This window comes from Streptomyces sp. NPDC093252, assembly GCF_040683675.1.
Lineage (GTDB): Bacteria > Actinomycetota > Actinomycetes > Streptomycetales > Streptomycetaceae > Streptomyces.
This window is the reverse complement of record NZ_JBFBEM010000016.1, coordinates 113,439-171,109: the sequence shown is the minus strand read 5'-3', so window position 1 is coordinate 171,109 and position 57,671 is coordinate 113,439. Positions and strand designations below refer to the sequence as shown.

At 68.7% G+C, this 57,671-nt stretch carries 38 protein-coding genes, 1 tRNA gene and 6 pseudogenes (2 of these 45 cut by a window edge); 24 read left to right on the top strand and 21 right to left on the bottom strand.

Features of this window, described 5'->3' with window-relative positions:
- From AB0O01_RS30115 to AB0O01_RS30100, 4 genes are all read left to right on the top strand, one after another.
- Window positions 1–150: the 3' portion of a family 2 encapsulin nanocompartment cargo protein terpene cyclase gene (locus tag AB0O01_RS30115; protein ID WP_365318385.1), read on the top strand. 861 nt of this gene lie to the left of the window's left edge; only the last 150 of its 1,011 coding nucleotides appear in the window; the start codon falls outside the window, past its left edge; the stop codon is at window positions 148–150.
- Between the two features lie 105 nt (window positions 151–255).
- Window positions 256–1,134, top strand: a complete 879-nt coding sequence (locus tag AB0O01_RS30110) for a geranyl diphosphate 2-C-methyltransferase (protein WP_365318241.1) — start codon at window positions 256–258, stop codon at window positions 1,132–1,134.
- Window positions 1,135–1,280: 146 nt separating this feature from the next.
- A complete protein-coding gene (locus AB0O01_RS30105; RefSeq protein ID WP_365318239.1) occupies window positions 1,281–2,252 on the top strand; it encodes a DUF3883 domain-containing protein in 972 nt (323 codons plus the stop codon).
- Between the two features lie 81 nt (window positions 2,253–2,333).
- The gene (locus AB0O01_RS30100; RefSeq protein WP_365318238.1) at window positions 2,334–4,202 is read left to right on the top strand and encodes a DUF2075 domain-containing protein; all 1,869 of its coding nucleotides are present in this window, start codon (window positions 2,334–2,336) and stop codon (window positions 4,200–4,202) included.
- Window positions 4,203–4,356: 154 nt separating this feature from the next.
- On the opposite strand, the gene AB0O01_RS30095 is transcribed toward AB0O01_RS30100, so the two are convergent.
- The 6 genes from AB0O01_RS30095 to AB0O01_RS30070 all read right to left on the bottom strand — a co-directional run bounded on the left by AB0O01_RS30095 (window position 4,357) and on the right by AB0O01_RS30070 (window position 18,751).
- Window positions 4,357–6,327, bottom strand: a complete 1,971-nt coding sequence (locus AB0O01_RS30095) for a hypothetical protein (RefSeq protein WP_365318234.1) — start codon at window positions 6,325–6,327, stop codon at window positions 4,357–4,359.
- Window positions 6,324–10,109 (bottom strand): DUF5682 family protein, encoded by a 3,786-nt coding sequence (locus tag AB0O01_RS30090; protein ID WP_365318383.1) that lies wholly within the window; start codon window positions 10,107–10,109, stop codon window positions 6,324–6,326. Before AB0O01_RS30090 ends, AB0O01_RS30095 begins: the two co-directional genes overlap by 4 nt.
- Window positions 10,110–10,333: 224 nt before the next feature.
- Window positions 10,334–11,494, bottom strand: a complete 1,161-nt coding sequence (locus AB0O01_RS30085) for an AAA family ATPase (RefSeq protein ID WP_365318232.1) — start codon at window positions 11,492–11,494, stop codon at window positions 10,334–10,336.
- 367 nt (window positions 11,495–11,861) lie between these two features.
- Window positions 11,862–16,874 carry a DNA-binding protein gene (locus tag AB0O01_RS30080; protein WP_365318230.1) on the bottom strand — a complete coding sequence of 1,671 codons (5,013 nt, stop codon included), beginning with the start codon at window positions 16,872–16,874 and terminating at the stop codon, window positions 11,862–11,864.
- Complete coding sequence (locus tag AB0O01_RS30075; protein ID WP_365318229.1) at window positions 16,871–17,737, bottom strand: DUF4132 domain-containing protein; 867 nt, start codon at window positions 17,735–17,737, stop codon at window positions 16,871–16,873. Before AB0O01_RS30075 ends, AB0O01_RS30080 begins: the two co-directional genes overlap by 4 nt.
- A gap of 336 nt (window positions 17,738–18,073) precedes the next feature.
- Entirely contained in the window at window positions 18,074–18,751 is a 678-nt protein-coding gene (locus AB0O01_RS30070; RefSeq protein WP_365318227.1) for a hypothetical protein, read from the bottom strand.
- A gap of 685 nt (window positions 18,752–19,436) precedes the next feature.
- Between AB0O01_RS30070 and AB0O01_RS30065 the strand changes: the two are divergent.
- Window positions 19,437–19,953 (top strand): annotated as a pseudogene (locus tag AB0O01_RS30065) (transposase); the annotation flags it as partial.
- A gap of 27 nt (window positions 19,954–19,980) precedes the next feature.
- On the opposite strand, the gene AB0O01_RS30060 reads toward AB0O01_RS30065, so the two are convergent.
- Complete coding sequence (locus AB0O01_RS30060; protein ID WP_365318225.1) at window positions 19,981–21,132, bottom strand: hypothetical protein; 1,152 nt, start codon at window positions 21,130–21,132, stop codon at window positions 19,981–19,983.
- A 298-nt stretch (window positions 21,133–21,430) separates the two neighbouring features.
- Between AB0O01_RS30060 and AB0O01_RS30055 the strand changes: the two genes are divergently transcribed.
- From AB0O01_RS30055 to AB0O01_RS30045, 3 genes and pseudogenes are all read left to right on the top strand, one after another.
- Entirely contained in the window at window positions 21,431–21,814 is a 384-nt protein-coding gene (locus tag AB0O01_RS30055; RefSeq protein WP_365318223.1) for a hypothetical protein, read from the top strand.
- 423 nt (window positions 21,815–22,237) lie between these two features.
- On the top strand, window positions 22,238–22,720 hold the full coding sequence (locus AB0O01_RS30050; RefSeq protein WP_365318222.1) for an integrase core domain-containing protein: 483 nt from the start codon (window positions 22,238–22,240) through the stop codon (window positions 22,718–22,720).
- 220 nt (window positions 22,721–22,940) lie between these two features.
- Window positions 22,941–23,462: pseudogene (locus tag AB0O01_RS30045) on the top strand (site-specific integrase); the annotation flags it as partial.
- Between the two features lie 44 nt (window positions 23,463–23,506).
- On the opposite strand, the gene AB0O01_RS30040 reads toward AB0O01_RS30045, so the two are convergent.
- Both AB0O01_RS30040 and AB0O01_RS30035 read right to left on the bottom strand, forming a co-directional pair.
- Window positions 23,507–23,977, bottom strand: a complete 471-nt coding sequence (locus AB0O01_RS30040; protein ID WP_365318401.1) for a hypothetical protein — start codon at window positions 23,975–23,977, stop codon at window positions 23,507–23,509.
- 292 nt (window positions 23,978–24,269) lie between these two features.
- The gene (locus AB0O01_RS30035) at window positions 24,270–24,701 is read right to left on the bottom strand and encodes a hypothetical protein (protein WP_365318220.1); all 432 of its coding nucleotides are present in this window, start codon (window positions 24,699–24,701) and stop codon (window positions 24,270–24,272) included.
- 918 nt (window positions 24,702–25,619) lie between these two features.
- Here AB0O01_RS30035 and AB0O01_RS30030 point away from each other — a divergent pair.
- From AB0O01_RS30030 to AB0O01_RS30020, 3 genes and pseudogenes are all read left to right on the top strand, one after another.
- The gene (locus tag AB0O01_RS30030) at window positions 25,620–26,201 is read left to right on the top strand and encodes a recombinase family protein (protein WP_365318218.1); all 582 of its coding nucleotides are present in this window, start codon (window positions 25,620–25,622) and stop codon (window positions 26,199–26,201) included.
- 440 nt (window positions 26,202–26,641) lie between these two features.
- Window positions 26,642–27,331 (top strand): annotated as a pseudogene (locus tag AB0O01_RS30025) (DUF5655 domain-containing protein); the annotation flags it as partial.
- 493 nt (window positions 27,332–27,824) lie between these two features.
- Window positions 27,825–28,676, top strand: a complete 852-nt coding sequence (locus tag AB0O01_RS30020) for a hypothetical protein (protein ID WP_365318217.1) — start codon at window positions 27,825–27,827, stop codon at window positions 28,674–28,676.
- A 106-nt stretch (window positions 28,677–28,782) separates the two neighbouring features.
- Here AB0O01_RS30020 and AB0O01_RS30015 read toward each other — a convergent pair whose 3' ends face one another.
- The 5 genes from AB0O01_RS30015 to AB0O01_RS29995 all read right to left on the bottom strand — a co-directional run bounded on the left by AB0O01_RS30015 (window position 28,783) and on the right by AB0O01_RS29995 (window position 35,006).
- On the bottom strand, window positions 28,783–29,583 hold the full coding sequence (locus tag AB0O01_RS30015; RefSeq protein ID WP_365318382.1) for a phosphoadenosine phosphosulfate reductase: 801 nt from the start codon (window positions 29,581–29,583) through the stop codon (window positions 28,783–28,785).
- Window positions 29,584–29,789: 206 nt separating this feature from the next.
- The gene (locus AB0O01_RS30010) at window positions 29,790–30,434 is read right to left on the bottom strand and encodes a hypothetical protein (protein ID WP_365318216.1); all 645 of its coding nucleotides are present in this window, start codon (window positions 30,432–30,434) and stop codon (window positions 29,790–29,792) included.
- 194 nt (window positions 30,435–30,628) lie between these two features.
- The gene (locus AB0O01_RS30005; RefSeq protein WP_365318214.1) at window positions 30,629–31,531 is read right to left on the bottom strand and encodes a phospholipase D family protein; all 903 of its coding nucleotides are present in this window, start codon (window positions 31,529–31,531) and stop codon (window positions 30,629–30,631) included.
- Window positions 31,532–31,533: 2 nt separating this feature from the next.
- Window positions 31,534–33,402, bottom strand: coding sequence for an ATP-binding protein (locus AB0O01_RS30000; protein ID WP_365318212.1), 1,869 nt, complete (start codon window positions 33,400–33,402; stop codon window positions 31,534–31,536).
- Entirely contained in the window at window positions 33,399–35,006 is a 1,608-nt protein-coding gene (locus tag AB0O01_RS29995) for a DEAD/DEAH box helicase family protein (RefSeq protein WP_365318210.1), read from the bottom strand. Before AB0O01_RS29995 ends, AB0O01_RS30000 begins: the two co-directional genes overlap by 4 nt.
- Before the next feature lie 460 nt (window positions 35,007–35,466).
- On the opposite strand from AB0O01_RS29995, the gene AB0O01_RS29990 reads away from it, so the two are divergent.
- The 6 genes from AB0O01_RS29990 (at window position 35,467) to AB0O01_RS29965 (ending at window position 45,294) form a co-directional block, all read left to right on the top strand.
- Window positions 35,467–36,642: a cysteine desulfurase family protein gene (locus tag AB0O01_RS29990; RefSeq protein WP_365318208.1), complete on the top strand. Its 1,176-nt coding sequence runs from the start codon at window positions 35,467–35,469 to the stop codon at window positions 36,640–36,642.
- Between the two features lie 59 nt (window positions 36,643–36,701).
- Window positions 36,702–37,814 (top strand): DUF4007 family protein, encoded by a 1,113-nt coding sequence (locus AB0O01_RS29985; protein WP_365318206.1) that lies wholly within the window; start codon window positions 36,702–36,704, stop codon window positions 37,812–37,814.
- The gene (locus AB0O01_RS29980) at window positions 37,811–41,389 is read left to right on the top strand and encodes an ATP-binding protein (RefSeq protein WP_365318204.1); all 3,579 of its coding nucleotides are present in this window, start codon (window positions 37,811–37,813) and stop codon (window positions 41,387–41,389) included. The genes AB0O01_RS29985 and AB0O01_RS29980 overlap by 4 nt, the downstream gene beginning before the upstream one ends.
- Complete coding sequence (locus AB0O01_RS29975) at window positions 41,386–42,219, top strand: phosphoadenosine phosphosulfate reductase family protein (protein ID WP_365318202.1); 834 nt, start codon at window positions 41,386–41,388, stop codon at window positions 42,217–42,219. Before AB0O01_RS29980 ends, AB0O01_RS29975 begins: the two co-directional genes overlap by 4 nt.
- Before the next feature lie 399 nt (window positions 42,220–42,618).
- On the top strand, window positions 42,619–42,804 hold the full coding sequence (locus tag AB0O01_RS29970) for a hypothetical protein (protein WP_365318200.1): 186 nt from the start codon (window positions 42,619–42,621) through the stop codon (window positions 42,802–42,804).
- Window positions 42,805–45,294 carry a DUF262 domain-containing HNH endonuclease family protein gene (locus AB0O01_RS29965; RefSeq protein WP_365318198.1) on the top strand — a complete coding sequence of 830 codons (2,490 nt, stop codon included), beginning with the start codon at window positions 42,805–42,807 and terminating at the stop codon, window positions 45,292–45,294.
- A 389-nt stretch (window positions 45,295–45,683) separates the two neighbouring features.
- Here AB0O01_RS29965 and AB0O01_RS29960 read toward each other — a convergent pair whose 3' ends face one another.
- The 3 genes and pseudogenes from AB0O01_RS29960 to AB0O01_RS29950 form a co-directional block, all read right to left on the bottom strand.
- Window positions 45,684–45,992 (bottom strand): hypothetical protein, encoded by a 309-nt coding sequence (locus AB0O01_RS29960; RefSeq protein ID WP_365318196.1) that lies wholly within the window; start codon window positions 45,990–45,992, stop codon window positions 45,684–45,686.
- Between the two features lie 121 nt (window positions 45,993–46,113).
- A complete protein-coding gene (locus AB0O01_RS29955) occupies window positions 46,114–46,683 on the bottom strand; it encodes a hypothetical protein (protein WP_365318399.1) in 570 nt (189 codons plus the stop codon).
- Window positions 46,684–46,979: 296 nt separating this feature from the next.
- A pseudogene (locus AB0O01_RS29950) lies at window positions 46,980–47,159 on the bottom strand (transposase family protein); the annotation flags it as partial.
- A gap of 296 nt (window positions 47,160–47,455) precedes the next feature.
- Here AB0O01_RS29950 and AB0O01_RS29945 point away from each other — a divergent pair.
- Window positions 47,456–48,168 (top strand): annotated as a pseudogene (locus AB0O01_RS29945) (transposase family protein).
- 673 nt (window positions 48,169–48,841) lie between these two features.
- Here AB0O01_RS29945 and AB0O01_RS29940 read toward each other — a convergent pair.
- From AB0O01_RS29940 to AB0O01_RS29930, 3 genes and pseudogenes are all read right to left on the bottom strand, one after another.
- Window positions 48,842–49,393, bottom strand: a pseudogene (locus tag AB0O01_RS29940) (SNF2-related protein); the annotation flags it as partial.
- Between the two features lie 553 nt (window positions 49,394–49,946).
- Window positions 49,947–50,360, bottom strand: coding sequence for a DNA-binding protein (locus AB0O01_RS29935; protein ID WP_365318194.1), 414 nt, complete (start codon window positions 50,358–50,360; stop codon window positions 49,947–49,949).
- A complete protein-coding gene (locus AB0O01_RS29930) occupies window positions 50,357–50,623 on the bottom strand; it encodes a CopG family transcriptional regulator (protein WP_365318192.1) in 267 nt (88 codons plus the stop codon). The genes AB0O01_RS29935 and AB0O01_RS29930 overlap by 4 nt, the downstream gene beginning before the upstream one ends.
- Before the next feature lie 95 nt (window positions 50,624–50,718).
- Between AB0O01_RS29930 and AB0O01_RS29925 the strand changes: the two genes are divergently transcribed.
- Window positions 50,719–52,080, top strand: coding sequence for a site-specific integrase (locus AB0O01_RS29925; RefSeq protein WP_365318191.1), 1,362 nt, complete (start codon window positions 50,719–50,721; stop codon window positions 52,078–52,080).
- A 140-nt stretch (window positions 52,081–52,220) separates the two neighbouring features.
- Window positions 52,221–53,441, top strand: a complete 1,221-nt coding sequence (locus AB0O01_RS29920; RefSeq protein ID WP_365318189.1) for a hypothetical protein — start codon at window positions 52,221–52,223, stop codon at window positions 53,439–53,441.
- Between the two features lie 343 nt (window positions 53,442–53,784).
- Here AB0O01_RS29920 and AB0O01_RS29915 read toward each other — a convergent pair.
- Window positions 53,785–53,856, bottom strand: a tRNA-Arg gene (locus tag AB0O01_RS29915).
- A gap of 66 nt (window positions 53,857–53,922) precedes the next feature.
- On the opposite strand from AB0O01_RS29915, the gene AB0O01_RS29910 reads away from it, so the two are divergent.
- The 4 genes from AB0O01_RS29910 to AB0O01_RS29895 all read left to right on the top strand — a co-directional run.
- Entirely contained in the window at window positions 53,923–54,507 is a 585-nt protein-coding gene (locus tag AB0O01_RS29910; RefSeq protein WP_365318187.1) for a response regulator, read from the top strand.
- A 178-nt stretch (window positions 54,508–54,685) separates the two neighbouring features.
- On the top strand, window positions 54,686–55,768 hold the full coding sequence (gene nrtL / locus AB0O01_RS29905) for an ArgS-related anticodon-binding protein NrtL (protein ID WP_365318185.1): 1,083 nt from the start codon (window positions 54,686–54,688) through the stop codon (window positions 55,766–55,768).
- 28 nt (window positions 55,769–55,796) lie between these two features.
- Window positions 55,797–57,188: a diaminopimelate decarboxylase gene (gene lysA, locus AB0O01_RS29900; RefSeq protein ID WP_365318183.1), complete on the top strand. Its 1,392-nt coding sequence runs from the start codon at window positions 55,797–55,799 to the stop codon at window positions 57,186–57,188.
- A gap of 195 nt (window positions 57,189–57,383) precedes the next feature.
- A protein-coding gene (locus AB0O01_RS29895) for a homoserine dehydrogenase (protein ID WP_365318181.1) crosses the window boundary here: on the top strand, window positions 57,384–57,671 show its beginning. 1,005 nt of this gene lie beyond the right edge of the window; the window shows 288 of its 1,293 coding nt (coding positions 1–288); the start codon lies at window positions 57,384–57,386; the stop codon falls past the right edge of the window.

Here is a 57,671-nt window from a genome sequence, read left to right as displayed (position 1 = left end):
ATGGACGCCTTCGAGGAGGAGTCGGCGGTGCTGGCCGCCACGTCCCCCGTCGTCGCGCGCTATGCCGAGGGCCTGGCGGCCTGGGTGGCCGGCAACCACGAGTGGCACGCCACCAACACCGCCCGCTACCACCTGCCCGACTACTGGTAGCCACACCCCGGCGACCCGACCAGAACCACACCGAAACACCATCACCCGTGGCCCCCCTGCGCCCGAGCGCGCCAGGGGTGCCCGGAATGTCCAGAGGAGTCATCGTTGACCACTGCCCGTGAAGCGACCGCCGCCTCGATCCAGATCCCGACCCAGACCGTCTACCAGACGCGGGTCGCGGACTACTGGAACGCCGAGGAGAACCCGGTCAATCTCGACCTCGGCAAGATCGATGACCTGTACCACCATCACTACGGCATCGGCGCCGCGGACCGCTCGGTGCTGGACGAGCCCGACCCGGCCCTGCGGAAGGAACGAATCACCACCGAGCTGCACCGCCTGGAGCACGCCCAGGCCGAACTGCTCGCCTCCCACCTCGGCCCGCTGACCCCCGCCGACCGCGTCTTCGACGCCGGCTGCGGTCGCGGCGGCGGCTCGATCGTCGCCAACCTCCGCTACGGCTGCCACACCGACGGCGTCACCATCTCCACCAAGCAGTACGAGTTCGCCAACGAGATGGCCCGCAAGCGGGGCGTCGACGGCAAGGTCCGCTACCACCACCGCAACATGCTGGACACCGGCTTCGAGACCGGCGCGTACGCGGCGTCCTGGAACAACGAGTCCACGATGTACGTCGAACTCGAACTCCTCTTCGCCGAACACGCCCGTCTGCTCCGCCGCGGCGGCCGGTACGTCACGATCACCGGCTGCTACAACGACACCTACGGACGCGCCTCCCGCGAGGTGTCCCAGATCAACGCGCACTACATCTGCGACATCCACCCCAGGTCGGAGTACTTCCGCGCGATGTCCCACAACCGCCTGGTCCCGGTCCACGTAGAGGACCTCACCGCGGCGACGATCCCGTACTGGGAGCTGCGCAAGGAGGCGGAGCATCTGGTGACGGGGATCGAGGACGCGTTCCTGGACGCCTATAAGAACGGGAGTTTCCAGTATCTGCTGATCGTGGCGGACCGGGTCTGATGCGAGGTCCGGCCGGCCAACGGCGATGAGGACGGGGTGGGAGTCGCTATTGCCGACTCCCACCCCTGTTTTTCGAGGCTCGTGAGCGCCGAGACGTCGAAATCATTGGCCTATGCTTGCGCAAGTAATCTTGTATGATTTTTTGCGTGACACACGAGTCTTTTGTTCTGGTGCATGTCGGTCAAAGTGACCGCTCTCAACGCAATCTGGAGTTCGGGATCGAAAGCCGGTCCTGGGGGTTTCCGGAGTGGAGGCCCGAGTACGAGTCGGCGCGACCGCGTTTCGCCGTGCTGGCCACGGGAGTTGGTCCCCGGGTCCAACTGGACGAGTGGCTCACCCACCGGATCACGCTGGTCCTCTGCGAGGTTCGCGGGGGCTTCCACGAGGGTCGGGCGCCGCACTGGCCCGACGAGGAGGCGGAGAACGCCGTCAAGTATCCGGTGCGCTTCGGGATCGAGCCGCTGGTCACCGTCCATGACGTACCCCTCGCCGCGAGCGGCCCCTTGGGGCTGGAAGGCAGCGATGGCATCAGGCTTTCTGGCATTGGGCGAGGAAAGGGCGTATTCCGCCGACTGGATCCCCAGCCGCTGCTCGACACGGCGAAAGTCGAGGTGAACTGGGAGCGAGAACGGGAGATTCCTCTCGATCGCCTGCGGATTTTCCCAGTTGAACAGATCGTCGCGCCCAAGGCGCCCAAAGGGCCCACGAGCCGGGGAACCGGTACGGGGTTCCTCTCGGATCCCCGGAAGCGAAAGGCGGTCGAGTTGCACGCCGAGGATCTGGCCGCCGCGCACTACGAACAGCGGGGGTGGACCGTCGAACGGGTGGGCAAGCCGTATGACTTGCGCTGCGTGCGGGCGCGGGAGGAGCTCCGTGTCGAAGTCAAAGGAACGACGGGCGCGGCCACTAGCGTGGAGCTGACGGCCAATGAGGTCACTCATGCGCTCGATTCCCAGCACACGGTGGATCTGTACGTGGTCAGCGACATCAGCGTCGTCAAGCAAGGCTCCGACTATGTCACGAGCGGGGGAAATGTGAGCCACTTCCAGAACTGGTCCCCGGCCGAGAAGGATCTGCGCGTCACCAAGTACGAGTACCGCCTGCCGCTGCCCCGCTGACCGGACCCGCCCCCGCCGCTCCTCCCTTCGGTGGCGCGGCGGCCCGGCCCCGCCATGCCTGCGACCGTACGGAGATCATCTGTGGCCCTCTATCGCTCATCCGCCCGCGCTCTGGCCGGTACCGACCCCTCGCTGCTGGAGGAGCGATTGGCGGAGCTGTACCGAACGGCGATCTCCAGCGGGGCGGGGGGCAGCGAGCGCCGCGCGTGGCGCAACAGCCTTCCCGAACTGGCCCAGGTGCTGTGTGACGCGGGCCTCGAGGAGGTGGAGGTCCTGCTGGAGCACCAGTTGCCGTTCAGCAGCCTGCGTGTGGACGCGGTGCTGGCCGGAACCCATCCGGAGACGGGGAGAGCCTCGTATGTGCTGATCGAGCTCAAACAGTGGAGCGAGGCCAGGCTGGTGGGCGGAACGACAGACCTCTGCTGGCTCCCGGGGTACGGCTACCGGGCCCACCTCCATCCCGTGGCACAGGTACGTCGCTACTGCGACTACCTCCGGGACTTCACCGCCGTGCTGGACGGTGACGACACCCATGTCACCGGCGTCGCCTACCTCCACAACGCCGAGGACCAGGGGGTGGCCGAACTGCTGGGCGAGGGCCACGAGCGGGCGCACCTCTTCACCCGCAGCTCGCGAGGCGAGTTGATCCGGCATCTGCAGAACCAGATCTCGCCGCTCGACGGAGCCCTGGAGGCCGACGCACTCCTGGGCAGCGCGGCCGTCCCGGGCCGGCAGCTCATGCGAGCAGCCGCCGACGAGATCCTCAACGGAGGCAACTTCCGCCTCATGGATGAGCAGCAGGTCGCGTTCTCGCTGGTCAAGCGAGCGGTTGCCCTCTCACGGCAGTCCGATCGCAAGGAAGTCATCGTGGTCTCCGGAGGCCCGGGATCGGGCAAGAGCCTCATCGCCCTGCATCTGATGGGGCATCTCGGCCGCAGCAGTCGAAGCGTCATCCACGCCACCGGATCCAAGTCCTTCACCCGGACACTGCGCCATGTCGTCGAGCGGGAGCGCAAGGGGATGGGCAAGCTCTTCCGCTACTTCCTGGATTTCGGCAGCATGGAGAAGAACGGCCTTGACGTCCTCATCTGCGACGAGGCGCATCGGATCCGACACCGCCAGGGCACCTCCAGCTCCCCGGATGTCCGGCTGAGCAGGCGAAGCCAAGTGGCCCAGCTCATCGACGCGGCCCGGGTCCCGGTTTTTCTGCTCGACGAACACCAGGTCGTACGTCCCGACGAGATGGGCAGCATCAGGGACATCGACGGGGCCGCCGAGGCGCGCGGCTGCGTCGTACGCCATGTCAATCTCGACGAACAGTTCCGCTGTGGCGGGAGCCGTGCCTACGAGAACTGGGTTCTGCGTCTGCTGGGACTGGCACCCGGCGGGCCGGTGCCCTGGGAACCCGAGCCCAACTTCGAGTTGCTGCTCGCCGACACGCCACTGCGGATGGAGGAGTACCTCCACGCACAGCAGGATGCCGGCTTCACCGCCCGCATGACCGCGGGGTTCTGCTGGCCGTGGAGCCGACCACGACCGGACGGCACCCTCAAGGACGACATCGTCATCGGGGACTGGCGTCGGCCCTGGAATGTGCAGGGCGACCAAGAGGTGCCCGGCGGACCGCCGGCGTCCCTCTGGGCCACCGAGGAGGCAGGCATCGGCCAAGTCGGCTGCATCTACACGGCCCAGGGATTCGAGTATGCCTGGAACGGCATCATTCTCGGCCCCGACCTTGTCTGGCGGGACGACGGATGGCTTGTCAGGCAGAGCAAGTGCGAGGACAGCAGTCTGAAGGGCACCGCACCGGAACAGTTCTCCCGCCTGATCCGCAGCCGCTACAAGGTGCTCTTGACGCGTGGACTGGTAGGGACCGTGCTGTTCTCCACCGATCCCGAAACCCAGGCGATGCTGCGCTCGCTCGTCCCCGGGGCGATCGGCCCGAGGTAGCGAAGCCAGCGAAGCCCCGTGCCGGGTTGTCCCCACCTCTCCCTTTCCTGAGGTGGACGAGGCACGGGGCTTCTTCTGGGGGTGAACGAGGGGGCGGGGCGGCTGGTTCGCGGTGAGGCCGCCACGGGGCGGGACCGAGTGCCTCAGACCCTTGTCACACCTCCCTCCGCCCCCGCCACGTAGCCCGCACCAGCGCCCGTTCCGTCCCCCCGAGGTACACCGCCGCCGCCAGCCACGCGCGGGCGTAGGCGGCCGGGTCGGGTTCCTCGGTGCGGCCGAAGACGTCACGGCCGCGGCGGTCCGCCTCCGCGGTCAGTTCCGTCAGCAGGTCCGCCGCCGCGCGGAAGCCGACCCGGCGCAGGGCCGCGGCGCTTCCGGCCCGGTCGCCGTCGCGGGCGGGCTGGGCGACGGCCCGTCGGCCACCCGACACGGCGACCTCCACCAGCCGCCGCAGCCGCCACAGCGGTGCCTCCGCCACCGGGTCCGGCGGGACACGGGCGAACCCGGCCGTCTCCGGCGGCAGCGAGGCGGCGGGTGGCAGATGGGTGCCCTCCAGGCGGTCGTAGCCCAGGTCGGCGTGGCCCTGCCACTCGTCGGGGAGGCGCAGGGTCGTCGTGTCGTGGTCCGGCAGCGGGCCGACGGCCAGCGGGCGGAGCGTGGCCGCGCGGTCGGGGTCCGGACGGCCGACGACCCGCAGCCGCAGGCCGGGACGGGATCCCAGGCGGCGGAGGTTCGCGGTGTGCGCCAGGTCCGGGTGGCCGAGGGCGGGCAGGAGGCGGACCAGCAGGCCGTCCTCCCGGTCCGTCGTCCGGTCGGGCGGCAACTCCCGGGCGAGGACATGGTCGTCGAACGCCCCGACGATGACCAGATCGCAGCCGATCAGCCCGCCGGACGGTTGCCCCGGCTCCTCGGGATCTCCCACCGGAGCCGACCCGCTCCCGTCCCCCACGGCCTCCGACAGCGGCCGGGCGAACAGGGCGGCCATCGGCCCCGAGGTCCACGACCGGCCCGCCACCGGCGTCGCCCGCACCCCCTTGCCCGCCCCGAGACGGCCGTCCGGCGACAGCGTCGCCCCCGAGATCAGCAGCCCGCCCCGCGAGAGCCCGGCGTGATCGAGGCTCCCCGAACCCAGCGCGACCGTGGCCCGCGCGGCGCCGCGCGCACGGGCGGAACCGCCCGGCTTGACGTCCGCGACGCTGAACCAGCGCCCGTCGTCGGTCAGCACATGCGTGACCACCCCGCCGTAGCCGGTGGCCGAGATCACCGGCTCCCGGCACACCCCGTGCACACGCAGCGCGCCCTCCGGGCGGTAGGCGCGGCGGGCGGCACCGATCCACGCCGGGTCGGGCTCCGGACGGACGGTCAACAGGGCCGTGGTCAGGAGGAGGTCGCGCAGGTTGTCCACCAGGTCCGCCAGCCGGTGACCCTCGTGCCGGGCACGCGCGCCCCGCAGACCGCGCACCACCCGCAGTGCCGCGCCTTCCGCGCGGTACAGCCCGGCCAGCCGCGCCGAGTGCGAGGCCCGCAGCAACTCCGCCTGCGCGACCGCCCCCGCAGCGGGCACCCCGGCCGCCAGCACCGCCGCCGCGGCCGTCCACAGGGTGTGGGCGGCGGTCAGTTGCGCGGGGGTGAGGGGTGGGTGGGGGGTGGGGGTGGTGGTGACCGGCTCCGGGGCGGTGGTGGGTGGGGTGACGGACGTGCCGGACGCCTCTGACGTGCCGGACGCCTTTGACGTGTCCGACCTGTCTGTCGTCGTGGCCGGCGGGGGTGCGGGGGCGTCCCCCGGCTGCCCCGTGGGTGACGCGGCGTCGATGTCGGCCACCGGGCACGCGCTCAGCACCGCCGCCCGGTGCAGGCATCTCGGCGCCAGCAGGCAACTGCACACCGCCTGCCCGGCGTCCGTCACCGCCCCCGAAGGGCCGACGGTGAGGACCACCTCCGCGTCCTCGCCGCACCGCACGCGCCGCTCCGCTCCCGCGACGACGACGGGGAGGGCCGCGTACGTCTCGATGGCCGCGTCCAGCTTCTTGCGCAGCCGGGAGGTCAGACCCTCCACGGCGGCAGCGGTCACCTCGGCGGCGACCGGGGGCAGTTCCGGGCTCGCCGGAACGCTCATCACGCTCATCGGGACTCTCCGCGGAGACGATCGCCCACCCAGCGGGCCAGGGCGAGGGGACTGAGGGCGGCGACCGGCATCCCGGCCGCGGCCAACTGCTGGGCCACGGGCACGGAGTAGCGCGGGGTGCCGCCGTCGTCCAGCGCGGCGCAGCCCATCAGGTGCACCCCCGAACCCGCGAGGGCCCGTACCTCGCCGAGCAGCCCGCCGAGCGGGTAGCCCTCCTCGAAGTCGCTCACCGTCACCACGAGGGTCCGGCTCGGCACCGTCACCAGGGAGCGGGCGTGCGCCAGACCGGCCGCGATATGGGTGCCGCCGCCCACCTTGACCTCCAGCAGCAGGGACAACGGGTCGTCCACCCGGTCCGTCAGATCGATCACGTCCGTCGAGAACGCCAGGAAGTGCGTGCTCAGCGTCGGCACCCCGCCGAGCACGGCCGCGGTCAGCGCCGACCAGATCACCGACGCCTCCATGGACCCGGACACATCGACCACCAGGATCAGCCGCCAGTCCGCCTCCTTGCGCGAACGGGTGCTGAACACCGGCCGCTCCGGGATCACCAGGGTGCTGCCGTCGTCCCGCTTGCGGGCGTGGACGAGGTTGGCCCGCAAGGTGCGCGGCAGATCGAGCCGGCCCCCCGGACGGCGGGTCGGGCGAGGGGTGGCGAGGCCGGTCAGTGCCGGACGGGTCCGGGTGGCCAACTCCTTGGCCAGTTCCGCGACCAGTCGGCGCACCAGCGGGCGCAGCCGGGCGAGCTGTGCCTCCGGCATCCCGCCCGCCAGTGACAGCACGGACGTCAGCAGATCCACGGACGGCCGCACCGCCGCCGGGTCGAGTTCGGCCAGAACGTCGCTGCGCCCCTGGTCGGCGGCGCGTGCCAGCACCTCCTCCCGCACCTCCGCGCCGAACAGCGCCTGGAGTTCCTCGGCCCACTCGCGTGCCGTCGGGAAGGACAGCTCCTGTCCGCCGCGACTGCCGCCCTCCCGGCCCAGGTCCGCGGAACCCTCCCCGCGGCCCCTGCCGTACAGCTCGTCCAGCGCGTGCGCGTAGCGACGGGCGTCGGCCGGGAGCCGGTCGTGCTCCCTGCCGAGGAGCAACCGCCATCGGTCCGCCGCCGAGAGGCGGGGGGCGGAGGGGGTGGGGAGCTGGGGTGGTGTCAGGGGTGACTCGGCGGTCCTGCTGGTGTCAGCGGGCTCGCCTGCCTCCGCAGGCTTATTGGCCTCACCGCGGTGGCCGGCCTCCGCAGCCTCACCGGCCTCACCGGCCTCGGCGACCTCAACGGCACCACTGACCCCAGCGGCACCACCGACCCCACCAACTTCCCCGCCCCCGGTCCCCTCAGCCCCGGATCCCTCAGAAGAAGCCACCCCCGTGGCCCACAGCGACTCCGCCGCCGCGCGCCCCGCCCCGTCCGCCGCCGTCCACAGGGCCAGCAGCTCCGGGGAGGCGCCCAGCGCGAGGTCGAGGCGGTCGCCCAGCCGTTCCGTCACCGTGTGCAGCAGCCGGTCGCGGCCCGCCGGGGTGAGGGTGTCGAAGCCGCCGCGCAGCGCGGGCAGGCGGTCCAGGAACCCCCGGTCGTCGAGCGAGTCGATGCGGTCGAGCAGCGGGTCGAGCGCGGTCGGCGCCGACTGGAGCAGCGGCGCCGCCCCGGTCAGCAGGCCGGTGAGCCTGCGCGCCAGCGCGCGCCGGGCATCGGGACCGGTGGCCGTGTCGATCCACCCGGCCGCCCTCGCGCCGAGCGTCTCGGCGTCGTCCAGGTCGAACAGCACCCGGCAGGCGAGGGCGGCGCCCTGGATCAGCGGGGACGCGGTGTCCGCGAGGGCGGCCAGGGACTCGTCCATCCGCAGCCCCAGGCGCAGTTCACCGGCGCGGGCGGCGAGCGCGACCAGTGCCGCCGCCTCCTCCGGGTCGTCGCTGCCCGCCAGCCCCGGCAGGGACCGCACCGCCGACTCCAGCAGATCCGCGGCGAGCGCCCCCGCCGCCCGCGCGCCCTCGGGCGTCGTGCCGGGCAGATGGCCCCGGCGCAGTGCCTCCAGCAGATCCATCCCGGTGAGGATCTCCGGGATCGTCGCGGACGCGGGCAGCACCTCGGCGGCCTCGGCCAGCCGCTGCGCGACCAGCGCGGGCAGATCGCAGCGCGCGGCGTCCCGCAGCCCCGCCAGCACGAGAGCACAGGTCGGCCCCCCGTCGGCCGACTTCCTGCGGAACGCGTCCCGCAGCGTGCCCTCGGCCGCCAGCGCCGCCGTCACACCGCGCACCCCGGCCAGATCCAGCCGGACCGGCACGGACGGCACCCATGACAGCCGCCACCGCGAGGAGAGCGCGGCGGCGTCCCCCGTACCGGCCACCGCCACCGGCTCGCCGTAGCCCACCCCGCACACCTCCAGTCGGCGCAGCAGGATCTCGCGGCGCTGGTCCAGGGCCGAACGCAGCGGGTCCAGCCGCAGTTCGCGCGGCGCGGGGTCGTCGGGGCCCGGCAGCCGCAGGGCGGCGAGTTCGGCCTCCACGGACGGGCCGAGCCCGGAACGCGGTGTGCCCGGCGCGACCCGGCCGCGCTCGGTGCCGACCAGAACCACTTCCAGGGCCCGCGCCAGCGCCCGCCCCCGGCCGAGCGGCTCGCCCTGGCCCATCACCACCGTCAGCGCTTCGAGGACCTCGCTCCGCCCCGGGGCCGGGAGCCCGCGCAGCCGGGCTAGGTCACAGGCGACGCGGAGGGTCTCCCGCGCTTCGCCCGTCCCCGCCGTGTGCCCGGCCGCCCGCAGCTCCCGGCACACCCCGGTGATCGCCCTGGCGGCGGCGTCGTGCAGCCGCACGGGATCGCCCCCGGCGCCGAACACCGCCTGCTGCCAGCGCGGATCCCGGATCCCGGCGGGATACCCGGACCGGGAGTCGAGCAGATCGAACGAGTACGGGACCAGGGAGGTGACGACGGGGGAGGGGTCCCCCGGCAGCGCCACACCGGGTGCCCTGTCGGCGACCGGCGCCCCCTGCCCTGCCCGCGGCTGCTGCTGCTCCCGCCCGGCCAGCGCCGGGGCGTGGAAGGCGCCGATCACCGCGGCGACCCGGCGTCCACCCGCCCCCGCGAGGGCGATGGTGTCCCGCATGTGCGCCTCGCGCGCCAGGTCCACCGCGTCCACCCCGCCCGACGACTCGGCGTCCTGGCGCAGCGCCCAGCCGACCCCCAGCGCGGCCCGGCGCAACGCCTCGGGCCCACAACCCGGGGCCCGCACCTCCACACTCCGGTCCCACAGATCGTCCCCGGCACGGCCGGTCCCGGCAGCGGTGAGCGCCGACGCGAAGGAGGTAGTTGTGGACGAGGACGAGGACGGGGACGAGGACGGGGACGGAGACGGGGCCGGGGCCGGGGCCGGGGGCATTCCCCGACCGGCCACCTCGCCCACGCCCTCGGTCACCGCCTCCCCCGCGTCTCCACCACCACCCCACCCCGCGTCCGCCATCGGCAGATCGCAGCAGATGACCTCCACCCCCCGCTCCCGCGCCCAGCGGACCGCGGCAAGCTCCGGGGAGAAGTCGGCGAACGGATAGAAACCGAGCCGCCCGCCCTGCCCGGCGCCCGCGAGCGCGACCGGCGCGAGGGTGCCCGGCGCACCCAGATGCACCAGCCACGGCTGGAAGTCGGCCGGCAACTCCACACACACCACCTCGGCACCGGCCGCGTCCAGCAGCGCGGGCACGGCCGCGGCGAGCGCGGGGCTGTGGTGCCGCACACCGAGCAGATACGGCACGGCGGAGCCGGCAAGAGCGTCGACCGCCGCCCGCGGATCCTGCACGGAGGCCGCTCCGGGGCCGGCGAGAAGAGGAGCCACCGACTCCTGGGCGGAGGCCGCTCCGGTGTCGGCGAGAAGAGGAGCCCCCGACTCCTGCACGGAGGCCGCCGCTCCCGGGTCGCGGCGAAGGGGAGCCACCGACTCCTGGACGGAGGCCGCTCCCTGTTCGGCGAGCGAGGGCGTCCCCGCCTCCTGGGCGGACGCCCCCCTCGGTTCCTGGGCGAGCGTCACCGAAGGTTCTCCCGCAGATCCCACAGACGGCGCCAGGTCGGCGAACCGTCCTCCGCGCGGCGGCGCACCGGCCCGTCCCAGTACCCCAGCAGCCGAGCGTGATCACTCGGATCGTCCTTGCGTACGACACCCAGCAGATGGCCGGGGACCAGGTCGAGGGAGTCCCCGGCGGGCAGATACGCGGCGGACACCCCGAGGGAGACGGCGACCTGCACCGCCTCCGCGGTGGACATCACCGTACCCGGGCGCTCCACGTCCCAGCCCTCGGCCGAGCGCCCGGCCCGCAGGTCCCGGAAGACGGTCACCAGGACGTCGAGCACGGCGTCGTCGACCTCGAAGGCCGCGCCCGCCCGCTCGACGGCGGCGACGGCCTGCCGCCTGACGAGCGCGGTCTCGGCCTCGATGTCCGAGATCGGGTGCACCGTCTCGAAGTTGAAGCGGCGCTTGAGCGCGGCGGACATCTCCGACACGCCCCGGTCGCGCAGGTTGGCGGTGGCGATGACGGTGAACCCGGGAGCGGCGGACACCTGTGCCTCGTCCGTGCCGGACAGCTCGGGCACACTCATCCGGCGGTCGGAGAGGATCGAGACGAGCGCGTCCTGCACCTCGGGCAGACAGCGGGTGATCTCCTCCACGCGCGCCACCCGCCCGGAGCGCATCGCGCTGAGCACCGGCGAGTCCACCAGGGCCTCGGGCGTGGGTCCCTGGGCCAGCAGCAGGGCGTAGTTCCAGCCGTAGCGCAGGGCGTCCTCGGTGGTGCCCGCGGTGCCCTGCACGGTCAGCGCGCTGGTGCCGCAGACGGCCGCCGACAGCAGTTCGGACAGCATCGACTTGGCCGTACCCGGCTCACCCACCAGCAGCAGGCCGCGCTCCCCGGCGAGCGTGACCACACACCGCTCCACCAGGGCGCGTTCCCCGACGAACTTCGGGGCGATGACCAGTTCGCCGGGCAGCGTGCCGTGCGGCTCGGCCAGCTTGAGGGGCTCGCCTGTGCTGCCGCAGACAAAGGTGATGACGGAGCGGGGTGTCAGCAGCCAGCCGGGCGGACGCGGACCGGCGTCATGGGCGGCGAGGAAGGCGAGTTCGATGGCATGGCGCTCTTCGGCGGGCAGGGTCTGCCGGGGCGGAGGTGCCGTGGCCGTGGTGGTCGGGGGCATGGGTGTCCTTGCTGGGTAGGGCTGATGGGTGGGTGGTTGTTCGTTTACGTGATCGGGTGCGCCTGGTCGGCGTCGAGGACGATCCGGCGATCATTGACACGAAGGGGAACGGAGAGAGGGCGCGGGGCGGGGGCACCGCTGGCGCCAGGCACCCCCGTCAGGGGCACCGCTGATGCCAGGCACCCCTGGCAGGGGCACCGCTGGTTACCAGGTGCCCCCCGGCGGCAGCCACCGCCGACGGCTGCCACCGTCAGCAGCCGCAGCCGCAGCCGCAGCCGCCGCCGCCGACAGCAACCGCCGCCGCCGACAGCCACCCCCGCTAACAGCCAGCGCCAGCGCCAGCGCCAGCCACCCCCGGCGGCCCCCCTCAGCGCCGCCGCCCCCGCCGCACCTTCAGCTCCTCGAACCGGGGCGTGTCACCGTCCAGGACCCGCTGCCAGACCCTGCGGTACAGGTCGGCGACCGGTTCCGTCGGCACGATCAGGCCGAACGGCGGGTGTTCCCCCTGGCGGAGGCCGAACAGCGACAGCTTCCAGTGCTCCAGCGGGACCCGGGGCGCCGACTGCTCGGCCCACCCGCCGGGCAGGAAGAGGGACCGGCCCGCCCTCGTGCGGGTGGCCGAGACCACCAGATCAGTGGCCCCCAGTTCGGCACGGGCCGCCTTGAGCCGGGCCGGCTTCCAGCCCGTCCACCGAGCGGTGAGGCGGTCGGTCGGGTCGGGCAGGGCGAGCAGCATCAGATACAGCGTCGCCGCGTCCTCGCCGAGGCCGTACGTCTTGGCCGCCTCGGTGACCAGGTCGGGCACCGAGCGCCCCGGGTCCTGCGGCCACCAGGTGCCCGCCTTGTCGCGCTCACCCGCGATCGGCTCCCCGGGGTCGGCGAGCAGCGCCGCGAAACGGGAGTCCCGCACCAGCCGCAGCGCGTCCTCGATCGCGTAGGGGCGATCCTCCACGCGGGTGGCCGGCAGATGGGCGTCCTGGCCGGACTCGTCCAGGAGGTCCACGCGGATGCCCGGCGCGGGCTGGTCGTCATGGGTGGCCAGGACGACGGCGCCGTAGCGCTCGAATCCCGGGCCGGTCTCGCTGGGCGCGCCCGCCGTCTTCCGGAACGCGGGAAGGCTGATGTAACGGCCGAGGTCGAGCATCAGGCCCGGCGCCGCCAGCCGTGCCCGCAGGGCGGTGAACGCGGGCGGCAGCGCGGCGCGGATCGGGTCACCCGCGGGCAGCCGATGGGCGAGCCAGGCCACCGCCGCCACCGTGCCGACCAGGGTGTCGGCGGTGAAGCCGGGCTCCCCGTCGTCGACGGGCCGCACCCGGTCGCCCCTGACCTCCCAGCGCAGATCCCGGCTGAGCTGCGGGGCAGCCGCCGGGTCCAGCAGCGCGGGCAGGGCCTCCCGCACGCTCCACCCCGTGTGCCGGACGGCGCGCACGGCGTCCCCGAGCAGTTCCTCGGGCACGGCGGGACGGTGGCCGATCGCGGCGTTCCAGACGGCGGCAGCGGCGGCCACGTCCGGGCCCTCGGTCCACAGCCGGACCGGATCGGCGGGCAGCAGGGCGCCCACGACCGCGGCGCGCACGGCGCTGCCGATGCCCTGCAGTCCGTCCTTGGCGACCGCGGCGGACGTGACCTTCACCCCGATGACCTGGCGGGCCTCGGTGCTGAGGAAGGACCGCTCGGAGGCGTCGACCCCGGGCAGCCCGGCGACGACGAGCCGCGCCATGGTCTCCGTGATACCGGTCAGCCGGGCGAACTCCTCGGCGGCCCCGGGGAACCACGGCGCGGGCCCGCGCTCCGCGAGCAGGGCCAGGAACTCCCCGAGCCGCACCCCGCTCCCGCCCAGGCCGCTCCCGCCCCGGCCCTCCCCGCCCAGGCCGTCCTCGTCACCCTCCTCATCAAGGCCGATATCAAGGCCGATCGGGTCGCAGGACAGCACCTTGTACGGCTCCGGCACCGCGAACCGCCCGGCCGGGTCGTGGAACAGCCCGGTGAACTCGCAGCCGTCGTCGTCCAGCACCCCGTGCCCGGCCACCGCGATGAACGCGCCGTCCGCCAGCGGCAGCAGGCCCTTCCAGGAGCCCTCCCGCCCGTCGCCCGAGGCGGTGCGCAGCCGGTGCGCGTCCAGGTGCAGGGTCACCGCGCGCCAGCGGTCGGGGTCCGGGGACCCGCCCAGCCCCAGCCGGTCGAACCCGGCCAGGAGCTGGCGCAGAGCCTCGCGGTGCTCCTCGGTGGTGATGCCGGCGGCGGCCCGGAAGGCGAGAGCCGACGCCCGGACGATCAGCGAGCGCAGCCCCGGCTGCCCGGCCGGCACCTCGGGCCCATCGAGGTGCAGCCGCCCCCCGGCACCGTCGCCATCGCCGTCGCCCCCCTCGGCCTCGGCGGCGCGGGTCAGCACCCGCAGCGCGCGGAAGACGGTGTCCTCCTCGTCGTCCCGCTGCCACCAGTGGGTGTACGTGGACGACGCGTCGAGACCGCTGATCGCGTCGCGCAGCAGGCTGTCCGCCGGACCCGCCGGGCCCTCGTCCACCGGGCCGCCGTCCTCCAGGATCCGGGTCAGCCGGGCCGCCGCCGCGTCCAGGACACCCTGCTGGTCCGCCGCGTGACGCACGACCCCGGCGATGCCCTTGACCAGGGCGGGGTGGGTGACGGGCAGCAGGGCGCGGATCGCGCCGGGCAGCGCCTCGGCGTCCGGGTCGGCGGCGGCCGTCAGCAGGGCGGCCGCGGTGTCGCGGTCGATGCGCCGCAGCGCCGCCGAGCCCTCCGGGTCGCGCGCGGTCAGGCACTCCCAGTACTGCACCGGCGGCAGCAGCAGGGTGCCCTCGCCGAACACGCCCGCCGTACGGTCGGTCTTGGCCCAGGCGGTGACGACCCCCTCCGCGTCCACCAGGTCGAGCTGCCAGCTCTTGCGCACCACCGCGGTGGGCCGCTCGGCACCGGGGAACATCACCAGCGTGAACGGCTGCCCGGCGTCGGCCGGGAGGGTGAGGGTGTGCCCGGCGAGATCCTCGATCCGCGTGGAACCGTCCGGGAGCGTCACCCGGCGCAGCCCGACGAGCCCGTGCACGGGCGCGCAGACGGGACCGGCGACGGTCGTGGGGGAGGGCCGCAGCCGCCCGCCCGTGAACTCGCTCCCCCGGGGGGCGTCGCGCAGCGCGTCGGCCAGGAACGCGGGCCGGCTCGGCCGCCCGACGGCGCCGCTGACCGGGTCGTACTCGTACCAGCCCTGCGACTCGCGGTCCTCGGAGTCCGTGTGCCACACCCAGTACGAGGAGCCGTCGAAGAGCAGCCGGCGCTCCTCGGGCACGGTGGTGTCGCCCGCGTGCAGGACACCCCGGCCGGTGGTCCGGCCGCCGCCGGGCAGCGGCAGGGTGATGGGGAAGTCACCCCGGTAGTAGTCCATGTCGATGCCGCGGGGCGAGCGCGGGCCCTCCAGCGCCTCGACCCGGTCGGCCCGGCTGTGCCAGTAGCCGCGCAGATCGCCGCCGCCGTTGCTCCAGTAGACGAGGAGTTCCCCGTCGACGTGGTGGAAGCCGGGGTCGCCGTGGCGGTTGCCCGGGGGGATGCGCAGATCGTGGGTGAGCAGCGTGCCCTCGGCGCCGATCACCCGGGCCTGCGCCGCACCGGCGACCACGAGATGCGGCCAGGCGTCGGCGACGATCACGTCCTCCGCCTTGTCCTTCGGTACGAGATCGGCCACCGCCTCCTCCCAGGCGGGCCAGCCCAGCTCGTCGAAGAGACCGGCCCGCAGGGTGCGTACGAGTGCGGGCGCGAGGTCGGTGGCGACGGCCTCGCGCACCTCGTCCTCGGCGAGGGCGAGGGCCTCGGCGGGCAGCCACTTCAGCCGGCCCAGCGCGTCGGGCAACTGCGGCAGACCGACCACGGTGAACCGCGTCACGACCGCCGCGACCCACCGGGCCAGCAGCGCCCGGCAGCCGGGCGACGCGGCCAGCAGACGGATGGCCCGCAGGGCGTCCTCGTGGGGGCTGAAGCGTTCGGCGCCCCGCTGGAAGGCGTCGTGGAAGCGGGTGTCGGCGCCCAGGAAGACCAGCTCGCGCTGTCCCTCGCCCTGGGCCCAATGGGTCAGCGGCAGGGCGTCGTCGCGCTCGGGGTCGGCCACCGGGACGTCCAGGGACAGCAGCAGATCGAGCAGGTCGAGGTCGTGGCTGACCCGCACCGTGCGGCCGGACGCGCCCAACTCGGCCCGCAGTTGGTCCACGGCCCGCTCCACCAGCGCGAACAGCTCGGGCATCCGGGGCGAGGTCCGCCAGGAGCCGGCCCGGTCCCGGAAGGTCAGGAAGCGCTCCAGCCAGCCCGCCGTACCGTCCTTCGGCCGCTCCTCCTCGGGCAGCGAGCCGTCCCACAGGCCCTCGGTGGCGCCGGAGTCCGCCAGCACCGTCAGCCACAGTCCGGGCAGGGCGCTGTCGCGGCCCGCCGGAACCATGTCCAGCAGGAGCCCGCGCACCCGCCGCTCCCGGGCGGCCAGTGCCACCAGCGCGGCCCGGTGCCCCTTCCACCAGCCGGCCGCGGCCCGCAGGGTGGCCGGCAGCTCCAGCAACTCGGCCAGATACTCCTGCTCGGCGAGGTCGGCGTCCCGCCCGGCGGCCCGCGCCAGCTTCCGCAGATCCGTCGCCATCTGCGCGGACGGCGGCAGACCGCCCGCCGTGCGCCGCAGGCACAGCTTGGTGAAGCGCCGCAGCGCCTCCTCGGCCGGCACCCGGGCCGCCAGCTCCCGGGCGTAGGCGGACAGCACCTTCACCGGCAGCGCCCCCGCCAGGGCGAATTCGAGGAACACCGCGTCGAGCCGATCCTCCTCGATGACCAGCCCGTGTTCCGCCTCGGCCCGGCGGGCCCGGGTGAACAACTGGGCCGCGTAGGTGGCGTTCTCCTCCGCGAGGAAGACCCGGCCCGCCTGCTCGTAGAAGGTCGGCAGGAAATGCGGCACGGAGGCCGCCAGCCGCGCCCCCAGCTCCACATAGCCGTCCATCGCGGCCTTGGGCCGCGACCGCGCCTGCCGCGCCACCCGCTCCAGATCCGGTACGACGCCGAGCGCGTGGTGCCCGTCCGCGGGGTGGTGCACCAGCACCCACTCCGGGAAGCCCAGCGACTGGCGCATCCCCAGCCCCACCACCGCCGGTTCGCCGTCCGGCTCCAGACCGAGGAACCCGGCGGCGAGATCCTCCGCCGCGCCCAGCTCACCGGCGACCAGCCGCACGACCACCCGGTCGTCGAGCCCCGGATGGCGATAGCTGCGCGCGGTCAGCGGAACGGCCCGCTCACCCGCGTCCACCGTGTCCGCCGGCAACACCCCGCCCGCACCGAGCACACCCTCGTACGACGACACCCGAACCCCCACTTCCGTCCCCACTTCCATCCCCCCACTCATGCGTTCTTCCCCTCCTCGATGTCGCGCCCGGCGTACAGCGCCGCCGCCATGCGCATCCCCTCCGACCAGGCCACCGGGCCCACCTCGCGCAGCGGCAGGGCCCGGCCGTCCGGGTCGTGCCAGGTGAGGCCCCCGGTCTCCACCGAGTACTCCCAGTACGGCTCCCCGATCCACACGGACGCCTCCACGGTGTGTCCGCCGTCGCGCACCCGGGCCGTGGCGTAGCCGCCCGAGACCCGGTAGCCCAGGGAACTGGCCCGCGCCGCCAGCGCGAACCGCGACCGGAACGACCCGCCCGCGAACTCGCGTATCTCACTCACCTTGGGGTCCAGCTCCTCCGGCCGCCGCCAGATGGCCCGGTGGATCTGCTCGACGCGCTGGACGATGCCCAGCTCCGCCGCGAACTCCCGCAGGTCGTCGAGGTCCGGCAGCAGCACCGGGTGCGGCAGGGTCACCGTGCGCGGGGACAGCCGTACCGTCTCACCGTCGAGGTTCACCATCCGCAGCTCGCCGTCCTCGGTGGCGCCCCGCAGGAAACCGACCTCGTCGGGGTCGTCCCCGACCACGGCCATGTCCCGCAGCGCCGACTGCCAGGCATCGTCCGGCCACACCCGGGCCAGCAGACCGGTGGGCACGGGCAGCGACGACACCATCCAGGCGTCCACCTGCGCGACACAGCCCGCGGCATGCCGATCCAGCCACTCGGCGAACCGCCGCAGCCGGTCCACCTCGGGGTGGTCCTTGACCGCGCGCGGCAGGGACTTCAACTGCCGCCCCGCCGACCTCCCCGAGGTGGCACGCGCGGCCACCCGCCCCTCCACCAGGGCGACTTCATACCCCTCGCCCGCCGACAGCCAGCCCACGATCCCCGCCTCACGCTCAGGACAGCAAGAAGAAAGCACAGTTCAGCCGGGAATTTCCGGCATCTGTGCGACGACAGGTGGAACGTTAGCGGCGGCCACTGACAATCGACCGGGGAAGCGAAGGACAACCCCGAAATGCAACCGACGAGCCCGCTCCCGGACCCCTCCCACCCCACACCCCCGCCCCGCCCTCCCGTCCCACGACCTGCGGCACGCGGGCGGTTCCCCGTGGCCGAACTCCGACGCACCCGCCCGGCCACTCGACGGACGCGCTCTCGGACGCGCTCCCGAGGATCCACGCGAAGCCGGAATGCACCACCGGACCACCAGACCCACCTACACCGGCAAAGGACCCGGCATTCCGGGGAAGACGGCTCGGCCGACCGCGGTCGAGATCACGGACTCGCCACCCGCGGGGACCGGACACGCTGCCAGGCTGTGCCAAGCGGCCTGGACCACCTGCCACAACTCGGCCAGGTCCGAGGCATGGACGGCGCCGCGGGAGCGGCTGTCCGCATGGTTTCTGGGCCGCCAGACCCCATCGCGATGCCGTCGGCGGCTGTTGAGCGGCGGCGCGAAGGTGACATGCAACAAATGCTCAAGGGCGAGCCCGCAGACCTCATCGCCCAGGGCCGCGACCGTTTCCCTTTCTCGCGCAGGCAGAGAAGCCAATAGGTCCGGCCAGCGCACCACCACAACTCTTTCCCAGAGTTCGGGAGGGACGGTGTTCGCCAGATGGTGACTCTCCCCCACGGCGAGATCGCGCAGGCGTCGCTGGGCATCCCGGGTCTGCCCCACGTAACAGAGCCCTGCTCCGGAGAGGAAGACCCCATACAACACCGGTCCACTCATAGCAGGGGCACCGCCGTACGGGTCGGCCAACAGCCTCCCCAACTCATGAGCGAACCGGAACCGACGCTCCTGCCAGCGGGCGAGCTGCTCCGCATCAGCGACGAGTGTCCGTAGCGATGCCCGCCACGTTCTGTACGCGTCCTCATGCTCGTCGGCAGTCACAGGAGCAGTCTGGTACATGGCCCGGATCGGGCAGGACCCATGCCCTGGAAAGACCGCCGACCTACCGAGAGCCCCTTCAAGATCACTACGTGGTCCCTACTCGACCACTGCCGTGGGGCTGCACTCAACCGCATCCTTCTGCCTGCACATACAACAAGACCCCGCACCCAGCGATTCCGCTGGTGGCGGGGTCTTTTGGCACTCCCTGCGAAGTGCCCCCGGCAGGATTCGAACCTGCGCACACGGCTCCGGAGGCCGTCGGGCTATTGTGCATTTTTCCTGGTCAGCGACTTGCCTGATGGTGTGTCAGGCTCGCGATCCCGCGAGTACCCCCGCGATGAGAAAGTGACTACTTCATTCTGTCTATCCGCTTACAGTCCAGTGGGCCGCTGTGCTGCGAAGCGACGCCTGCCGTGATTTCGACTCCCGGCATAGGAGGTGTACAAGGCCCCGCTCGATCGGACAGGCGGACTCTCGTGGAGTGCAATGCCGGGGAGAAGCGCGCCGTTGGTACCCTTGGGCGCTCTCCCGCGCGAAGGTCCCTCTCGGGCAGGTGGCGGGGAGGGCGCGAGTGAGCCTGCCAGGCGCCGATGGCCGTGGGTCGGTACGGGGCACCGTCGGATGGGTCGACGGGTGACGCGGCGGGGCGAGCCGAGCCTGGTGCGGTGCGACAGAGTCGGGTGCGATATCGGCGGCCCTGGGCCCCTGGCGTAAGCCCCGGGCGGGCACGATCCCGGCAAGATCCCGCCGGATGTGGCGCTCGCGGTCGCTCTCGGTGGCGATTGCCCGGTCGGCATCGCATGTTGCGTGCCGAGTCGCCCGTGTTCGGACTGGTGGCCACGGACCCGACAGTCTCCCGGCTGCGCGACACGCTCGCCGCGGGCAGCGAACGCGCCTCAACGCGATCCGCAGCGCCCGCTCCCAGGTTGCGCCATCCTGAACGTCAGGTGGCCGGGCAGACGGCGCCTGATGCGAGCGGCTCCGTGACTGTGGACCTGGACGGCGTCCTGGTGATTGTGCACTCCGGCAAGGAGGACATGGCCGCGACCTGGAAGAACATCTTCGGCCACCACCTGCTCACGGGCTTCGTCGACCACGGCACGGGCAGGTCCGGTGAGCCGGTGGTCGGTCTGCTGAGGCCCGGGAACGCGAGCAGCAACACCGCCACCGATCACATCACCGCCACCCAGCCGGCCCTGGCCGTGGGGTGCCCGGCGGCCGTCTATGCCTCAGCCCTCAAGAACATCACCCTGGTAGAGGATTCCCGGCATGTAGCCCCTGGCAGGGGACAGATCTCGCCAGTCGAGGTCCCCCTCCTCCACGAACACCTCTCGCCAGTCGTCCTCTTCGTTCATGCTGCGGAACGCCTCGTGCAAGAAGTCGGGGAGCACTTCGTTCTCCCGACGGCCCGGGCGGCGCCGGTCCTCAGGAACCGTCCAGTCTGCTGCGAAAAGAGTGCCGTCGATGTAGAGCGTGGGCTCCTGGTGAGGCCGGTGGCGGGCGAGCAGGCCCAGGATGTCGTCGCGAAGGCCCGCGACTTCGTTGCGCCGGGCCGCCCGTTCCACACGTTGCAGCACCGGCGCCAAGACCCCGAGTGTCACGCCGAGCGCCGCGAAGCCGGCCACGACGTAGTCGCCCAGAATGAGTGGTTCCTGATGGGCGAAGGCGTCCAGGAACGGCGTGTAGTAGGCCAGCACATGTAGGTCCGGGTCGACGGGAAGGTCTATGGCGCGAGGGTCGGCTGTGTCCGGGTCGATCGCTGTCAGACGCATGGGGCTATGGGGGGAGGAGAAGTGCACCGCGCTCGCGTATGCGATCTTCGGTACTTCGCCCTTGATGGTCTTGACTGTCCTCTTCTGCTCCCCCATGGTTTTGCGTAGTTCCTTGGGCAGCGTGCCTGAGCGGCCCTTGGCTTCCGCGACGACATATCCGCCGACGGTCCGCTCTCCGAAGAAGTCGGCCCGGCTCCGGCCGGGGGCGAAGGTGAGCTTGTAGGCGGAGGCGTAGCGGGCGACGTGCATGAAGAACCGGACGGACAGTTCCCTCTCGGCGAAGATCTGGCACATGGCCTGTCCCAGGGTGTAGGACAGCATTCCCTTCTCGGATGGGTCGAGTTCCTGGGCGAGGTCGGTACGTGTGATGCGACGGACCGGATCATCGCTCCAGCTGAGATAGGCGGGCAGGACCGCCACCCTGTGGCACCACTCGTACGCCGCTGACCTCCCGTGCTGGGTTCGGTCGTACGGGGCCCTGCCCGTGATGAACAACGCGCGTGCTAAGTCTTGCGGCAGAACGGGCAGATCCTGCTCGGCGGGGACGCCGGTACCGGCCGGGAAGAGCGTGGCATCGGTGTGCACGTGCGCGGGGCCGTTGAAGAACATCGTCGCCGCTTTCCGGGTTTAGGGACGTCGTATACAGACCGTGCGGATTGTCGTGCCGATCTCTCTCTATCACCCCGGTCCGAAGTCCGCCCCGACATCAGCCGAGACGGGAGCGACCCCGGTAACCCCGGCTCCCTCCCTGCCAGTCTGTGGTGAGACACCCGGTATGCCGGGTTACTCTTCCTGGGCGAGACAGAATCCCTACTCCAGATGACCAGCACGAACGGCCCGATAGGAGTCCGAGGACCCGGGACCGAGACCGACCCACCGCCGTTTCTCCCCGGAGTGCAAGCTGCGCATGGTCGCCGAGTACGACGCCGCCCCGGCCGGCGAGAAAGGTGCAGTCCTGCGCCGTGAGTGGCTGTACCACTCGCACATCATGGAGCGGCCGGCCGCCCGGGATGCCGCGGGCCTGGCCGCTCTGCCGGACCGGTGCACCAGCCCGGCCCGGCCCAAGAAGGCCGGGGAAGCAGCCGAGCTGGAACGGCTGCGCAAGAAGGTGGCCCGGCTGGAGAAGGACCTGGCCAGGCAGGATGCCGCGCTGCAGGTGCTGGGAGAAGCCTCCGCGCTCTTGGAACCGCTTGCCGAGAGCGCGGACTGGCCGATGCCGCAGACCCGATGCTGGACGAGGCGTTCACCGGCATCAAGACGCAGTTGGGCACGGCCGCGGCCTGTCGGCTGACCGGTTGCTCGCGGGCCACGCACTACCGGCACCTCAAGCCCCGCCCGCCGGTGGAGCCGAAGCCGCGGCCGACGCCGCCCTGTCGGGAGACGAACGGGCCGCAGTCCTTGAACTGTTGAACCGGCCGGAATACGCCGAGCTGCCGCCTGCCCAGGTCTGGGCGCGGGAACTGGACGCCGGGACCTACTGGTGCTCGCCCTCGACGATGTACGGATCCTGCGGGCCGCCGGACAGAACGGCGACCGTCGGCGCCAGGCCACCACCCGGCCACGGTCAAGCTGGAGCTGGTCGCCGACGGGCCGTCGCAGGTGTGGTCGTGGGACATCACCAAGCTGCGCGGACCGGGCAAGGGCGACTGGTACCACCTGTATGTCCTCATCGGCCTCTACAGCCGCTACGTGACCGACTGGACCGTCGCGGCCCGTGAACGACAGCAGAGTCGCCGAGGAGCTGATCCGCACCGCCATCGACCGCAACGGCGTCGTGCCCCACACCGTGCACGCCGACCGGGGCACCTCGATGACTTCCAAGCCGGTCGCCCAGTTCCTGACCGATCTCGGCGTCACCCGCTTCCACTCCCGGCCGAAGACCTCCAACGACAATCCCTACAGCGAGGCCCACTTCAAGACCATCAAGTACAGCGGAGACTTCCCCGAGCGGTTCGGCTCCCTGCAGCACGCCCGCGATTGGTGCGACGGTTCACTCACCTACCACAACCACGAGCACCGGCACTCGGCGATGGGCCTGCACATTCCGGTCGGCGTCCACTTCGGCACCGCCGACCTGGTGCGTCAACAGCGAGCGGTCACCCTCGCCCAGACGTATGCGGCCCACCCAAACGTTTCGGCCGCCGACCCCACCCCCCGAAACTGCCCACGGCCGTGTGGATCAACGAACCCGGCCTAAGACAGAACCTCAGAAGCAGAACTCATAGCCTCAAACTGTCTCATTTGACTTGACAGGCTCCGAGGCGCCCGGCGGCGGCCACGACCTCACCGTACTGCGCGGCGAGCACGTCCACCGCTTCGTCGCGGACCTACGCAACCGCGAATGCCCCGGCCCCGCCTTCCGCAGCCAGGCCCGCCTGGACGGCAAAAGGGCGAAGGTATCCGAGAACTCGCGCCGCATGGTGTTCAACTACGGCCGGTCCCTGCTGCGCGGCGCACTGGACCGCGGCAGCGCCGAGAGAATCGGCCTGGACCGCGCCTTCATCGCCGCCATGCCGGTCGGCGGCCCGGGCACGCCTCGCAGCCGCAACCCCTTCCCCGACGAAGTCGCCCGTGCGCTTGCGGACGAGGCCAATCTGCAGCAGCTCGCCGACGGCTACGACCAGCACGACCGCGGCCTGAGGGACATGTGGGAGACCATCATCGTCACTGGCCGGCGAGCCAGCGAGGTCATCCAGCTCCGCTTGGACTACGTCGGCCGCTACGGCGGGCTGCCCACTCCCGCTGAGCGCGCTCAACTGGCGCTGTTCCCCACCGGCATCCTCAATCTCGACGGTTGCCGCGCCCTGTCCTACACCTGGTTCCACACAGGATTCCGCAGCTGGCTCGCCGACCTCGACTTCGGCGGACACTGCGTTGCCCATCAGGCCCGGCACTCGCTTGCCACCCGGCTGCTGCGGCACGGCGCGCCCCTGACCCACATCCGCCGCTACCTCGGCCAGGTCTCCGACCGTATGGCCGAGCATTACGTCCGCCTGACCAGCGCCGACCTGGACAACGTCCTCCAGCACGTCTGGGTCGCCGGACCGGGCACCGCCCACCCCGGCGACCCCTCACCAGTGACACCACCCCTCTCACCGGCGAACAGGCTCAGACCCTGGCCATCTACCTTTCTCGCCGCAGCACCCTCGCCGAGGGCGGCTTCTGCACCTTCCAGCCTGTCGTCGACGGCGGCGCCTGCCCCTGGAACCTCGACTGCCACAACTGCGACAAGTACGTCCTGTCCGGCGCCGACCTGCTCTACTGACGGCGCAAACGCGAACAGTGGCGACTGCTGGCCAAAGGAGCCCTCGACGACGCCACTACCGAGTACCTCCACCGCTACTTCGAACCCACCGCCCGCGCCATCGACGGCCTGGAGAAGGCGCTGGCCGGCCTCGGGCTCCTCGACGACGCCCTCGCCCTGGACCTCCGCAAGCTCCAGGACTACTTCCACCGCGTGTGGTCCACCGCCTTCCGCGCCGCTGACCTCGCCGACGCGGGCAGCGACGAGCAGGACGAGTACAGCGATACGTGCACAGCCGAGGACCCAGCCCCCGAACAGGACATCGCATGAACACCGCCGCTGTTCCCGCACCGCGCACGGCCGCAGCGCTGGCGGACCGCCGCCAGTGGACCGAAGCCGCCCTCCACTGTGTCCAAGCGGCCATCGCCCGGCTACGGCGTGAGAAGACCCAGGGCAGCGTTGCCGCCGTCGCCCACCGCGCGGACGTCTCCCGCACCTTCCTCTACGACAACCTGGAGCGAGAGCCGTCGTCGCCACTGCCACGGCTGAGGCCAGCGAACGCCGCGCCCGGACGGTCGCTGAGCAGGACGACGAACGCGACGCAACCTGGCGCGAACGCGCGCTGAACGGCGAGGAGAGCCGTAAGGCTGCCCACACCGAGATCCTCGCTCAGCGGACACGCATCGGTGAACTCCTCGGCCATGTAAGCAACTTGCAAGCCTAATGGACTGAGGAGATCATCCAACGGATCACCGCCGAGAACACATCCCTCAAGCAGCGAGTCCGTCAACTCACGGCCAGCAACCGCACCCTCGACGAACGGCTGAGGGCTGCCCGGTCCAACCTCCGTTTCCAGGACCGGCGCATCGCCGACCTCGAAGCCCGTATCGCCGACGCGACGTCCACGACCTGATCTGTCCAGCAGCCAGCTCACGGCCCGTCCACTGTCCCGGTGGATGGGCCGCCTCGCGAAAGCACCCCGACGAGAGAGCTGCACGGAACCCTGACGCGGCCTGGCCGCAGCCTCATCCCCCTGTTCTGCGCGTCCGCCGATGCCTCTACGATTAGTTTTCAGCAACCCAATAACTGCATCCGGATCCTCTTAAATTGAGTCAGGGACAAGCGGCACACCCTCTCTGGCCAAAGCCGCCTCACGGGTGCAACCATCAGCTCGACGCACTACGGGGGTGCACCGAGGACCTGGCGTTCATTGTCACTACGCATGAAAAGCAACGTATTCTAGAAGGTGGCTGCCGTGATCCATTATCATGTCGGATCGGAAACATCGTCTGGCGGACGATCCGTTGACTGCTTGATGCGACGCCAGGAAGCGGCATCCAGAAAAGAGGGGCGCGCAGGCGAACGGATCGCCCTGCACGAGGCCATCTCTTGCATTCGTCTCGGAGTGGGCAACCGTCTATGGGTCCCGTCCGAGAGCCATCTAGGGGATCGGGTGACTCGGGCCATCATCTGCGCTGAGATCATGGCAGGCGGAAACTCCATCACTATTGGGGACCAGGTGTACGCACCTGACTCCAAGCGAGATGAACTGCTCGATCTGGCCTACAAGGCAGCCGTGGAACGGCATCGACTGCTGCCAGCGCTTGGCGGTGGGGCGAAGTCCGATGCGTACATCTCCCCAGGCTGGCCCACAGAAGAGGAGTGTGCCCGCCTAGCACACAAGCTGACCCGAGGAATGGGGTACTCCCAGGCACAAGCATCCCGAATCATCGAATTAGCTGATGGCTATGAGCGACCTCACGTGTGGTCCCGCCAGGGCATTGACCGACTCCTTTGGGATAGATCCTGCGGGAAAAAATGGGGCCGGTTTGAGTATTTCCAGACATCGCGCATGGACGTGCTCCTCGAAGGGAGAAGGTGCCTGCCTCTCGCTGATATGGACTGCATGGGGGTAATCGGTTCTATAGAGGAAGCTGAGAACTACGACTCCTCCCTCAGTGAGCCGCACAGTTTTGTATTCCCGCCCAGTGAATTGCCCTTGACGCTTCAGGTGATCCTGGATGCAGGGTCTTTTCGCACACTTTTCATTTCTGAACCCAAGTCGCACTTCTCTTCTGGCATGCAGCGCGCGGTTTTCTTTGACCTAGCTCTCTACCGAGGCGTGCAGGTGGTGGAGAAAGGAATCCACGTGACTGCCGCCGTCGGGAACCCACACGACGACCGGATACTGAGAGAGGGCACGGAGTTGTGCGTCGCCCTCCGCGCCCACAGCAATGCCACCATCACAGACGAGACCCGGTCCCGTTCCCACGCCAGGAAGGTAGCAACCGACCGCCACGCTCGAGGGAACTCGCTCCGCGAGATTGCCACCCACCTCAACAAGGAAGCCATTCCGACCCTCAGCGGGACGGGACGCTGGTCACCCAGCGCGGTGAAGAAGCTTCTGGATTCCGGGCCGGAGACCCACCAATGAGACGCCATGGCCGCGAAGCACGTCAGCGCAAAGCGCTCGCCCGGCTCCGGCAACAGGCCAACGAAACGCTCTCGCCCCACGCCCAACAACGGGCCCGCGAACTGGGCTTCCACGAAAGCGACGTCCTCCGATGCGTCATCTCGCCCGAGCAGACCTACGGCGGCGCCCCCCAGCACCCCAAGGGTCGGCGCACCTTTCAACGGCGCGACTGCGCCTGCATCATCGATACCACTCACCGCATCGTCGTCACCGTTCTCCTGCGGCACGCCGAACCGTGGCGGCACGGCACCCACACACGCCGCACAATGCCGTCCAGCAACTTGCCCTGTCCGGAGCCGGATCGTCTCGCGAGACCACCTGGATAAGTTGGGGCAGCGGCCTCAAGTCATCGTCACGGACGTGTAGTTTATGGATCGTCGCAGTTCAGAGCCGATGTCCGAGCTCCTGCGGTCGGCAAAGTCGAGTACAAGCGGGCGACCGACTCGGGGGTGATCCACCAGGGGCGGTACTACCTCTCCTGGCTGGTGGACCACCGTGACGAGTTCCAGCGTCTGGTCCGCGACCGGCTCGGCGCGAAGGCCGCGGCCCGGGTGCTGTGGAGTAGTCCCCGGCTGATCTGCGTGGCCGGGGACTACACCCGGTACGACGTCCAACGCCAGCGGGAGCACCGCCGGAGCATCCACCTCGTCCGCTACCGCCTCTACGGCGACGGTCACATCGGGCTGGAGACCGTCGCGTCCATCCACGGGCACGCTGTCGGCGTCCGTCGCCGGACCGGCAGCCGTGTGAGCGGCCCGGCGCACTCCGGCCCCGGTACGGCCGGGGCGGCGATGTCTCACTTGGCAGGTGCACTGGACGAGGTGCTGCTCGGGCTGGGCGGTGATGTTGCCTGATGCAGCGCAAGCAGTACACGGCGTACCGGCGGTTGCGGAACTTCGTGTGTGTTCCGCCGGTGCGGCAGGCAAAGATTCTCGCGTATGCCAAGGTCGAGCCGAAGGGTGTGGATCTCGTGCCCGGATTCATGCGGGACGTGACGGGCCTGGGCCATCACGGCACCGGGGACCTGGAGGTCCGGGCGCGACCTGGAGCGAGCGGCCGACCTGTTTCGTCTGGCCAACGCCCGGGTGTAGCCGTGGTGGACGCCGGGAGGCGCTGCGACTGGTCGCAGGTGTGGGGTGTATGTGTGGCGTTGCGGGTGCCTCTTGTCGGAGGATGGGTCTGGGCGGCGGTGGAGCAATCAATTCTCCGGGGGTTTCCCGGGGGGTGAGTGAGGAATTGGGCTGTTCAGGCCGCTAGGGTCGCCGTCATGGTGTCGTACGCGTCCTCCTTTATCTACTACGCGGACTCCACCAACAGTCCTCTGCTTCACCGGAAACACGAGTGCCACGCCGAGGATGATCCCAACGCTCCCAAGTCCCGCCGGCTCACAGGCGCCGAGGTACGCGCTGGCCTCTACGAGAGCCCACACTTGATCGGCACGTAAGAGGACCTGGAGCCCGAACCCGCATGCCGCAGAAGGGCGTTGCGAGTACACCGTCTTGTGCGGCGCACCACCAGCACCTGGGAGCCGCGCGGACCATCTGCACCGGAGCGATTGCCAGCGGCGTGTGTCACGCTGCACTCATGACCACTACCCGGATGGAGGGCGCCTGCCTGCCCTCGTACCGCACCCTGGCAACCCTGGCGCTGTCCGAGCCAGGGGAGCACGTCGGCGAACTCACCGACTGGGTGGAGCATGCCTCCGTGGTCTCCGGCGTTCCCGGGGCGCAAAACAGCTGGGACGCCGCCTACAAGTGGCTGCGCCTCGCGCAGGGACTGCGTACGGTGACGTTCGACATGTCGTACGACGGCGGCGGCATGTGCTCGGCCGGCCTCGACTTCGACGCCGTCTGGACCGAGATGATGGAGGAGTGGCAGCAGCACCAGGTCCGTCTTGGCTACCTGCGCGGAGCGCTTGAAGGATTTGTCCGGCTGCTACACCCGGGCACCACGGAGCCTGGACTGGCCGTCGAAGCAGCAGAACAGCGGCTGCACCACCACGGCGACGCATGGCTGCTGCACGCACGCGCGGTCGCCGACCATTTGCGGACGCATGCCTCGGACGGGGTGCCGGGCGCCAACGCGCCAGTGGCGGCAGCGGTGACTCAGGCGATTGCCCTGCATGAGATGGCCGTCCGGGGCCGCGCCGCCATCCCCGAGCCGGACAGTGACCCGGACGGGAACGTCCTTCCCACCGGGCACGGCGAGGTCTGCGCGGTCAAGGAAGCCTCCACGGTGCTGCTGCTGGGAATCCAGCTGCTTATGGCGGCAGCGGTGCAGGAGGACCGGGTCGCCGTCTTCGACGACAAGTACCTTATTGACGGCATGTGGATTCCCGACGCCTCGGGCGGCAGCCGCTGGGTGGATGAAGAGATGCCCTACGCCGAGTACCTCGCCGTTCTCCACCTTCAGCCCGGGGAGCCGCCCGAGCTCTGACCATGGGCTGTGCCCCGAGGCGAGCAGGTCAGCAGCCCGGGGGCAAACGACGGTGGGCCCGAATCCATGGGTTCGGGCCCACCCGTCGTGACCTGCCCGACACGTATCAGGTCATGCACCAGCCGGAGTCGCATGCACCTTCATCCTCATCGGCGTCGCCCTCCCTGGGGCTGTCGTCGGGGATGGCTTCAGTGAGCGGGATCCCGTACCTCGTGAGATAGACGGCATCCCGCCCGAGAGCGGCCCGCCGTCGATTGATTGTCTCCTCCAGCCGGACCGACTGAGCGAACAACTCGGGCTCGTGCTGACGCTGGTGGCGCCAGGCACCGACGGTGCGGAATGGGCAGAAGAAGCAGGAGCTTTTCGGCGGCACCGGCAGGCCGGCCTCGGCGATGATGCGCTCGCAGTCGTCCCGGCGCAGGCCGAGGTCGAGGAGGGGGTACTCGATGACCTCGTGGGCTTCCCGCCGCCTGCGGTTGGCGCGATGGATTTCGTCGACCGAAATGCCAATGCCGACCGCAGCCGGCTCCTCCGCAGTGGCGCCATGCTCCCGAAGCCACCGTCCGACGACCTTGATCTTGAAGTCGGCAGTGCAGTTGCGGCGGCCAGGAGCGCCGTTGGCCATGCGAACCGGTATGGGGATCGACCGGGTGTCCGGACGGTTCAGCCGCTGCATGAGCGTTTCGGTGGCCCCGTCGCGTCGGCGCCGCTTGAGTTCCTGAACATCCAGACCCGCACGTGCGGCGTACGGGACAGCGACCTCGCGAACGTACGCGAGGGTCGCCGGATGCTCGCTGTCGTTGCCGACGTTGGCGAACAGAAAGGTCCCGAAGTCGATCTCTCGCTGAGCGGCCAGCACAAGCAGGGCTGTGCTCTGGACACCGCCTCCGTACGAAACGATCCTCATTGGAGGGCGGTCGGGCTCCTGGGAAGCGGCCTGGAAGATGGAGTCGGCGGGATCGGCGTGGTTGGCTCCGAGGGGCTGCTGCAAGAGCGACATGTGAGAGACAATATGGATAGACTCTCGTGGGATCAAGTGTTTCTCTCTTGCTGCTAGCGAACAGGGCAACAGCCGTCCGTAGGCGTTGGCATTCGTTTGGCGGGATCGACGGTTTAGCGTTGAGGCTTGATGACGACGGAGAAACCCTGGGCCAGCACCGACGCGAGGAACTCGGCAGCGGCGGTTTGATCGGCAGCGGAGAAGGCCTGGGCGCCGGGCAGAGGCTCTTGGAGTGCGGGCGTGGCAGGGGTGCAATGCTTGCGTCCGCGAAATTTCTGCGGGGTGCGTTGCCCTGCGCGGAGCCTGGTGACCTCGGCAGGGACGACCGTCCGCTGCCGTTGTCGCGCGTCGGTGAGGATGGTCTCCAGGAGCCAGAGAGGGGAACCGGAGAGCATCAAGTCGGCCTCGGCGATCTGCCGACGGTTGCGCCACCGGGATATGGCCTGGGCGTCCTTGCCGAGGACGCGGCCAACTTCCTGGATGCCGAGGACGACAGGTAGGTGCTCCTTGTCCTGCACGTCGTAGCCCTCAATGATCCCAGCCCTGTAGGCCACCAGTTGTTGCTTATCAGCCTGGCGGTCGCCGCCGGAGATCTGCAGCACCGTCGTCAGCAGCCAGTACGGATTGCCCGAAGCAACCAGGTCAGGCTCTGGGAGTGTGCCTTCTGTGCGCCATTTCTGTGACGTCTGGCGCTCAACTTTGAAGAGGGAGGCAACCTCAGTGTGCCCAAGCAGGTACGGGACCCGGGCTTGAGACATGAGCACCTTCCCCGTACCAACGTTCCTGCCAGGTGACTGCCACGTGGGCACTGCCACCTCGCCATGCTGTCTGCAGAGATCCTAGGCGGCCCTGCGGGCAACCCCGTTGCATCTGGCCGGAGGACGTCGGTGGTGGCTCGCTGGGAAGCGCGGTGCCTTCCCCCCCCGAGGCCATTGTGAGTACCGCTGCCTGGCTAGGACAGCTCCTGTCCGTGCCGGATCTCCCATGTCCCGATGTCTGTGTAGAAGCGGCCGAAGTGGCGAAGCCATGCCGCGATGGTCTCGGTGGTCCTTCGTGCCCGCTCATCGGTCATACCGATCTGCTCTTGAAGTGCCTGCTGCAACTCCACATTGGTCAGGCGGTCACCGGCCACGAGCGTCTGGAGGGCGGGGATCTCCCGCAGTCGGCTTTCGATCAAGTCCGAAAACTCCGTCTCGGACAGGCCGGCCGGAACGCCTAGGAGCGCGAGGTCGCGCACGATGGCTGCTTCGACGGAGCGCCCGAACTGTGCCCGCCCGCAGTAGTACGGGTAGAGGGCGTCCGGGCGTCGTGTGACGGGATACCAGCTTCGATGGGCTGCCTCTCGTGGCTGGTCAGAGGGGGTCGGGTGTTGCTCTCTCAGCAGTTCGGCCTGACTTTTGACCAAGGCCGCCATGTGGGGAGTTGCCTCGACCGCCCGGGCTTCGATCTCTGTGAGTACCCGGACGATTTCGGGGTGGGCGGAGGGCGCCTCCACCAGGACCTCGATGTTGGGGCTGGCGGCGCGGCCGGTTGCCTTCCCTGTCAGGTTGGCGGATCCGATCAGGCAGCGCTCGCCGGTGAGGTACAGCTTGGCGTGCAGGGTCGGGCAGAGCGCGATACGCAGCCTTTTGTCCTCTTCGGTGAGCTCGATGATTTCGGGATCGGATACCCCGGCTGCCACCTCTTCGGGGACCCAGCGCGTGATGCACTCGATGTTCTCGACGGTGGTGGGGGCGGCGGACAACGTGGCCGCAAGAACTTCTCGCTTGACGAAGGGCGCCACGAGGATTACTCGTCCGTTGGCGCCTGTCATCAATTCTTCGATCTGCCGCCAGATGTGGCCAGATTCGGGCACGCTCAGTCGCCCTTCCCGTCTACGAAGTCGCGGGCGTACCGGCCCCACTCGCGCCGCGCGTCGGCGATACGCTCGCGGTCGCGGTCGGGGTAGGTCTCGTCTTCCATCCGGGCCCAGGAAAAAAGCAGCAGCTTGAAGGTGTCTGCGGCACGGTCAAGTCGACTACGCAGCTCGTTGGCGTCGGCCTCCTCGGGGACGTCTTCCAGGACGGCCATGAGCTGGGCGTGCAGCGGATGCTTCACATTGAAGATCACCTGCAGCATGCCAGCCATGAGGTCGATGCTGAAGAAGGCGGAGGTGTCCTGGAAACTGGAGATCCACCGTGCGCGGAGCTCCTTCTCCAGGGCCTCTTCGACCATGGTCTGGGCGGTGTCCTCGTCGAGGTGGTGTCGCTGGGTGAGGGCCTCGACCTGTTCCTGCCGCTTGGTCTCCGGGGTCGATCCCTCGTCGAGCTCGTCGGTTTTGCCGGTGTAGCCCTCCTCGCTGCGGCGCTTGACGGCATCCGTGACCTTGGAAGCGACGTCATCGTCATGCCGCTTCTTGCTCTTGCGCGTCCCGATCGTCTGCTGCTTCAGCTGCCGCCGGATGGCCGGCAGCAGCTTCTCTTCCAGGTAGAGCACGAGGTCGATCAGAGGAAGACGCGGATCGCCGAGTTCGGCAAGCCGCTCCTTGAAACCTTTGAAGGATTCACCGGCCTCGGCGTGGGCCTTCCAGTCGAAATGGGAGAGGGAAGAGAAGACGGTGGCGCTCTGCTTGTTGTTGGTCACACCGAAGATGGGGTCGAGGTCCGGCGGGAACTCTACCTCGATGCCCCACCACCGCTCCGTCGGGTCGTATCCGATGGCCCACGAGGCGTCAAGGTCCAGTTCCCTGCCCTGACGGACGAGCGAGATGCCGACGTTGCGCCGGGCGTGTTTGCCCCACGGCAGGATGCCGGAGTCGGTCGTACGGCTGATGCTGTCTGGCCATGGGTGGCCCTCGACGTCGGCACGGCGGGCTTCCGGGCGGGCGATGGAGGCCCGGACCGTGATGTTGTGCCGCTTGCCCTCGTGGAGCACGGGAAAGTGCGTGACTCCGGGCTCGGACTCGCTGCCCATGGAGAAGGGCATGAACATCGGCTTGTTGGGGAACGGCTCCGGTGTGGAGGTCGGCGTCATCAGGTAGAGCGGATCGTTGGGCACGGCGTGATACTCGCCCTCCACGACCTTGCCCTCGCGGACGGGGGCCATTCGGATGTCGACGCGTCCCTTGTCGAGGTAGTGCCGGTACACGCGGCCGATCAGGTCGGCGGTGTTCTTGAGGGTGGCCGCGGCCCCGTACCAGTTGACCTTGTCCAGGTTTGTCCAGACGACGAGCGTGCCGGTGTCACCGAGCCCGTCGCTCAGAGTCCGCCAATAGTCGGGCAGCGGGTCGTGTGTGGGATCGGGAACATCGTCGATCAGCCCCTTTTCGATCTCTTCGAGGCTGAGATGGGTATGCATGGCGTTGCCCGCACCGTTCGTCCAGGACCAGACATCCAGGCGGGTGCACTGCGACATGCTGGAGTTGGGCAGACCCATGCCGAAACGGCCGATACGGTCGGGGTCGGCACCTTGTCCGTCACCGTATTTGAGGGCACGCCGCAGCTGCGGGGGCTCCATGCCGTGACCGTTGTCGAGTACTGCGATGGTCTCCACGCGGTGGCTGGTCCGGGAGCCAACCCGAACGGGGTTCTCGCAGGCAAAGACCTCCACGAGATTGGCCTTGGCGTCGATGCTGTTGTCGATCAGTTCGGCGAGCGCATAGGCGGTGTTCTTGTAGCCGCTGTCTCGCATGGCCTTGACGGTCAGCGCAGGACTGACGATCCGGTAGTTGCTGCCGTCGCTGGTCACGCTGTCTCCCATACGTCTTCCCAGTTGGTGAATGCTTCGGCGACGTCGCCGAACCCGGGGAGCCCCGGGTTCACGACGGTCACGATTTCGCAGGTGTCCGTGCCGCCGGCCTTCGGGCCGCGGATGACGCGGCCGACCATCTGGCTGTACAGCACGAGGGACTTGGTCGGGCGGGCAATCACGGCCGCGCTGGCTGCCGGTGCATCGAAGCCGGTCGTCAGGACGCCGAAGTTGCACAGGACCATGGGGCGCCGACCGGACCCCTTGAATCGCGAGATGACCTGGCCGCGGTGCCGGGGCGAGGACTCGCCCGTCACGAACTCGGCATCGAAGCCGGCAGCGGACAGTACCGCTGCGATCAGTCGGCAGTGGTCCACGGAGGCGGCGAACACCAGGATGCGCCGATGCTGCTGCTGGAGCAGTTCCGTGATCGTCTGGATGATCTTGAGATTCCACTGCTCGTCGCACGCGAGTTCGGCCATCATGGCGGCAGGGATGTCGAAGGACCGTGCAAGGAGCTGCTGGTCCCGGGCAGACAGATGTATACCGGCCTCGGAGGCAACCGTCCGCATCACCGGCTTGGCCAGGTAGCCCTGGTCGATCAGTGCTGTGACCGGGTTGGTGTAGCCCTGGATCTCCAGCATGACCTTTTGCCGGGAGAAGTAGTCGGAGAGCTCCTCGTCCTTGGAAATGTCGGCCCACGTGCGCCCCGGGGTAGCGGTCAGCCCTAGCAGGCTCGCATCATGACGGATCGTCAGTTCATCGACCACCCGCTGGAACGTGGGTGCGATAATCTGATGGGCCTCGTCGAAGACGGTCAGAGTGCTGCGTGCGGCGAGGATGGCAAGGAACTGCGGTTTCGACTTGGCCGTTGAAGCGGCCTTCTCAAGGCCGAGCACGACCAGTCCGTCGGCCATCCCCGCAAGCTCTGCCGGGGCGTTGCCCCAGACCCGCAGGACGGGGAGCGGGCGGTCGCCGACCTTCGTCCAGGCGCGTTCGAATTCGACGGCTGCCTGCTCCAGCAGCTCCTGCCCGTGAGCCAGCCACACCACCACCGTGGGCTCGTGCTGCCGCAGGTGATCACAGATCAGGCTCATGCCCGTGCGCGTCTTGCCCACGCCCGTGGGAAGGTGCAGCACCGTCCGCCGAGAGCCGTCGTACAACCGTTCCTTGACCCGTGCTGCCGCGTGGCGCTGATGCGGGAACAGGCTGTACTCCGGGCCCGTCTCCTGCTTGAACGCGGGTGGGAGGGATGGCACCCGGTCGATCGTGAAGCCGAAGAACTCCAGCAACTCGCGGCGCTCGTCGGCCGTCCACTTCAGGCTCTGCAGGTAGTCCAGCGGCGCCTGTTCGTCCCCAGGTGAGCCCAGACGCTGAGCCAACTCCGCCTGCTTCGGGCCCGGAACCAGGGCGACCAGGGCGGTACGCTCAGCAGCGTCGGTGACCAAACGTTCGGCGTCGATGGCGATTGGGGCAACGACCCGAAGGCGGTCGTCACCCGCTGTGCCGCCCTCGATCAGGTCTAGGAGAGCGCACAGTTGCTCGCCGAGATGCCCCCGGATGTACGCCATCGGCGCATCCGCGAGGAGCGCCTTGAAGGACATCCCCGGTGACCAGGTTGTCACTGCCCCACCTGCCCGGCGGCAGGCTCTGGCGCGTACGCGTGCGTGGCCGAAGCAGCTGTCGTCATGAACTTCCACCCCCGTTTGGGCACGTCAAGCAGCCCCCAACGTGCACAGCGACTGCGACGTTGCAGCGTGCCGACCACCCTAATCGGGGCCACTGACAACAGGAGCCCCATCAAGCGAAAAGCCCAGCCAGGAGCGGCAATTGGTCCGTGCGATGGGGGGCGAAACGGATCTCGCGGGAGAGTCTGCGCACTTTAATGGAATGTTTATTCGATAAATGGCCTGCGACACCACGCGTTCGAGTCATTGAGGGAGTGGATCTTGGCTCGCGGTTAAGATCGCGGCGAGCTACTGGTGGAACCCCGGGCGCGTGACGAGGCTTCCACCAGTAGCAGTACATTGGTGTGCGACACGAGCGAGGCGGGGGTGGCTAACGATGAGCGAGTCGGATGGTCCGGATTCATCCTATTTTGACTACAATGCCACCGCTCCGATCCGGCCCGAGGCCCGCGCGGCCGTCATCGAGGCCATGCAGTCAGTCGGCAATGCCTCAAGCATGCACCACCCTGGACGGCAGGCGGCTCATCGAGTCGATGTCGCCCGTCGGCAGCTAGCCGACCTCCTCGGCTGCTCGCCCGGCGAGATCATCTTTACCTCCGGCGCGACCGAAGCGAACAATCTGGCCCTGCGGTCCGCGTTCACCGCCGGAAGTCCCCTGGTCACAAGCCCTGTTGAGCATCCGGCTGTGCTGGAGACGGCCCGCACTGTCACCGCAGGAAGCCCCGAAGATCTTGTGCTCCTGCAGGTCGGTGGCGACGGCCTGGTGGATCTGGACGGCCTGGAAGAGGTCCTTGTCGCGCGTTGTGGGGGAGTGGTTTCCCTGATGGCGGCGAACAATGAGACCGGTGTCTTCACTGATCTCCGCGTAGTTGCCAAGACGGCATCGGAAGCCGGTGCACTCGTCCACACAGACGCCACACAGCTCATCGGCCGCGTCCCTGTGGACGTTGCCGAGCTCGACGTCGACCTATTGTCGCTGTCGGCCCACAAGTTCGGCGGACCGCAGGGAATCGGTGCCCTGTATGTGCGGCGCGGGACCCCACTCCCGCACCGGCCGCTCCTTGTAGGCGGTGGACAGGAGAGAGGTTGGCGTGCGGGCACGCTGAATGTGGCTGGGATCATCGGCATGGGAGCAGCAGCTGAGGCTGCGTCGCACGGAATCGACGAGGAGGCCGCTCGAGTCGCAGCCATGCGTGACCGCCTTGAACGCCTGATCGCCGGCGCCCTGCCCGACTGCCGTATCAACGGTCGACGCGATCAGCGTCTGCCAGGTGTGACGAGCGTTACTTTCCCTGGGGTGCCTGCGGACGCGGTCCTGGCGGCTATGCCCGACGTCGCGGCCTCGGAGGGTAGTGCCTGCGCGTCCGGCGCTCCGACGCCGAGTCACGTGCTCCTGGCGATGGGGCTGTCTCGGGCGGATGCCGACAGCACGATCCGATTCTCGCTGGGCTACGCCACTACGGAAGCCGAGGTCGAGCACGCTGCGCAGGCCGTCATACGTGCTGTGACGCAGGTTCGGGCCGTGCTGGCCGGAGCAGACGGTCCCCGCTGACCGCTACCCCATTCACCAGCCTCATTAGAGCAATCGCATTAGACACAGAGAGGTCCCGGATGTCAGACAGCCGGCTTGGGGAAGCCGCCCTTTATTCCTTCGCGCGACACGAAACGTTCGCGCCCCGCTTCGGCTGGCTGCACAAAGCGTATATGCAGGTCAAACACGATCAGGGTGCGTTCCTCGCGGCTGATGCCCCAGTGCGGTTCGGTGTGGGCAAGAACATGGTCTACTCCATGCGCTACTGGTCACGGGCGTTCAAACTGACCCGGGAGCACTCGCCCACGAAGGGCACTCAGGCCAAGTACGCCTATCCCACCTGGGAAGCCCGCTGGCTCCTTGACGAGCATGGTGCGGACCCGTATCTGGAGGAGAACGGCAGCTTGTGGCTGCTCCACTGGTGGCTGGTCTCGTCGCGCCCCGGGGCCAAGAGCTGGGCGCCGGCCTGGTACACGGCCTTCCATCTCGCGCCGTTCTCCCGGTTCACGGTCGCGGACATGACGCAGGTGGTCACCCGGCATGTGAACTTCTCCTACGACAAGAGCCCGGAGGAGGCGTCGATCGTCAAGGACATCGAGTGCCTCACCAAAATGTACGCGCGCAGCGCCCCAGAGAAGGTGGGCTCGCCGGGGAGCTACGAGGACCTGCTTGCCTGCCCCTTCCGTGACCTGGACCTGCTGACGTTTGTCGGCACACGCGGAAATGCCGAGTGGCAGTTCACCAGCGGGCACCGCACCTCGCTGCCCGCCCGGGTTCTGGCCTACGCCTGCCTCGACTACGCCGCCAAGTTCTCCCGGCAGGCCAACTCGATCTCCGTTGCCCGGCTTGCCAATGAGCCGGGCTCCCCGGGGCGTGCCTTCCGCGTCCGGGAGAACGAGATCGTCATGGCGCTGCAGAGGGTCGCTGCGGACCATCCGCAGCTCGACCTGACCGAGGCCGTGGGACAGCGCAGCCTTGCCTTCTCGGCCGACCCCTTCGAGTTGGCGTGGGAAGTGCTCGACGAGCAGTACGACTTCGTCACCCGCCGTCCCGGCTTCCCCGCCCGTGAGGAGTGGGACGCCAAGTTCCCCAAGCTCGCCGAGGCCGAGCAGAAGGAACTCGCCATGAAGGCCGCAGATGCCACAGACACGGACGACACCACCGACACGCTCTTTGCTAAGGAGACCGCGTGACCACCGCAACCTCCGCGTGGACCTTGAGTAGCGCGCCGAGCCTCGCTCCGCAGTTCCCCGCTGGCATCGAACTCGTCGGCTCCCAGATGCGCTCGACCAACCTCGAGCGCGACGTTGAGGACTCGCTGCACGAGCCCTACGTCGGAGCTCGGGCCGTCGACGTCCTGGAACGCATCGCAAGTGCGCTGGCCGACCAACGCCGCCCCCGCGCCTGGTCGTTCACCGGACCCTACGGCTCCGGCAAGTCCACCCTGTCCAACATCATCGACGCGCTGCTGGGCCGCGATGGCGAGCGCCGCGGCGAGGCCGAGCGCATCCTTAGAGAGGCTAGCCCCGCTCTCGCTCAACGCCTTGCCACAGCTCGCGATGCCGTCGCTTCCGAGGGATTCCTCGGCGGAGTGGCCACCGCCCGCCGCGAATCCGTCGTCGCCACCCTTTCCCGCGCGCTGCACACCGCGGCGGCGCGACGCTGGGGCAAGAGGGTCCCGAAGGCCATCGCCACCGCCCTAGGGGCGTGCGCCGACCTGGACCGGGCCGGGGCCAAGGAAATCCTCGGTGCCGTCGCGGCACTGACGGCGCATTCGAGGCAGCCTCTGCTCCTTGTCATTGACGAGTTCGGCAAGACGCTGGAACACCTCGCCAGTCATGACGAGTTCGCCGACGCCCAGCACGACCTGTTTCTGCTGCAGGAGCTCGCCGAGAAGTCGGCCGGCCCCAACGGGCTGCCCGTCTACCTGATGACCTTGCAGCACCTGTCGTTCATGGACTATGCCTCACGTTCCAGCGAACTCAAGACCCGCGAATGGGCCAAGATCCAGGGGCGCTTCGAAGACATCACATTTATCCCTCACCACGGTGACTCCCTGCACCTGCTGCGCCGCCGCCTCGACCGCTCGGCCGTCAACGCTGCGGGGCGGGACCTGATCAACGCCTGCGCCGCCGCGTCCGCGGACATCTGGACCCAGCACGGTCTCGGCGTTCTCGCCGAACTCGGCCCCGACCACTTCGCTGACCTCTACCCGCTGCACCCCATCACGGCACTCGCCGCGCCGATCCTTGCCGCCCAGATCGGCCAGCACGACCGCAGCCTGTCAGGGTTCCTCAACAGCGGGGAGCCCAACACCGTCCGTCACTCCTTGGCCCAGCACAGCAACGACCAGGTGCAGCACGCCAGTACGGTGCGCCTACCGCAGCTTTACGACTACTTCCTCAACTCCGGGCGCACCACCCTGCTCGCCTCCGCCAATGCGAGCCGGTGGATCGAGGTCGACGCCCGCATCCGGGACGCCAACGGCCTCTCCAACGCCGACCAGGACGTACTGAAGACCATCGGCGTCCTGAATCTGATCGACTCGGATGGGGCCCTCAGCGCCATCGCCCCAATGATCCACTTCGCTCTCCACGATCCCAACGACGTCGCTGACACCGACGCTTTCGCGGCACTCGAAGACAGGCTCGCCGATCTAGTCCGCCGGGGCTTCGTGGTCCACCGCGAGTTCAGTGGTGAGTACAGGGTCTGGCAGGGCACGGACGTCGACATCGACGGTCGGCTCAAGGACATCATTAGCCACTTGAGTGATGCTGCGGTCATCAACCGCCTCGGCAGTCTCGTCCCGCAGGCATTCGTGGCCAGCCGTCACAGCCAGGTCACTGGCATGATGCGCGTGTTCTACACCGCGGTCAGCGGCCCGGAGACAAAGACCGTGGCAGCTCCGGATGAGTTGAAGGAGCCTGCCGACGGCCTCGTCGTCTTCCACTTCGGCACTGACGCCGACCGGCCCAACGTCCACTCGCCTCTGCCGGTACTCGTGGGCTCCACCCCCGACCCCGGCGTCGTGCTGACCACGGCCACCTACCTCGTCGCACTGAAGGAACTCAGTGTCCAGCAAGACATCGATCATGTCGCTCGGCGGGAAGTCATGGAGCGGCTCGTCCAAGCCGAGGCCGAGCTACTGGAGTTGCTGCAGAACGCCTTCTACCCGCCGTCCTCCGAAGCTTCTTGGAGCTTGTGGCACACCGGGATCGCTTCGGGTGAAGAACCCGCCGCTTCTGACCTGACTGCCCGCAGCCTGAGCGGCCTGGTTTCCCTCGCCTGTGCATCGGTGTACCCGGACACTCCGCACATCCGCAACGAGATGCTCGGCCGCCACGTCCTGACCAGTCAGGCCGCCCAGGCTCGCGGCATACTGCTGACTGCCATGCTCTCCGCCTCGGGCGAGGAGAACCTCGGACTGCCGGGATACAGGGCCGAACGAGCCATCTACCACGGTGTCCTGGCCTACCTCGGCCTGCACCGCGAGAACGGGGAGGCACAGTCCGAGAGTCAACAGGAAAGCCTGCTCCCGTACGGCTTCTCCCCACCCGGCGAGGGTCACGAGCACGCTCAGCCCGCCTGGAACGCGCTCAACGAGGTAGTGACCGGGGCTATCGAGCGGGTCAGCGTGGAAGAGGTCATCCGTGTTCTGATGAGCCCGCCCTTCGGGCTCAAGGCCGGTGTGATTCCTGTGTTCCTGATCCCGGCCCTGATCATCCGCCGCCACGATGTCGCCCTGTTCGAGGAAGGTACCTACCTACCTCGGCTGACCATGGACGTCGTTGAGCGCCTCGTCAAGGGACCGGCGCGCTTCTCGGTGAAGTACACGCCAGCTGGAGACGGCCAGCGGGGCAGCGTCATCAAGAAGCTCATGGTCTCGCTCGGCGTTGAGGCACCGCGCTCCAAGGCCCTGCGCAATCCCGACCTTCTCTCCGTTGCCAGCGCCCTGATCATGCGCGTGGCCGACCTGCACAAGTACGCCCGCACCACCAAGAACGCCTCGGCCGACGCCCGAACCGTGCGGACCACGATCGCCCGGGCTCTGGACCCGGACGACCTGATCTTCCACGCACTGCCGAAGGCCCTTGGTCTCGCCGAGATCCCGGCCCGCACTCGTGCCAACGCGGAAGCAGCAAACGCCTACGTTGAGCGGCTCACCGCGGCGGCGGACGAACTCGTCGCCATCGACGGTCAGTTGCGCCTCCAGGTCGTGGGTGTTCTCGCCAAGGAGTTCCGCCTGCCAGCCGAACTGCCGGAGCTGCGCCTGCAACTCGCGGCTCGGCTGCGCGGCTTCGCTGACGCCGTACTGACACCAGAATTGCGCGGATTCATCGACTTTGTTCTGAGCGACGACCTTGAGGACGACGACTGGCTCGAACCCATCGTCGTACGCCTGACCAATTCTGCCCTTGGAGACTGGGACGACCGCGAGGCCAAGGTCTTTCCCCAGAAGGCCCGATCGATGGCCGCTGCCCTTGATCGCGTCGGACACCTGCACCATGCAGGGAACGAGGCCCGTGGTCGGGAAGAGAAGCTCGACCCTCAGTTGTTGACTTTGACCGACAGCGCCGGCGTGGAACAACGCACCCTGATCTACGTGCCGGAACAGGCCCGCAGTGAGGCCAACAGCCTCGCCGCCGCCGTCCTGAAGCAGGCCGAGGACACTCTCGGACCGGACGGAGCGAGGATCCTGCTCGCGGCCCTCGCCCAGTGCGTGACCGATGCCGCGACAGCAGCGACTGAAAGGAAGGCACAGGGATGACCGACGGAGCCGACACCCAGAAGGTCCGGCACGTGCTCGGTATTTCCGGCGGCAAGGACTCCTCAGCGCTCGCCGTCTACATGCGCAACCGAGTCCCGGAGATGGAGTACTTCTTCTGCGACACCGGCGCCGAGCTGCCCGAAACGTACGAGTACCTCAATCGCCTAGAGGCCGCCCTCGGCAAGTCCATCGTACGGTTGAATGCCGACCGGGATTTCGACCACTGGATGGAGGTCTACCAAGGCACGCTGCCTAGCCCGCAGATGCGCTGGTGCACCAAGAATCTCAAGATCAAGCCCCTGGAAGACTGGGTCGGTGACGACAAGGTCATCTCCTACGTTGCCATCCGAGCCGACGAGAACCGCCTCGGCTACGTCAGCACTAAGCCGAACATCGATGCTGTCTTCCCCTTCCGTGAAGACGGCATCGACAAGGACGGCGTCATGCGCATCCTCGATGAGGCAGGCATCGGTCTGCCCGGCTACTACGAGTGGCGCACACGTTCCGGCTGCTACTTCTGCTTCTTCCAGCGCAAGCATGAGTGGGTCGGCCTCAAGGAACGCCACCCCGACCTCTTCGACCGCGCCGTCGAGTATGAGGAGAAGGTCCGGTACCGACACACCGCCATGAAGGGTCGCAACTACACCTGGTCACAGGGCGAGTCGCTGCCGGAACTGATGGAGCGCAAGGATGAGATCGAGGCCAAGCATGAGGCGGCCCTTGAGCGGGTAGCCAAACGCATCAAGCCCAACCGTCCCTTGCTAGAGGTTCTTTCCGACGCACTCGACTCAGACGACGACGAGGCTGGCTGCTCCGTCTGTCACCTCTGACGCAACCCCACACAGCGGCCCCAGCAGATCGAGCTGGGGCCGCTGTTGCTTTCCCGAGTTCCAATCAAGCCTGTATCCCACTTGTCGTTGTGGCCTCGCCCATACTGTGTCCCACACCTCCCGAAGGAGCGCATCGCACCCGCACACGACAAGTCGAGCTTCTCTGTGATGGGGTGACGCAACGTCACATGTGGGGCATGATGGGCGCATGGCGTTGCTGCTGCCCATGTCGACCACTCGTATGCCACCATGAGTGACGACTCGCTCACAGGTGTGGAACGGTGGCGGAGGGAAACCGGGATATGCAAACTGGCTGGTTATTGACGCGGCACGGATGTCAGCTTCTCAGTTCTTCAGTGAGCCCAGTTAGGGGCTCTATGTTCCTTCGTGTCAGTGCGCATGCAGATGGAACTGCCCGAGATCAGATGCATTCTCGGTGGAGTCGCGCACGGCCTTGATCGGCTTGACGAGTTCGAGGGCCGATTCCTCGGTACCGTCATCACGATTTGCGACATCAGCTACACGATCGTTGAGCCGAAATACGGGTTGAGAGTCCCTTCTATGACGATGCCGCATCTGATCTGAATGAACCTGCTGAACGAAAAGGGGCAACGCGTGCCTACGCAGGCCAAGGAAATATTCGAGGCACAGAGTAAGAGTGTCCGCGAGCTGCTTTCTGACAATGGTTTGGGCCTCTACCTGCCGCCGTATCAGCGTCCGTACGGCTGGGGTAAAGACAAGGTCGAGAAATTGCTCGACGATACACTGCATGGCCTCAAGAATCTAGGCAAGGCGCCGGACAGCTTCACCTTCTTGGGGACTGTCATCACCATCCATGATGTTAACCACGTCACGGTGAAGCCAATCGTCAAGTCCGAAGTGCCGTCCAAGGTCCTTACCGTGATCGATGGGCAGCAGCGCTTGTCGAGCCTTCTTATCCTGCTGGTCGGCCTGCACAATCTCATTCGTCAGCGTGCGTGGAAGGTCTTCAAGGGAAAGACTCCGGATCCGACCGAGAGCGCTCGGACCCACCTCTATTCGGAAACGAGCGACATCCTGCAGATGCTTGGGGCGGCGTTCTACGAGCGCAAGAACTTCGGAACTACTCCGATCTACCCACGCCTCATTCGAGCCTTTGTGGATCAGTGGGCCAGGGACGAGAAGCTCAAGCAGTATGAGTCGCCGATCGCCAACCTTATCTACCAGTACTCGTTGCTAGCCGATGGTGAAGTGGCAACTTCTAGGCCAACTGACTTCAGGCCGACGGCTCGACAGAATGCAGGTGAAGGCGAAGGTGACCTCATCAAGAGGTTTAACGAGATCCGTACGGGGTTGACCAAGCTGTCGCAGCGAAAGTCCGTAGAGGAGCTGGAGGATCTGCCACCGCTAGCAACTCTGGCCACCAATATCGAGTTCCAGCGTGCGCTTTTCAACCACGAACTTGACTCGGACCTCTGCGCTTGGCTGGGGGAGCTGCAAGACGAGCCCGAGGCTGAGCTGATGAGACTCGTCATGTTTGCTGCCTATGGGTTGAACCGCATCGCTCTGACCGTCGTGCAAGGCAAGGACGAGGATTACGCCTTCACTATCTTCGAGTCGTTGAATACCACGGGCGAGCCTCTGACGGCCTTCGAGACCTTCCTCCCTCGGGTGGTGATGGCAGAGAAGATTCAGGACTACCAGGACTCGGACGCACACGCGTACATGAAGGCGGTTCAGGGCTACCTGGACCGTTTTGACGTCGGAGACAAGCTTCAGAACGCAACTCGAGACTTGCTGGTCACTTTCGCGTTGGCAGAGACTGGGGAGAAGCTTTCTAAGCGCCTCCCGGATCAACGGGTCTACATGCGCGATACCTTTGAGCGCCACAAGCACTCGGCCGATGATCGAAGCGCGTACTTGCGGCACCTGCGCGACACTGCGGCTTTTGTCGGGAATGCCTGGGAGCCCGCGAATAACTCTCCTCGCACGCTCCCCGGGCTAGAAGCGACCGCCATGACGGACACCGTGAAATTGTGTCTAGCCTTCCTTAATTCACTCAATCACACCATCGCCATCGCGCCGCTCGTACGCTTTTACTCCGAGGCTGTCCACGCGGATGAAGAGGAGGCGAGGGAAAAACGCATCGCCGAGTTCGAGAAGGCGATCAAGGCAATCACTGCCTTCACGGTCTTCTGGCGAGCAACCCGCCGCGGCACGGGAAACATCGACAGCCAGTACAGGGCCGTCATGGCCGGAGTGGACTCGGTCACGGGGATTGGTCCGCTCGCTCGCCAGTGGGCAGTGCCCGGTGCATCGAAGCCTGCTCCGATCGTCGACGCCGAGGCGCTGAAGAAGGAACTTGCGGCGCGTTTGTCTCACCCTAAGCACGGCGCAATCCCAAATTTGCCCTCGTTCCTGGCAGATGCTTCCGCGCTGCCGCTCTACAAAATCGCCCGCCCGCTGACGCGGTTCATTCTTCTGGCTGCGTATCACGACACAATTGAGGATCCGGGGAATCCGGGACTAATCATCCAAGGAAAGGCGGGGGTCGCCTCGTGCTTCACTGCAGATGGTTGGGCGGACGAGACGCACCTCACGGTCGAACACATCGCACCACAGCAGGAGACGAAGGGGTGGGATAAGGAATTCTACGGCGAGAAGGAGACAGTCCATAAACTAGGAAACCTAGTCCTGGCCCCAGGTGCTGCCAACGCGTCTCTCAGTTCACGGCCTTGGACCGAGAAAAAGGTTCTGTATGCGGCACTCGGTGCTCCGACGGCCGAAGATGCCAAGTCGATCCTCACAAGTTCTGGCTTGACCTTCGCGCAGTCGACCGAAGATCTAGCGGCTCTGTCGCGTTACCTCCCGCACCTGCGAGCACTGGGCCAGCGGGAGGGCGAGTTGAATCCGGCGTTCATGGATCAGCGTGCTGATGTCCTCCTACGTCTGGCCTACACACGACTCAAGGGGTGGCTCGGCCTGGAGCTGTCTGACTCTGGCAGTGATCCGGTGGTCAAGGTTGATGATGTGGAGATTGAGAACGATGAGCTCGACGAAAGTGGGGCTGCCGACGCGTCGGTCGGAACGGCGTAGCTCGACCAGTCAAATGGGCGGCGATACGGCCCCGGACGGGTAATCTCGTTGGCTGGTGGGTGCCCTGGAGGCAGGACGGGCATGGCTTCCAAGGTCATGGAGTTCTCGACGCCCCGTGACCTGCCTGGAAGACCGTGCCCGCCGACGCGGCATCCCCCATCCCGCCCGCCCTTGACCGGCTACGCGAGCAGTCCGACGCCGCTCCGGGGGAGGTCCCCGGCCTGCTGGAACGACTGGCCCAGGTACCGGACCCACACGATCCGCGCGGCTGGAGCCCCGCCATGTAGCTGTCGGGGCGTCTCGCCATAGCTCGTGGCCAGGCCCCGCTCCGATCCCGCGGGAGACCGGTTGCGGGCCCGCGCTGCCGCGCCTCTTTCGGTAAGGCCGGGTCAGACAGCGGAAAGGTGCAGCTTGAACGGCGAACCGTTGGAGCTGGGCGTCCAGCCGTTCGACCGCGAGGCCCGAATTCCCGCGGCGACTTCGCGCGGCAGGATGACCTCAGCCGGCATCATGTTCGGTTCGAGCATGGCTGGCCGACCGGTCTCCACGACGAGCGTCGTTCCGGGACGGGCCGCGTCCTCCACCATGTAACTCAATGTGATGCCATCGTAGTCGCAGCACGGTTTCCTGCTCACTCGCCAGCGGTACTCGACGCCGTCGACGACAATGCGGCGGGAACCCTTCTTCGCCAGTGCCACTTTTTGCCCTTCGGCCTTCGACTGCTCGCGTATCTCTGTCGCCAGTCTCCCTATATGGCACACGCATGTCACCGGGTTCGGCCCAGAGCTTCGGCGTAGTCGCCCGGCATCCGCTCTGTGATCACGTAAGGCCGAGGAGCGCGAGGGGCCGGCGTGCGTCGCGCGCATTGCGGCGGAGGCCGGCCGCAATGTTCCTGACGCCGCTCAGCCGCAGGGCTCCAGCAGCGGGGTTGCGCCAGGTCGCCATGGCACGGGGAGCGTTCCCGGTCTGCGGTGGGGAGGCGTCCGCGGTGAAGGTCGTGTCGCGGACATGGTGCAGGGCCTCGATCTTCCCGTGGTCCCGGATCAGTTGCGCGAGCTGGGCGGGCGTGGCCTGTCCGGCGGTCGGGCTGGTGACCGCGCAGATGGTCGCGATGCCGGTCCTGCCGGTCTTGCGGTCGGTGCGGCGGCGCTTGACCTGGACCGCCTGGCAGGCGCCGGGGAAGAGCAGGTTGTTGACGGTGGCGACCTTGATCCGGCGGATCCCGGAGCGGCCATGTCCGGTTCCCCGGGTGCGTCCCTGGAGCGGAATGTCCTTCCAGGGAAGGGATTCGTTCTGTCTGCGCACCTTCTTGTGGTTGTCCTTGACGATCGCGATGCAGTGGGGCCGGCGGCCGAGGAGGCAGGCGGCGTGCTCGCGCCGGGTGGGCATGCGTCGCTGGCGACTACTATTCCGGCGAGGTCCGCGACGCTGTCCAGCAGCGTCTGGAAGCGGGTGGTCCCGCCGGTCTTCTCGCCAGCGTCGACCTGGGCCAGGACCAGGCCGGTGGTGTGCTCCACCGCAGCGGGCAGATGGGTCTTCCGGCCTGCGGCCCTGGCCGTGCCGCGCAGGATCCTGCCGTCCACGGACAGTGCGCGCAGCCCGGAGTTCGCGGGTCGGCGGTCGGCGAGCCAGCCACCTACCGCCCGGTCCGGGGCGTCGCCGTCGGCGCGGGTCAGCAGCCAGCGGACCGTCGCCTCGGCAGGGGCCAGCCGCCTGGGCGGCAGCGGGTCTGGGTGCACGCCGAGGTGTTCCAGCACATGCGACGGCGCGTCTGTGATCCACTCGCCGACCGCCGGCAGCGAGGTCGCCCCGGTCGGTACCGCGCATGCCGTCAGGGTGAGGATGACGGCCAGCGTGTGCCGCACACCGCGCGGATCGTGTGGGTCCGGTACCTGGGCCAGTCGTTCCAGCAGGCCGGGGACCTCCCCCGGAGCGGCGTCGGACTGCTCGCGTAGCCGGTCAAGGGCGGGCGGGATGGGGGATGCCGCGTCGGCGGGCACGGTCTTCCAGGCAGGTCACGGGGCGTCGAGAACTCCATGACCTTGGAAGCCATGCCCGTCCTGCCTCCAGGGCACCCACCAGCCAACAGGTCACCATAAACCGGGCGTCAGTCACCTGTGCCGAAGTCCTGGGGTGGGGGGAGACGTTCACCGGACTGCGAATGGACCAGTGCGGCCAGCTGTTGCTGGCCGTCCTGGAGGGTGGGGGGCAACGGAACTCTGCGCGGTCGGCCGTGGGATTTTCCGCTGGGCGAGCAGGTCCTGGTGGTGGCCGTCCACTACCGCACGAACCTGACCATGCCACGGCTCGGGCCGCTGTTCGGGATCTCTTCCTCGACCGTGTGCGGGCTGATCCAGCGGCTCGGTCCGCTGCTGGCACTGGAGCCTGTCTCCCGTCCGGCTGAGGCGGGCGACCGGTTGTGGATCGTGGACAGCACCTTGGTCCCGGTCCGGGACCGGCACGTGGGCTCCTCGTCACGCAACTACCGATTCTCAGCGAACGCGCAGTTCATCGTGGATGCAGAGACGTGTCTGGTGATTGCGGCAGCCAGGCCGGTACCGGGTATCATCGCGGACGCCCATGCCTGGCGTGCCTCCCGCCCGGTCCAGCACTGCCAGGACGTGACCTTGCTGGGCGATGGCGCCTATCTCAACTGCGGGATGGTCACCCCACACCGCAAACGCCCCCACCCGGCCCTGCTGACGGGCGAGGAAGAAGACAACGCCGCCCACCGCAAGGTGCGCGTGGGTGGAACATGCGATCGGCCGGATGAAGAACTACAAGATCCTCCGCGACTGTCGGCAACGAGGAGACGGCCTCCACCATGCCGTCCAAGCCGTCGCGCACATACACAACCTTGCCCGCACGTCATGATCAGGGGACTGCCACCATGCGCCCTGACCTGCCCGAACACGGCCTTGCGTAACGCCCTTAGGCGCCGTCCGGCCGACAGACCGCGGCGAGGAACGTCAGCAGTCCCTCCACGGGAATCGGGTTCGTGCTCGTGGCGGCGCCCCCACTCGATGCGCGAGGCGATCTCGCCGCGCGTGGCCGCGACCAGGGGGTCCGAGCCCTTGGACGGGCGCAGCGTGGTGAATTCGGCGTGCTCCGCCGCGCCCTCCTCCTCGTCCGACTGCCCGCTGCCCAGCACCTCCGTGTAGTACTGGTCCTCGTCATCCATCCGAAGCTGCCGGTCACCGCCGTCCGAGCCCTCGTACAGCTCAAGGGTGCGGGCGAACGACCACGGGCTGGACAGGAAACGCTTCTTCAGCAGCATCGCGACGATGTCCCCGCCCGAACCCTTACCGTTCGCCCGGGCACTGTCCGCCAGCAGCCGCTCCAGCCGCGCGAACTGCTGCTGCTCCTCCTCCGACGGCGTGAACGGGAGGGGCCCCGGCTTCCGGGTCTTGAACCCCTTGTCCGGAAGATCGGCCTTCAGCCACCTCACCATCACCTCCTTCAGCGCCTGCCCGTCGATCCTCGCGCCACGGGTGAACCGGCTACCGTCGATCATCTCCAGCAGGGCCGTGAACGACTCCGAGTAGCCGCTGTGCGGCGTCGCGCTCAAAAACAGCCGGTGCTCGCACGCCTCGGCGAGCCGCATCGTCGCCGTCGTCCGCTTGCTGTCCACCGCGTAGCCACGCCGCCCCGGCGCCGTCGTTGGGCTGGCCGGCGCCACATGGTGCGCCTCGTCGACCACCAGCACATCGAACGCGTACCGCCTGGCCGTCCCCGCGCCGCGCACATCGGCCAGCACGTCACGCAGCAGGCGCTGCGCCCGCAACGACGGCAGCCACGCCATGCTCACGATCACTCGCGGGAAGAGCCGGAAAGGATTGGCGTTCAGCCCGTGGCTCCGACGCACCTTCGCCATCAGCTCACTGTTGACGATGACGAAGTCCAGGCCGAACTTCTCCCGCATCTCGTCCTGCCACTTCAACGAGAGGCTCGGCGGGCAGACGATCACCACGGACCGCGCGCGATGCCGCAGCAGCAGTTCCTGCACGACAAGCCCGGCCTCGATGGTCTTGCCCGGGCCGACATCGTCCGCGAGCAGCAGGTTCGTGCGCGATGACTGGAGCGCACGGCTCAGCGGCACCAGCTGGTACGCCTCCACATTGGCGCCACTGCGGAAGGGAGCCTGGTACGAATTCGCGTCCGCCGAGGTGACCGCACCCCAGCGGACCGCGTCCACGAACGCGGCGAGCGTGTTGGGGTCGTCGAACGCCTCGGCCCGTACGATCTCCGGCAGCCCCTGGTTCGGAGCGACGGTGTGCCCGACCTCCAGCTCCCAGACCACCGTCAGCTCCTGCCCGAGCCGGTCCTCGTCCAGCGACTGCAGGCCGACCACACGGGTACGGCCCGGTACGCCCTCGTCGGCGGGGCTATGGGGAAGAACCCTGCTTCCGGATGTCGGACACCGCCCAGGCGGCGCCCCGCACCTTGACGGCCTGCCCAGGCTCCGGGACCGGTGGAAGGGCAGTCGCACTCACGGCACTGCCTGCTGATCCCTCGGGTGCTCCGTAGCGGTCGCCACCTGGGCAGACTCCTTCACCAACGCTGCCATTGCCAGACCGTGACCGCCGGGGCGCGGCGCCTGCAACCGCACGTCGACCATGCTCTCGTCCGCCCTTCACCTGAGGCGAGAGTGGTCAGATCTTGATCACGGTCGCGTGTCCACCGCAGAGGGTGGTGAGGTCGTCGGGGTCGGAGGTCAGGATGGTGGCCGGCCCCGGTGCGGTGAGGGCTGTGGCGCTGAGCATGGCGTCGATCGCGTACTTGTGGCCGTGGAGACCGGTGTCCGCGAGGAGGGCCGCCGCGTGACGGGCTATGACCTCGGTGACCGGTTCCACGATGATGCGGGAGAGGGTCCACTCCAGGGCGGGGCGGTTGATCCGGGGGTGGACGACCTCCACCAGGGTGGCCGCTGAAGTGATCACGCGGAGGTCGTCGGTCCGGGCCAGGGTGAGCCAGGCCGTGACGGTCCGGTCGCGCAGGACCGCTTTGGCCAGTCCTTCGCTGTCGAGGACGAGCGTGCCGCCGGGGGCGGCGGGGGAGCGGGTCACGCGGCGTTGGCTCCGCCCTGGGTCTGCTGCTGGTTCCGGGCGTGGTGGAGCTGGTCGCGCACCGACTGGATCTCCTCATCGCTGATGGGTCCGTGCTCGGCCTCGGCGACCTGGATGATCTCGTTGAGGTTGTCGCGCTCGATCTGCCGGGCGACAGCGGCGGCCACATAGGCGGAAAGCCCGGAGGGGCCACTGCGGGCCTTGGCGGCCTCGGCGATGTCGCGCGGCATGGTGATCGAATACTTGCCGGTAGGCTCACTCATGCTACCTATCCTACCGCTGATGCTCTTGCGGTGGGGGCGGGGTATCACCACGCAGCTCCAGCGGGTTTACCTGGTGGGAAAGGTGGTGGCTCGCCGTGAAGCCGAAAGGGAAGCAACCGCAGGCCGTCGAAGGGGAGAGCCGACGCGGTTCGAGCCGAACTCGGCGCCGGAGCGATGTCGGCCAGGGCGCAGTGCAGGGGCCGGCAATCGGAAACCTGGGCGATGAACTCGCTGCCGCGCTGATCAGAGCAATCCGTGAGCAGAGTGGTGCAGTCGAATGCCTGGGCGCCGTCCAGGACTCGGCTGCCCAAAGCTGGTACGCCTTCGCGCTGGAATACCTGGATATGCGCTGGCCCCTCATCGCGGCCAAAACGCGCAACGAAACGAGTGATGCGCTCTGTGAGATCACGCGGGCTATGCTCCGAGACTTCCGCGACCGGCCGAGTGACCACCTGATACGGCACGCGCTGCGAGGCTGGGCCTTCGTGTTCCCTCGCCCGGACCCGCGCGGCATGCCAGCCGATGTCCGTCTGGCTCTGCGCTGGATCGCGGTGGCCTCGCGCCCGCTCATGGACTTGCTGGACCCGGGCGTCATGCGATCTGTCCTGACCACCCTGCGTCTGAAACAGGACGGTACGGCGGCAGCCGCGGAGACTCAGCGCCACAAGCACAAAGTTCTGGTGCATGCCATTCATTACGCGATGGAGCAGCGCAAACTCCCCGCTGACCACCTGGCGTCGATCCAATGGCGAGTCGCGACAACCGTCGAACAGGTCGATCCACGAGTGGTCGCCAATCCGGCCCAGGCGCGTGAGTTGCTGTGCGCCGTCTCGTACGTCGGCAGCTACCGACGCGCCCGTGGTCGTCGGCTGATCGGCTTGTTCTCCGGCATGTACTACGCGGGGCTGAGGCCAGCCGAAGCGGTCGCGGTTGGTTTGCCCGCCTGCGTTCTGCCTTCAGAGGGGTGGGGGCAAGTGACGTTGAGCCGCACTCTGCCGCAGGCAGGGAAGAGGTCGACAGATACGGGACGACTCCATGATGATCGCGGGCTGAAGAACAGACCGGTCGACGACGTGCGCGTCGTTCCATTGCCACCCGAGCTGGTGGAGCTGTGGAGGTGGAGCGCCGAGACCTTCGGCACTGCCGACGATGGGCGACTGTTCTTCAACGAACGTGGCGGCATCGTCGCCTCCACCACCTATGACCGCGTCTGGCACGAGGCCCGAGAGCTGGCTCTCCCGGCGGATCTCGTTCGTTCGCCACTCGCCGCCCGTCCGTACGACCTGCGTCACTCAGCCCTGTCCACCTGGCTTAACGCCGCTGTTGACCCTGCTGAAGTCGCGGAGCGCGCTGGCAACAGTGTGGAGGCGCTTCTGACCCGCTATGCAAAGTGCCTGTACGGCCGCTCCGCGATCGCAAATCAGCGTATCGAGAGGCTCCTGCGCGAGTACGAGTAGAACCGTCTGTGCGCTCCCCCATAGAGAGAGGGTGATCTCGCGCTCCGAGCGGGACAACGCCCTTCGGCGTCCCGGCGCTGCCCTGCTGATGTGTGCGTGCGCCGAGGACTACGCTGTGGCAGCCCAATAGGGTCGCTTGTATGAACACGACAGCAGCAGGAAGCCGCTCGGCAGTGCTGGGGCGCCTCATCAAGCCGGGCGTGCCGTTGGGACCCTTCGAGGGCACGAGGTTTCCGGGCTTCACCACTGCTACCGGCACCGGGCGCATCCACGCGGTCGAGGACTGTCCTCTGCTTCGCAAGGCGTCCGAGGTGCGAGCGATCGACTTCGCCTTGGATATGGCCGCGGCCGAACGGCTCTGTTCGAACTGGAGCTGCCGCTGGGAGCTGCCTGGCGGGCGGTGGTCCGTCTTCCTCGACACCCTGTCCGCCCTATCGCTGCAGCGGCTCCACGAGGACGACAAGCAGAAGCAGCTACCGACAGAGGAGGAGGTTGCCGAAGCGGCGGCCGTTCTCTCCCAAGGCGAGTATCCCGCAGACGAAGACGACGCCGACGCCTGGGAACGCCACGAAGCGGCCAGGGCGTGCCGCGCCAATCTGGTGTCGCTGTGGCGTGACACCCAGAGTCGCCTTGTCGCGGCCGAGAAGGGTTTGACCGAGTGTCCGTGGCTGCGCCCGTGGGCCGAGGAGTGGACCGCGGCGCATGTCCTACTGGTCGAGCGGCAGCGGCTTCTGGTCGCCCGCTTCTGCGATCCTCGCGCTCTCGCCGAGGCTGCGGCGGTCCCGTCGCTGCCTCAGCCCGTACTCACCCCGGAAACCGCCTTCGGAATCTTCGGCCCCGATGCCGCCAGCGTGCTGCTGAGGACCTGGCGGGCGTGGTGCACCGATGCGCAGTGGGGTGCCAAACCGCTCGTCGAAGCAGTGCTCTCGGCCCAGCTGGCGTTCCACGAAGCGGTGGGGCGTCGGCGGAAGGGGAGGGACGAGGCAGAGCAGTCGTTGGAACGGCTGACCGAAGCGTGGGCCGAGCAAGCCCGCGAAGCTGCGGCCATGGCGTCGGTCGGGAAGCCGTGGAGCCTGATCGGGGTGGAGATACGGCCTACCGGGCCGTACACGCATGGTGCAGGGACACACAAGGTGCTGACGGACTGGGAGTCGGCCGTCCTCGCGGTGTACCAGGTTGCCGTGGACTGGCGCCGGTCCACGGCCGCATTGTGGGTTCCCCAGGGCATCGGCGAGCAACTCCTGGCAGAAGAGGGCGCGATGGGGGCGACTGATCTCCTGCGTGAAGCCGAGGACTGGGCCGCGCCGGCCTCCGCCCTCCTCATGGCCTGGGACCCGAAAAGCTCTGCTGGCACGGCTTGATGGCTGATCGAGACTTCGTGGTGCCTGTGGCCCCAGAAAGACAAACGGCCCCCCGGACGTAGGGCATTGCTGTCCCCAGCGATGAAAACCGCAGGTCACAGAGCTTTAAGGCGGGTCGGGAGGGACCCTCGCCGACCTTCATCCCGCATGCATCCCGCAGAATCCGACATGGCTCTCTCTGCGGGATCGCGGACTCGTCCCCTCCGCCTTAGATCGCGATGAAACCGCTGGTCAGCGCCCCGATGGCAGCCACTTGCACACGGTTAAGTGGGCCGTTGTTGTTCTGTCATGCACAAAAAAGACCCTGACCTGCATTTCTGCAGGTCAGGGTCTTAATCCGGAGTGCCCCCGGCAGGATTCGAACCTGCGCACACGGCTCCGGAGGCCGTTGCTCTATCCCCTGAGCTACGGGGGCGTGTCGGGCGCTGAGTTGTTTGCTCGCGGCGACGGGTAGAACACTACCAGCTCCCTCGGGGTGGTCATGAACGCGTTTTCCGCGGTCGGAGAGGGGCCGTGTCGCCCTCGGGGGTTGGAAGTGGGGAAAACCCGGACGCGGTGGCCGGTGCCGACCTACTCTCGAGTTGTGTCAGGCGCCTCGGGCCGGGTGCTTGTTGTGGACGACAACAAGGTCATCCGGCAGTTGATCAGGGTCAACCTCGAACTGGAGGGCTTCGAGGTGGTGACCGCGGCCGATGGTGTCGAGTGTCTGGATGTCGTTCATGAAGTGCGGCCCGATGTAGTGACACTCGACGTGGTCATGCCCCGGCTGGACGGGCTCAGAACCGCCGGCCGGCTGCGTGCCGATCCCCGTACTCGCGATCTCTCCCTCGCCGTCGTCAGTGCCTGCACCCAGCAGGAGGTCGACAGCGGGCTCGATGTCGGGGTCGATGCTTTTCTCGCCAAGCCCTTCGAGCCCAGTGAGCTGGTGCAGGTCGTCCTGAGACTCGTCGCGCTCCGGCGCCGCCGGGTGGCGGAGCAGGGGCGCGGCCTCGTCGAAGGGGTGCTCGGTGGTGCTGCCGGGGGAGCCGGCGGTTCCGGAGACGGTGGGCGGGGCGGCAGCGGCTGACCCACCGGCGGCCGTCGCCGCCCCCGCCCGTCGCCGCCCCCCGCCCTACGCCGCCCCCGCCCGACACAGGCGGCCCTCGCCCATCCACCCCCCCTCCCCACCCCCTCCCCGTCCACATCCCGGACCATCGGGCAAATCGGCTCGCCTACCCACCCCCCTCCTCCCCTACGCTTGTCCCGTGACCCCCGTCGAGCTCTCCCGTACCGTGCTGCGCGCGGTGCGCAGTGCTGTGGACCGGGGGGAGCTGAGGGTGCAGGTTCCTGCGCGGGCCGTGGTCACGGTCCCGGGGGCCGGCGGATGCGGGGACTACGCCACCAACATCGCCCTCCAGCTCGCCCGCCCGGCCGGTCACCCTCCCCGGCGGGTCGCCGAGATCCTCTCGCCCCATCTGCTCAAGGCGCCCGGCGTCCGCGAGGTCGTCGTCACCGGGCCCGGTTTCCTCAACCTCACCGTTGAGCCCGGGGCGGGCGGCAGCGAGGACTCCCCGATCGCCGAACTCGTCCGGGACGTACTGCGCGACGGCCTGCCGTACGGGCATGTCGCCCCCCGCGGGGACACCGTCACCGTCCGGCTCCGCGCGGCCCGTGAGCCGCGTGCTCTGGTCGTGAGGGACGCCGTCGCCCGGATTCTGCGGTCGCAAGGGGAGGTCGTCGAGGTCAGTGTCGTCGAGGCCGGTGAGGGGGCCCCGCCCCCTCCCGAGCGGGCCCAGCCCGCCGACCCACGGCACCACACCCCCTCCGCCCCCACCCTCCCCGCCATCCCCACCCACCTCATCCACCCCCACCCCTCCCCGCACCCGACCTCGACCCCTTGGCCCCTCCTCCACCCCGCCCCCCACGACAAGCCCCACCCCCCCGCCGATTCCCTCGTCCAGCGTGAGAGCAACCCCCTCTTCCGGGTCCGCTACGCCCACGCCCGCGCGCGGGCGCTCCGGCGGAACGCCGCCGACCTGGGGTTCCGGGCCGAGGCGGGGGACATCGGGAGCACCCTCCGCGCCCCCTCCGCCCCCCTCCTCACCGCCCTCTCCGATCACCCCCGGATCCTCGCGGCAGCGGCCGTGCACCGGGACCCCTCCCGGCTCGCCCGGCAGCTCGTGGCGGTCGCCGACGCGGTGGCCGTCGTCCGGCCGGAGGTCCTCCCGCGGGGGGACGAGAAACCCTTGGCCGTCCACCGGGCCCGGCTCGCTCTTGTCGAGGCCGCCGGGGCGGTGCTGGCCGACGGCCTCTCCCTGCTCGGTATCGACGCACCCGACCACCTCTGAGAACCCGAGAGCTGAGAAGACGAGAGATATGAGCCGCTCCGCACACCCCGCCGGGCCCCGTCACGCCGATGTCCTGCCCGAGGGGCACTACTCCGCCCCGCCCGCCGATCTCAACGCGCTCGACGGCAAGGTGTGGGCGCAGACCGTCGTCCGGGGGGACGACGGGGTCGTCACGGTGGGCGGGGTGCCCGTGACGACGGTCGCCGAGGAGTTCGGGACCCCCGCCTATGTGCTGGACGAGGACGACTTCCGGGCCCGTGCGCGGGCCTGGCGGGACGCCTTCGGGGCCGACGCCGATGTCTTCTACGCGGGGAAGGCGTTTCTGTCGCGGGCCGTGGTGCGGTGGCTGAAGGAGGAAGGGCTGAATCTCGATGTGTGCTCGGGGGGCGAGCTGGCGACCGCGCTGTCCGCCGGGATGCCCGCCGAGCGGATCGCCCTGCACGGGAACAACAAGTCGGTTGAGGAGATCAGGCGCGCTGTCGAGTCCGGGGTCGGGCGGATCGTGCTCGACTCGTTCCAGGAGATCGTGCGGGTCGCGCACATCGCGCGCGAGCTGGGCGTCCGGCAGCGGGTGCAGATCCGGATCACCGTCGGCGTCGAGGCCCACACCCATGAGTTCATCGCCACCGCCCACGAGGACCAGAAGTTCGGGATCCCGCTGGCCGGGGGGCAGGCCGCGGAGGCGGTGCGCCGGGCGCTCCAGCTCGACTCGCTGGAGCTGATCGGGATCCACTCCCACATCGGGTCGCAGATCTTCGACATGTCCGGGTTCGAGGTCGCCGCCCACCGGGTCGTCGGACTGCTCAAGGACGTGCGGGACGAGCACGGGGTCGAGCTGCCCGAGATCGATCTGGGGGGCGGGCTCGGGATCGCGTACACCAGCGGGGACGACCCGCGGGAGCCGCACGAGATCGCCAAGGCGCTGCACGAGATCGTGTCGCGCGAGTGCGAGTCCGCCCGGCTGCGCACGCCCCGGATCTCCGTCGAGCCCGGCCGGGCCATCGTCGGCCCGACCGCCTTCACCCTCTACGAGGTGGGCACGGTCAAGCCGCTGGAGGGGCTGCGGACGTATGTCTCCGTCGACGGCGGGATGTCGGACAACATCCGCACCGCGCTCTACGACGCCGAGTACAGCGTCGCCCTGGTCTCCCGCGCCTCCGACGCCGAGCCGATGCTCGCGCGGGTGGTCGGCAAGCACTGTGAGAGTGGCGACATTGTCGTCAAGGACGCGTTCCTGCCGGGGGACCTCGCGCCGGGCGATCTGATCGCCGTACCGGCGACCGGGGCGTACTGCCGGTCGATGGCCAGCAACTACAACCATGTGCCCCGGCCGCCGGTGCTCGCCGTGCGGGACGGGGCGGCCCGGGTCATCGTCCGGCGGGAGACCGAGGAGGATCTGCTGCGGCTGGATGTCGGGTGAGGTACCTCGGCTGGATGTCGGGTGAGGCACCTCGGTGGTGTGGAAGATCTGTTGTTTTCCGGGCCGTGGAAATGAAATAGATGTCTCACGATCCGGACCAGGGGCAGAAAGTCCCGTCCGGTGAGTGAGACTGGTGGAACCCCGTGCCGGGTGAGAACCCGGACGGTAACCGGTTGGAAGAGGAAACGAGGTCGCATGATGCGTACGCGTCCGCTGAAGGTGGCGCTGCTGGGCTGTGGAGTGGTCGGCTCAGAGGTGGCGCGCATCATGACGACGCACGCCGACGACCTCGCCCAGCGGATCGGCGCCCCGGTGGAGCTGGCCGGGGTCGCCGTGCGGCGGCCCGGCAAGGTGCGGGACGGGATCGACCCGGCGCTGGTCACCACCGACGCCACCGCGCTCGTCAAACGCGGGGACATTGATGTCGTCGTCGAGGTCATCGGCGGGATCGAGCCCGCGCGGACGCTGATCACCACCGCCTTC

What these genes read in the sequence shown, in the direction of transcription:
- AB0O01_RS30095 (WP_365318234.1), bottom strand. Translation starts at nt 6,327, where the DNA reads ATGAGCGTGATGAGCGTTCCGGCGAGCCCGGAACTGCCCCCGGTCGCC.
- AB0O01_RS30085 (WP_365318232.1), bottom strand. Translation starts at nt 11,494, where the DNA reads ATGCCCCCGACCACCACGGCCACGGCACCTCCGCCCCGGCAGACCCTG.
- AB0O01_RS30080 (WP_365318230.1), bottom strand. Translation starts at nt 16,874, where the DNA reads ATGAGTGGGGGGATGGAAGTGGGGACGGAAGTGGGGGTTCGGGTGTCG.
- AB0O01_RS30060 (WP_365318225.1), bottom strand. Translation starts at nt 21,132, where the DNA reads ATGTTCTTCAACGGCCCCGCGCACGTGCACACCGATGCCACGCTCTTC.
- AB0O01_RS30055 (WP_365318223.1), top strand. Translation starts at nt 21,431, where the DNA reads ATGGTCGCCGAGTACGACGCCGCCCCGGCCGGCGAGAAAGGTGCAGTC.
- AB0O01_RS30030 (WP_365318218.1), top strand. Translation starts at nt 25,620, where the DNA reads ATGGACGTGCTCCTCGAAGGGAGAAGGTGCCTGCCTCTCGCTGATATG.
- AB0O01_RS30020 (WP_365318217.1), top strand. Translation starts at nt 27,825, where the DNA reads ATGACCACTACCCGGATGGAGGGCGCCTGCCTGCCCTCGTACCGCACC.
- AB0O01_RS30015 (WP_365318382.1), bottom strand. Translation starts at nt 29,583, where the DNA reads ATGAGGATCGTTTCGTACGGAGGCGGTGTCCAGAGCACAGCCCTGCTT.
- AB0O01_RS30010 (WP_365318216.1), bottom strand. Translation starts at nt 30,434, where the DNA reads ATGTCTCAAGCCCGGGTCCCGTACCTGCTTGGGCACACTGAGGTTGCC.
- AB0O01_RS29995 (WP_365318210.1), bottom strand. Translation starts at nt 35,006, where the DNA reads ATGTCCTTCAAGGCGCTCCTCGCGGATGCGCCGATGGCGTACATCCGG.
- AB0O01_RS29990 (WP_365318208.1), top strand. Translation starts at nt 35,467, where the DNA reads ATGAGCGAGTCGGATGGTCCGGATTCATCCTATTTTGACTACAATGCC.
- AB0O01_RS29985 (WP_365318206.1), top strand. Translation starts at nt 36,702, where the DNA reads ATGTCAGACAGCCGGCTTGGGGAAGCCGCCCTTTATTCCTTCGCGCGA.
- AB0O01_RS29975 (WP_365318202.1), top strand. Translation starts at nt 41,386, where the DNA reads ATGACCGACGGAGCCGACACCCAGAAGGTCCGGCACGTGCTCGGTATT.
- AB0O01_RS29970 (WP_365318200.1), top strand. Translation starts at nt 42,619, where the DNA reads ATGCAGATGGAACTGCCCGAGATCAGATGCATTCTCGGTGGAGTCGCG.
- AB0O01_RS29965 (WP_365318198.1), top strand. Translation starts at nt 42,805, where the DNA reads ATGAACCTGCTGAACGAAAAGGGGCAACGCGTGCCTACGCAGGCCAAG.
- AB0O01_RS29955 (WP_365318399.1), bottom strand. Translation starts at nt 46,683, where the DNA reads ATGCCCACCCGGCGCGAGCACGCCGCCTGCCTCCTCGGCCGCCGGCCC.
- AB0O01_RS29930 (WP_365318192.1), bottom strand. Translation starts at nt 50,623, where the DNA reads ATGAGTGAGCCTACCGGCAAGTATTCGATCACCATGCCGCGCGACATC.
- AB0O01_RS29920 (WP_365318189.1), top strand. Translation starts at nt 52,221, where the DNA reads ATGAACACGACAGCAGCAGGAAGCCGCTCGGCAGTGCTGGGGCGCCTC.
- AB0O01_RS29910 (WP_365318187.1), top strand. Translation starts at nt 53,923, where the DNA reads ATGAACGCGTTTTCCGCGGTCGGAGAGGGGCCGTGTCGCCCTCGGGGG.
- lysA (WP_365318183.1), top strand. Translation starts at nt 55,797, where the DNA reads ATGAGCCGCTCCGCACACCCCGCCGGGCCCCGTCACGCCGATGTCCTG.